Annotated in this window: 43 protein-coding genes, 1 tRNA gene, 1 pseudogene and 1 riboswitch; of the genes and pseudogenes, 24 read left to right on the top strand and 21 right to left on the bottom strand. The window is 44.6% G+C overall.

Features of this window, described 5'->3' with window-relative positions; translation table 11 throughout:
* Positions 1–175: 175 nt before the first annotated feature.
* Together JMX83_RS11675 and JMX83_RS11670 are read left to right on the top strand one after the other, a co-directional pair.
* The gene (locus JMX83_RS11675) at positions 176–1,420 is read left to right on the top strand and encodes a PDDEXK-like family protein (protein WP_201601946.1); all 1,245 of its coding nucleotides are present in this window, start codon (positions 176–178) and stop codon (positions 1,418–1,420) included.
* 18 nt (positions 1,421–1,438) lie between these two features.
* Entirely contained in the window at positions 1,439–2,068 is a 630-nt protein-coding gene (locus JMX83_RS11670; protein WP_201601944.1) for a hypothetical protein, read from the top strand.
* A gap of 81 nt (positions 2,069–2,149) precedes the next feature.
* On the opposite strand, the gene JMX83_RS11665 is transcribed toward JMX83_RS11670, so the two are convergent.
* Genes JMX83_RS11665 through JMX83_RS11650 form a run of 4 tightly spaced genes read right to left on the bottom strand, consistent with a single transcriptional unit; the run spans position 2,150 to position 4,260 of the window.
* Positions 2,150–2,470, bottom strand: coding sequence for a hypothetical protein (locus JMX83_RS11665; RefSeq protein WP_227675836.1), 321 nt, complete (start codon positions 2,468–2,470; stop codon positions 2,150–2,152).
* Between the two features lie 10 nt (positions 2,471–2,480).
* On the bottom strand, positions 2,481–2,774 hold the full coding sequence (locus JMX83_RS11660; RefSeq protein WP_201601942.1) for a hypothetical protein: 294 nt from the start codon (positions 2,772–2,774) through the stop codon (positions 2,481–2,483).
* Positions 2,771–4,018 (bottom strand): site-specific integrase, encoded by a 1,248-nt coding sequence (locus JMX83_RS11655; RefSeq protein ID WP_201601940.1) that lies wholly within the window; start codon positions 4,016–4,018, stop codon positions 2,771–2,773. The genes JMX83_RS11660 and JMX83_RS11655 overlap by 4 nt, the downstream gene beginning before the upstream one ends.
* 26 nt (positions 4,019–4,044) lie before the next feature.
* Positions 4,045–4,260 (bottom strand): hypothetical protein, encoded by a 216-nt coding sequence (locus tag JMX83_RS11650; RefSeq protein ID WP_045456309.1) that lies wholly within the window; start codon positions 4,258–4,260, stop codon positions 4,045–4,047.
* 188 nt (positions 4,261–4,448) lie between these two features.
* Here JMX83_RS11650 and JMX83_RS11645 point away from each other — a divergent pair, with 188 nt between their 5' ends.
* Positions 4,449–4,619 (top strand): helix-turn-helix domain-containing protein, encoded by a 171-nt coding sequence (locus tag JMX83_RS11645; RefSeq protein ID WP_265089543.1) that lies wholly within the window; start codon positions 4,449–4,451, stop codon positions 4,617–4,619.
* 477 nt (positions 4,620–5,096) lie between these two features.
* On the opposite strand, the gene JMX83_RS11640 is transcribed toward JMX83_RS11645, so the two are convergent.
* A tRNA-Gly gene (locus JMX83_RS11640) sits at positions 5,097–5,171 on the bottom strand.
* Between the two features lie 253 nt (positions 5,172–5,424).
* Between JMX83_RS11640 and JMX83_RS11635 the strand changes: the two genes are divergently transcribed.
* The 3 genes from JMX83_RS11635 to JMX83_RS11625 all read left to right on the top strand — a co-directional run bounded on the left by JMX83_RS11635 (position 5,425) and on the right by JMX83_RS11625 (position 9,722).
* Positions 5,425–7,095: an alpha-keto acid decarboxylase family protein gene (locus JMX83_RS11635; protein WP_201601936.1), complete on the top strand. Its 1,671-nt coding sequence runs from the start codon at positions 5,425–5,427 to the stop codon at positions 7,093–7,095.
* A 191-nt stretch (positions 7,096–7,286) separates the two neighbouring features.
* Positions 7,287–7,622, top strand: coding sequence for a GlpM family protein (locus JMX83_RS11630; protein WP_058023655.1), 336 nt, complete (start codon positions 7,287–7,289; stop codon positions 7,620–7,622).
* A 306-nt stretch (positions 7,623–7,928) separates the two neighbouring features.
* Positions 7,929–9,722 (top strand): potassium/proton antiporter, encoded by a 1,794-nt coding sequence (locus tag JMX83_RS11625; RefSeq protein WP_201601934.1) that lies wholly within the window; start codon positions 7,929–7,931, stop codon positions 9,720–9,722.
* A gap of 14 nt (positions 9,723–9,736) precedes the next feature.
* On the opposite strand, the gene JMX83_RS11620 is transcribed toward JMX83_RS11625, so the two are convergent.
* Positions 9,737–10,639, bottom strand: a complete 903-nt coding sequence (locus JMX83_RS11620; protein ID WP_227675835.1) for a LysR family transcriptional regulator — start codon at positions 10,637–10,639, stop codon at positions 9,737–9,739.
* A gap of 242 nt (positions 10,640–10,881) precedes the next feature.
* Here JMX83_RS11620 and speB point away from each other — a divergent pair, with 242 nt between their 5' ends.
* The 8 genes from speB (at position 10,882) to JMX83_RS11580 (ending at position 20,976) form a co-directional block, all read left to right on the top strand.
* The gene (gene speB, locus JMX83_RS11615; RefSeq protein WP_201601932.1) at positions 10,882–11,850 is read left to right on the top strand and encodes an agmatinase; all 969 of its coding nucleotides are present in this window, start codon (positions 10,882–10,884) and stop codon (positions 11,848–11,850) included.
* Between the two features lie 138 nt (positions 11,851–11,988).
* On the top strand, positions 11,989–13,335 hold the full coding sequence (locus tag JMX83_RS11610; protein ID WP_201601929.1) for a purine-cytosine permease family protein: 1,347 nt from the start codon (positions 11,989–11,991) through the stop codon (positions 13,333–13,335).
* Positions 13,332–14,144, top strand: a complete 813-nt coding sequence (locus tag JMX83_RS11605) for a carbon-nitrogen hydrolase family protein (protein ID WP_201601926.1) — start codon at positions 13,332–13,334, stop codon at positions 14,142–14,144. The genes JMX83_RS11610 and JMX83_RS11605 overlap by 4 nt, the downstream gene beginning before the upstream one ends.
* Complete coding sequence (locus JMX83_RS11600) at positions 14,141–14,884, top strand: MBL fold metallo-hydrolase (protein WP_201601923.1); 744 nt, start codon at positions 14,141–14,143, stop codon at positions 14,882–14,884. Before JMX83_RS11605 ends, JMX83_RS11600 begins: the two co-directional genes overlap by 4 nt.
* Before the next feature lie 141 nt (positions 14,885–15,025).
* Entirely contained in the window at positions 15,026–16,762 is a 1,737-nt protein-coding gene (locus tag JMX83_RS11595; protein WP_201601920.1) for a 5-guanidino-2-oxopentanoate decarboxylase, read from the top strand.
* Between the two features lie 308 nt (positions 16,763–17,070).
* Positions 17,071–18,474 carry a YjiH family protein gene (locus tag JMX83_RS11590; RefSeq protein WP_201601918.1) on the top strand — a complete coding sequence of 468 codons (1,404 nt, stop codon included), beginning with the start codon at positions 17,071–17,073 and terminating at the stop codon, positions 18,472–18,474.
* A 156-nt stretch (positions 18,475–18,630) separates the two neighbouring features.
* The gene (locus tag JMX83_RS11585; protein WP_201601916.1) at positions 18,631–20,148 is read left to right on the top strand and encodes an aldehyde dehydrogenase family protein; all 1,518 of its coding nucleotides are present in this window, start codon (positions 18,631–18,633) and stop codon (positions 20,146–20,148) included.
* Between the two features lie 201 nt (positions 20,149–20,349).
* On the top strand, positions 20,350–20,976 hold the full coding sequence (locus JMX83_RS11580) for a TetR/AcrR family transcriptional regulator (RefSeq protein ID WP_201601914.1): 627 nt from the start codon (positions 20,350–20,352) through the stop codon (positions 20,974–20,976).
* A 17-nt stretch (positions 20,977–20,993) separates the two neighbouring features.
* On the opposite strand, the gene JMX83_RS11575 is transcribed toward JMX83_RS11580, so the two are convergent.
* The 6 genes from JMX83_RS11575 to JMX83_RS11550 form a co-directional block, all read right to left on the bottom strand.
* A complete protein-coding gene (locus tag JMX83_RS11575; protein ID WP_201601912.1) occupies positions 20,994–21,623 on the bottom strand; it encodes a CDP-alcohol phosphatidyltransferase family protein in 630 nt (209 codons plus the stop codon).
* 69 nt (positions 21,624–21,692) lie between these two features.
* On the bottom strand, positions 21,693–22,337 hold the full coding sequence (locus tag JMX83_RS11570) for an ATP-binding cassette domain-containing protein (RefSeq protein WP_201601910.1): 645 nt from the start codon (positions 22,335–22,337) through the stop codon (positions 21,693–21,695).
* An 85-nt stretch (positions 22,338–22,422) separates the two neighbouring features.
* Positions 22,423–24,186 carry an ABC transporter permease gene (locus JMX83_RS11565; RefSeq protein WP_201601908.1) on the bottom strand — a complete coding sequence of 588 codons (1,764 nt, stop codon included), beginning with the start codon at positions 24,184–24,186 and terminating at the stop codon, positions 22,423–22,425.
* The gene (locus tag JMX83_RS11560; RefSeq protein WP_201601905.1) at positions 24,183–25,481 is read right to left on the bottom strand and encodes an ABC transporter substrate-binding protein; all 1,299 of its coding nucleotides are present in this window, start codon (positions 25,479–25,481) and stop codon (positions 24,183–24,185) included. Before JMX83_RS11560 ends, JMX83_RS11565 begins: the two co-directional genes overlap by 4 nt.
* Before the next feature lie 113 nt (positions 25,482–25,594).
* Positions 25,595–27,796 (bottom strand): FAD-dependent oxidoreductase, encoded by a 2,202-nt coding sequence (locus tag JMX83_RS11555; protein ID WP_201601902.1) that lies wholly within the window; start codon positions 27,794–27,796, stop codon positions 25,595–25,597.
* A gap of 366 nt (positions 27,797–28,162) precedes the next feature.
* Positions 28,163–28,696, bottom strand: coding sequence for a DUF2058 domain-containing protein (locus JMX83_RS11550; RefSeq protein WP_201601899.1), 534 nt, complete (start codon positions 28,694–28,696; stop codon positions 28,163–28,165).
* 331 nt (positions 28,697–29,027) lie between these two features.
* Here JMX83_RS11550 and JMX83_RS11545 point away from each other — a divergent pair, with 331 nt between their 5' ends.
* From JMX83_RS11545 to JMX83_RS11535, 3 genes are all read left to right on the top strand, one after another.
* Positions 29,028–29,891 carry a universal stress protein gene (locus JMX83_RS11545; RefSeq protein ID WP_201601896.1) on the top strand — a complete coding sequence of 288 codons (864 nt, stop codon included), beginning with the start codon at positions 29,028–29,030 and terminating at the stop codon, positions 29,889–29,891.
* A gap of 214 nt (positions 29,892–30,105) precedes the next feature.
* Entirely contained in the window at positions 30,106–30,789 is a 684-nt protein-coding gene (locus tag JMX83_RS11540; protein ID WP_201601893.1) for a cupin domain-containing protein, read from the top strand.
* Between the two features lie 487 nt (positions 30,790–31,276).
* Positions 31,277–31,666 carry a hypothetical protein gene (locus JMX83_RS11535; RefSeq protein WP_201601891.1) on the top strand — a complete coding sequence of 130 codons (390 nt, stop codon included), beginning with the start codon at positions 31,277–31,279 and terminating at the stop codon, positions 31,664–31,666.
* A 244-nt stretch (positions 31,667–31,910) separates the two neighbouring features.
* Here JMX83_RS11535 and JMX83_RS11530 read toward each other — a convergent pair whose 3' ends face one another.
* The 6 genes from JMX83_RS11530 to JMX83_RS11505 form a co-directional block, all read right to left on the bottom strand.
* Entirely contained in the window at positions 31,911–32,861 is a 951-nt protein-coding gene (locus tag JMX83_RS11530; RefSeq protein WP_201601889.1) for an acyltransferase, read from the bottom strand.
* 207 nt (positions 32,862–33,068) lie between these two features.
* A complete protein-coding gene (locus tag JMX83_RS11525) occupies positions 33,069–33,611 on the bottom strand; it encodes a peroxiredoxin-like family protein (protein WP_201601887.1) in 543 nt (180 codons plus the stop codon).
* A gap of 186 nt (positions 33,612–33,797) precedes the next feature.
* Complete coding sequence (yghU, locus tag JMX83_RS11520) at positions 33,798–34,685, bottom strand: glutathione-dependent disulfide-bond oxidoreductase (protein ID WP_201601885.1); 888 nt, start codon at positions 34,683–34,685, stop codon at positions 33,798–33,800.
* Between the two features lie 65 nt (positions 34,686–34,750).
* The gene (locus JMX83_RS11515) at positions 34,751–35,404 is read right to left on the bottom strand and encodes a DsbA family oxidoreductase (protein ID WP_201601883.1); all 654 of its coding nucleotides are present in this window, start codon (positions 35,402–35,404) and stop codon (positions 34,751–34,753) included.
* 107 nt (positions 35,405–35,511) lie between these two features.
* Complete coding sequence (locus JMX83_RS11510) at positions 35,512–36,069, bottom strand: carboxymuconolactone decarboxylase family protein (protein WP_201601882.1); 558 nt, start codon at positions 36,067–36,069, stop codon at positions 35,512–35,514.
* A 444-nt stretch (positions 36,070–36,513) separates the two neighbouring features.
* Positions 36,514–36,804: a putative quinol monooxygenase gene (locus JMX83_RS11505; RefSeq protein ID WP_201601879.1), complete on the bottom strand. Its 291-nt coding sequence runs from the start codon at positions 36,802–36,804 to the stop codon at positions 36,514–36,516.
* Positions 36,805–37,052: 248 nt separating this feature from the next.
* Between JMX83_RS11505 and JMX83_RS11500 the strand changes: the two genes are divergently transcribed.
* Positions 37,053–37,733, top strand: a complete 681-nt coding sequence (locus JMX83_RS11500) for a glutathione S-transferase family protein (RefSeq protein WP_201601876.1) — start codon at positions 37,053–37,055, stop codon at positions 37,731–37,733.
* 121 nt (positions 37,734–37,854) lie between these two features.
* A complete protein-coding gene (locus JMX83_RS11495; RefSeq protein ID WP_201601874.1) occupies positions 37,855–38,439 on the top strand; it encodes a TetR/AcrR family transcriptional regulator in 585 nt (194 codons plus the stop codon).
* Between the two features lie 266 nt (positions 38,440–38,705).
* On the opposite strand, the gene JMX83_RS11490 is transcribed toward JMX83_RS11495, so the two are convergent.
* Together JMX83_RS11490 and JMX83_RS11485 are read right to left on the bottom strand one after the other, a co-directional pair.
* On the bottom strand, positions 38,706–39,626 hold the full coding sequence (locus JMX83_RS11490) for a haloalkane dehalogenase (RefSeq protein WP_201601871.1): 921 nt from the start codon (positions 39,624–39,626) through the stop codon (positions 38,706–38,708).
* A 223-nt stretch (positions 39,627–39,849) separates the two neighbouring features.
* The gene (locus JMX83_RS11485) at positions 39,850–41,106 is read right to left on the bottom strand and encodes a siderophore-interacting protein (RefSeq protein ID WP_201601868.1); all 1,257 of its coding nucleotides are present in this window, start codon (positions 41,104–41,106) and stop codon (positions 39,850–39,852) included.
* Between the two features lie 228 nt (positions 41,107–41,334).
* Between JMX83_RS11485 and JMX83_RS11480 the strand changes: the two genes are divergently transcribed.
* From JMX83_RS11480 to JMX83_RS11460, 5 genes are all read left to right on the top strand, one after another.
* A complete protein-coding gene (locus tag JMX83_RS11480; RefSeq protein WP_201601866.1) occupies positions 41,335–42,099 on the top strand; it encodes an ABC transporter ATP-binding protein in 765 nt (254 codons plus the stop codon).
* 168 nt (positions 42,100–42,267) lie between these two features.
* Positions 42,268–43,224, top strand: a complete 957-nt coding sequence (locus tag JMX83_RS11475) for an ABC transporter substrate-binding protein (protein ID WP_201601864.1) — start codon at positions 42,268–42,270, stop codon at positions 43,222–43,224.
* Positions 43,221–45,347: a Fe(3+)-hydroxamate ABC transporter permease FhuB gene (fhuB, locus tag JMX83_RS11470; RefSeq protein WP_227675834.1), complete on the top strand. Its 2,127-nt coding sequence runs from the start codon at positions 43,221–43,223 to the stop codon at positions 45,345–45,347. Before JMX83_RS11475 ends, fhuB begins: the two co-directional genes overlap by 4 nt.
* 197 nt (positions 45,348–45,544) lie before the next feature.
* Positions 45,545–47,926, top strand: a complete 2,382-nt coding sequence (locus tag JMX83_RS11465; protein WP_201601862.1) for a TonB-dependent receptor — start codon at positions 45,545–45,547, stop codon at positions 47,924–47,926.
* A 109-nt stretch (positions 47,927–48,035) separates the two neighbouring features.
* Positions 48,036–48,203, top strand: a riboswitch (yybP-ykoY riboswitch).
* Entirely contained in the window at positions 48,175–48,783 is a 609-nt protein-coding gene (locus JMX83_RS11460) for a manganese efflux pump MntP (protein ID WP_265089541.1), read from the top strand. (Overlaps the previous riboswitch by 29 nt.)
* A 203-nt stretch (positions 48,784–48,986) precedes the next feature.
* Here the strand turns inward: JMX83_RS11460 and JMX83_RS11455 are convergent.
* A pseudogene (locus JMX83_RS11455) lies at positions 48,987–49,086 on the bottom strand (IS1 family transposase); the annotation flags it as partial.

Raw genomic sequence — 49,086 nt, 5'->3', positions numbered from 1 at the left:
TTCGCTAACGTTATTTACCTTAGCATCCCCTAATAGAAAATGTGTTTTTAACGAGCTTTTGGATCAGTATTTTGAAGGCAGTTACGATATAAACACTATCAAGATGCTAAAGCAAATCAATGACCAGAAATATAAGTGAATAAAACCGAGTGTGATTTTAAGAGGATAGATGAGTATGAGTACCGTGCAAAGTTTGATAAGTGATGTGAGCCAAAAGATTAACGCTTTAGAGACGGCGCAAGCACTCTATAGCCGCCAGCTTTCACCAGATTTTAGTACTTTTGATTATATCAATACCGATGAGTTAGGACTTAGTCGTATTTTAGCAGCTCTGCTTGATCCTAAAGGGAGTCATGCTCAGCAAGAAAGCTTTTTAAGATTATTTGTGGAGCATTGTTTGCCTGTTATATATAAAGACGATAACTGGCAGGTTTTTCTTAATAACCTTGAGAAAACAGAGGTTTTTCTTGAAGAAGTAACAGGGAAAAGTAACACCCAACGCCGTATGGATATTTACTTAAGATGTCAGGTAGGTGATCACAGCTATGGTATTTGTATTGAAAACAAACCTTATGCAGCAGATCAGCTTGACCAAATGAAAGATTATGCTATTGAACTTAAAAATAGGAAACACAAGCCTTGGCATCTTGTTTATCTAAACGAAGATAATGACGTACCAAGTGAAGATAGCGTTGATACTAAAACCTTAGAAGGTTGGATAACCAGCAATCAATATAGTCATCTTAGATTTAGCGGTCTGATTAGTTGGCTCAAAGCGTGTCAAGTAGAGTGTCAGAATTACAGCGTCAGTGAGTTTATTACACAGCTAACTAAGTTTATTCAAAAACATTTTATGGGAATAGAAGATATGAATGAAGACAACGCAATTTTAGATATCATTAAACAAAATGCAGCTACTATTGATGCCAGTATCAAGGTATCTAACACTGTAGATCGAATGAAGAAAGAGCTGATAGCTAAGCTAAAAATAGATTTATTAGCAAAATATAAAAAAACTGATTACGAATTAGATATTAGTTATATCGGCGATGGCAGAAGATACGAACAGATTAGATTCATAATTCCTGGCTATAATAAGGCATGGGTCTGCTTCGAGTTCGATAATGCAGGGTTTGATCGTCCAATCCTAGGAATTAAGTTCACTTCTGTAGAAGCCGCGAAAGCGTGTCCACATGCAGAAAGTATGAAAACGGTACTGAATACGATGCTAACTGATAAAAAAGTGAGCTCTTCTGCTCAGTGGCCTGCTTACTACTACTTTGATCCGCAAGACTGGAAAGGTTCGAGTGAGGCATGGTTAATGATAAATGAAGGCAAGATGGCCGATAAAATCTTGGAAGAAATGGACACAGTGTTTCAGGTTTTAAATGATAACCATCTATTGAATGAAAAGTTATAATTATAAATGAGTATAACCATGAAATATCAGCTCGATAACTCGCAAATAGACGATACCCCTTGTGCTGCTTTATATAGATCAAACACAGAGTGTTTTCCACCAGCTATCATTGGTTGTTTTGTTATGAACGATGAATGGAGTGAGCAGGCACTGTTTGAGCTAAAACAGAAAGTAAAGGCTGATATTTTAGTAGGTTTACAAACAGATGATCATAACTATGAAAGCTTAGATATTGTAGAAGCAGTCATTAAGTGTCAGCCTAATGAAATAAATGATGTCGTCGAACTGCTTGATGTAGCTTCTGCAAGTACTATCATCGGCATAGATATGGCAGATGTTATAGACTTGCTTGAGTGTGGTAATTCCTTTCAGTTTGTGCACTCAAGTGCTACAGGTGAGGCTGAGTTAGATATGGTAAAAACAGCTACATACCAGCTAATTGGCCAACTTGAAAAAGCTTGTGATACTAAAGGGGTGTTGATTGGCATGGAGAGCGAGCAAAGCTTACCAATAGAAGCTTTTGCTTACATAGGAGATGCTGTCGAAGGATTATTATCTAATACTGGTGAGTCTATATATTATCGATCAAGTATGACTGATGAGCCTAACTCGTTTCAGTTAAAAGCGATATATGTTGAGGATTGCTAAGCCTTCGGATTTACTTAAGCAAGGACTATAAATAAAAAGCCAAACAGCTTTGAGCTGTCTGGCTTTTTTGACGGTTAACACTCATTTATTTTCTTTATCTGTCCGCCATAAAGCATGCTCACATATTGCGCATAACCAACTATCTTTTGCGCGCATATAACGAATATCAGCAGGTACTTCAATTGGACAAGCATAACCGCAGTACTCACATATAACATCGTCCAAGTAGGCATAACACTGAGCGATTGTCTCAAACAGTATTTGAGGACTTACCTTATACTTTTCACAAAGCGTCTGCACATGTTTAATAAAGCCGCTCTGATTATCATATGCCCAGTAATCCTCACATATCTTGATATCGTATGGACTCTGCGTCATATTGGGTTGAAGTTTGACACTCATAATACTCTCCTCAGTAGCTGCCATAATCAGAGTGCGGTAATAGCTCATAAAGCTCGCTCTGAAGCTGACTGCTCATATCTTTTATAAAATATCCATCTTGAGCATCCAAGCGCTTCTGCACCCACACACGCAGCGCCATATCGTTATTAAAGCACCGCTTCACTCCCAAGAAGCGTGCTAGGTTATAACCCGATGAAACGTACAACTCACGCATCAATGCATTGGCGATAAGATTTGCATCTGTGCTGATTGCACCATCCCGTTTAAACTCACCAAACAGCTCTTCATAATTGATGATTTTCATTGCGACGTCTCCTTGTCAGCCTGTATGTTCGTGATTAGCACTTCTTTAGTCTCAGAGCTATTTGATGTGCTAGTTAGCTTTTCCTTGCTCGCCAGTAGCAAGTTATCCATCGCTGAACCATCCTGACGCGTAATATCAGGCACATAGCGGCTGTAGACGCGAAACAGCATCTCCGTACTGCTGTGACCCATCTGCCGTGCTATCCATTCAGGATTTTCACCAGCGGCTAGCCAAAGCGTCGCTGCGGTATGTCGAGTTTGATAAGCACGCCGATGTTTCAAACCGAGTAGGGCAAGCGTCGGTTTCCATACGCGTCTATTCACATTACGGTACTCCATCGGATTGCCTTGTGAATTGCAGAATATAAACTCTGACTTACCAAAGGTGCGCGTCTTCTGCTCTAATAAGGCGTCATACACTAACTGTGACATCGCAATATCGCGTTGTGAGCCTAACGTCTTAGTCGGACCCATCTCACCGTTTACTAACGCCCCTCTGATACTGATCTCACGGCGATCAAAATTGATGCAGTCCCACTTAAGCCCATCGATCTCACTGGTACGCATTCCCGTAAAAAAGCGAATAGTGTAGTAGGGCCTATAATCAGCGCGAACATGCTTTAAAATTAGCCATACCTCAGCTAGGGTAAAAGGATTTACATCAGGACGAGCCTGCTTGAGATTCTTAATATTTTTATAAGGCATCTCAAACTCATGGCGATCTGACGCTTCTTCTAGTATCATACGAAGAAGTATCATAATCTGATTGATTCGTGCTACTGACAGACTTGACTGACCATCTTTACCGTAACGAACTTTGGCGAGAGAGCTACGGAAGGTCAGCAGGTCTGATTTTTTTATGGCATGTACCGCTTTGCCACCAAACGCAGGTAATAAGTACTTATTTAGAATAATCTTTGTCTTTTGCCGATAGCTCGGCCGCCATTCAATTTTCTTTTCCTCGTAAAAAATCTCTGCAAACTGCCCAAAGGTTGGATTACGACTGATACAAGCTTCTGCTCTATCAGCCAATGCCGTCATCTCCTGTGCTCGTTCACTCTTGGGAAAGTAAGCGGCATAGTCGAAAATACCTAGAGTGATTTCTGCTTCCATTTTTTCGATAATTTTAGCCAGCTTCTTTCGATTAGCTGGAGTGTCTGTGAGATTGGTTGTCTCACGGCAACGCATATTCATATATCGAAAATCTACGAATAGCTTGCCACGTCTCGCTCTTATTGAGGCCATTGTTTAGCTCCTTGCTTATGTAAAATTTACTGTAAGGCCATTCCGTTGATCGCACTCATGACAGGCTTACACATATCTTCTTCGATACGCTCCCATACATATAAAATCTTGCGACCACCGAAAGGGCGTATATAGTGGATGTTCTCGATTAAGACGGTATCCTTTAGTTGGTTACGGATAGTACGCGCATCGTATTTGATACGTTCGGCTAGTTCTTGAGTGGTGAGATAGGTCTGTGACATAATAGTTCTCCAGTCAGTATTAAATAGTTTTTAATAGACACTTTGTTGTTGCCAACGAGTACTATATTATCAGAAAAGTAGTCATTGGCAAGTACTTTTTACTTACCAATAAGGAATTTATTGTGATTTCATGTAACTTACCTGTTCTTTTGGCAGAAAGAAGGTTGCGTGTGGCAGATTTAGTGAGAATGACGGACATCAGTAAATCGACGCTACATAGGATCTATAATGATGATACGACTAGAATTGAGTTCGATACTTTGAGCAAGCTATGTAATGTATTAGGAGTAACGCCAGGGGATATTTTGAAGTATGTTCCAGATGAACTTGGTGAGGACGACTCTTCAGGAAAAGAGTGACTTAACTATCGCGATAACCGCTGATAGGGAATTTCTAGCTAAAGATTTATTAGGGCTAAAGCATACTTGTAGGGCTTAATAATTTCTATTGTTAGGTTGGAGTCATCATTTTTTAAGTGACGATTAGCTTTGAATACTATGGATCTTAGATACATTTCCAATAAATGAAGCATCTAAAAAACACATTTTTTGCTGAATTAAGGTTGGGTTCAAAAATCATCATAGTGCCAAATTTACTAGGTTAGGTGTCATGATGTTTTTTGAACCAAAAATAGCTAGGTTGTGGTCAGATACGTATATGCAGTTTTAGGGCAGGGCACGGTTTGGGCACCAAATGGGCACCGCACCGAAAATGAGCTTTTTGATTGAGTAGTTAGACTTAACTATATTCAAAAAGATATTTCGATAAATCTTCTACAAACCCTCGAAAATTGGACAAAAAAAAGCCTCACTGTTAAGTGAGGCTTTTTAAGTATTTGGAGCGGGAAAAGAGATTCGAACTCTCGACCCCAACCTTGGCAAGGTTATGCTCTACCACTGAGCTATTCCCGCTAATTATCAATTAACTATCGTCATTTGATGAAGGCGTATTATACGCAGTTTTTTTTATGTGTCAACACCTATGACGAAAAAAGTTAAAGTTATTAAAATAGGCATGTCTTCTATCTACAAATGTATGTTATAACGGTTCATTATAATATGTATTCCAAAAGCTTTGCATACATAAATAAGCTGGGATGCACATTATGATTTAATCACATTCACAATTATCAACACTTACGAAGATAAGTTATAAGGATAAAAAATGAGTCAACAGTATACTATCGCTGATTATTTGTTTGATCGTGTCGCAGAAGCAGGTGCCTCTGAGATATTCGGCGTACCGGGCGATTTTAACTTAACCTTTTTGGACAATGTCCTCGCCTCTGATAAGCTGCGCTGGGTGGGCAATACCAATGAGCTAAATGCTGGCTATGCGGCCGACGGCTATGCACGTGAGCGTGGATTTGCCGCCATGGTGACGACTTTTGGCGTAGGCGAGCTGTCAGCGATTAACGCGACCGCAGGTTCTTTTGCTGAGTACGCGCCAGTATTGCACATTGTGGGCGCACCAAGTACCGCGCTACAAGACGCAAAACGCCGTATTCATCATTCGCTTGGCGATGGCGTATTTAATCATTTTATTAAGATGGTTGAGCCCGTGACGGTAGCACGAGCGCAGCTTACTCCTGAAAATGCTGCCTCAGAAATTGATAGAGTAATTCGATTGATTCTCAAAAAGCATCGTCCTGGCTATTTATTACTATCACCTGATGTTGCGCGTCAGCCTATTTATCCGCCAACGACCAAGCTGATTGATAGCCAAGAAGATATCACCAGTCAAGCGGCACTAGCAGATTTCAAGCAAGCGCTAACAGAGTTTTTGCCAAACAAGACAACGACGCTTATGGCAGATTTGATGGTGCATCGTTTGGGGTTGCAGTCACAGCTCAAAGCACTGATTGCTGATACAGACATTCCTTATACCACGCTATCGTGGGGCAAGACACTGCTTGATGAAAACAGCGATCGCTGGGCCGGGACTTATGCAGGCGTTGCCTCGCGTCCCATTGTCAAAGACGCGGTAGAAAACTGCGAATGTCTGATCAAAGTAGGGGTGCAATATACGGATACCACTACCGCGGGATTTAGCCAAGATATTGACGAGAGTATAGTAGTAGACTTGCATTATGAGCGTGCTTCTATCAGTGGTAAGAACTTTGCACCGATTGCCTTGCAAGATGCATTACAGGCCCTGCACGAAGTCATGACCTCTGGTATCAACATCGTACCAAAACCTTTCTGTGAGCCAGTCAAACCACATGAGCAGAAGGGCAGGGATGATGAGGCGATTCGCCAAGATGACCTATGGCATATCATTGCTGATTGCTTAGATCGTAATAACCTAGTGTTCTCTGAGCAAGGAACAGCATACTTTGGCATCAGTGATGTGCGTTTGCCAGAAGGGGTGACGTCATATGGTCAGCCAATGTGGGGATCAATCGGCTATACATTACCAGCCAGCCTAGGTGCAGCAGTTGCATCGCCAGATAAGCGCAGTGTTTTATTGATTGGTGATGGTTCAGCACTGCTCACTATCCAAGAGCTGGCGGTCATGATTCAAGAGCGTATCAATCCAGTCATCGTCCTAATTAATAACGACGGCTATACGGTAGAGCGTGCCATTCATGGCGAAAACCAATACTACAACGATATCCCAAAATGCGATTGGCAGATCATGCCAAAAGCGTTTGGCGCAACCGAAGCGAATAGCTTACTACTCAAAGCAGAAACAGCAGGTGAGCTAAAAGCGGCTTTAAACAAAGCTGCCGAGACTACCGATAAGCTAGTAATGATTGAGGTCATCGCAGATAAGCATGATATACCCCCATTGCTAGCAGACATCAGCGCGGCACTAAAGCCAAAAAAGGATTAAGTAATTCGCAAAAGCTTTCTTAATGAAAGTACTAGCCCCATTTAGCAGCGTAGCTAAATGGGGTTTTTTGCGTTTTTTTATCACACGGGTCAATTAATCAGCGATGCCTCTTATGTCAATTTGTAGACTCTAGTATGATGGCTGATTGGGCTATGTTCAGCCCGTCATACTCAATAGGAGAGTGATCCATCATGATCTGGCTAAAAATGCTCATTGGCGCCTTGATGGTATTGGCAATTCAATTATTTGCACAAACGCGATTTTTTTATCTGGCGGCACTTGCGCCGCTTTTCCCCACGTTTACGCTCATCAGTCACTTCATTGTTGGTACTGAGCGCAGTCCTACTGATTTAAGGGTTGCCCTGATATTTAGTATGCTGGGTGTGATACCGCATTTGATTTATACCTTGGTGGTATTTTTTAGCATCAGTTATATGAGCTTATATAAAGCACTGTTGTTAGGCGTTGTCGCTTGGACAGTAGCCGCCGCCATTTTGGTACTGACATGGCAATATATTCAGGGCTAAATACTGTCAAAAGACAGGACAAAAAAATAGCTAAATAAAGGTTATAATTTCACAGATACGCGCTGGTGTATTCGATAAATTTTCTCGAAATATTGTCTATAAATTTAGTAGCAGGTGTTACTCTTAATACCGATATAGAATCGGTGTAAATGGCTTTTATTAATAGCTCTGACAATCGCCACTGATGAGAAACTCTCTGGCGTGATATCTAATAACAGTGCGATAACGGAAATATTTTCGCAATCAAGTACTATTATGCTTCATTCAATATTGATGCAATAACTATAAAAAACAGGGCTTTAAAAAATGGATACCTTAAATATCCTATACCTCGTAGGGGCAGTACTCATTTTCGCCAGTATCATGGCGAGCACGTTATCGGCGCGTTTGGGTGTGCCATTGCTATTGCTGTTTTTGATCGTCGGTATGTTGGCAGGCGAGCAGGGCATCTTGGGTATTGAATTTTCTCAATATGGGCTGGCCAATTTTGTGGGTCAAGCAGCGCTGGCTTGTATCCTATTAGATGGTGGTTTACGCACGTCTTTTAAGTCGTTTCGGGTCGGTTTAAAACCTGCGATTACCTTGGCTACTTGGGGCGTACTGGTCACGGTTTTGGTGCTCGGGGTATTCGTTACTTGGCTACTTGATGTCGACTGGCGTTTTGGTCTATTGATGGCAGCGATTGTTGGCTCAACCGATGCGGCTGCTGTATTCTCTCTACTACGTAATGGCGGAGTCAAGCTCAACGACCGCGTCCAAGCCACGCTCGAGTTAGAGTCTGGTGCCAACGATCCCTTAGCCATTTTATTAGTAACGGGTTTGATTGCCCTAAACGTCGACCCTGCTGGTCAGACAGTATTTGGCTTTTTGGTCTTACTGTTGCAACAGTTGAGCTTTGGATTAGGGATGGGCTTGCTCTTTGGTTATTTGTTATCTCGACTATTGCCCAAGATACATCTGGCAGAGGGCATGTACGCCATTTTGATACTCTCCGCGGGCTTAGCCGTATTTGCTGCGACCAACTTGATCGGCGGTAGTGGGTTTTTGGCGGTGTATCTCACAGGGGTACTGATAGGCAACCATAAGGTACGCTCAACCGAGCATGTCATGCGCGTGATGGACAGCTTCGCTTGGCTATCGCAAGCGGTATTGTTTGTGGTATTGGGGCTGCTGGTTACTCCATCAAATGTTCTTAATGTCTGGCATTATTCGGTGGCGATAGCAGCCTTTATGATCTTCGTTGCCCGTCCTATCGCGGTCTATGCTAGTGTGAAGCCGTTTAAGTTTAAAGATCGCGAGATTGGGTTTATCTCTTGGGTCGGACTGCGCGGTGCGGTTCCCATTACCCTTGCGATTTTGCCCGTGATGGCTGGGATAGATAACGCCTTTATGCTGTTTGATATTGCGTTTGGGGTTGTGGTCTTATCGCTGATACTGCAAGGCACGACCATTCCTACCATGGCAAATTTATTTAAGGTACGTATTCCGACCAATAAAGATCCAAAAGAAGAACACGAGGTTTGGGTATCGGATAAGGCGAGTATTACCTTGTACGAGTTTGAGGCGCAATCAGGCGCATTTGCTATTGGCCGTCATCCTATGGGTATCTCTAAAGGCATCAGCCCTGATGAGATCAGTATATTTGCGCTGGTGCGCGGTCAACAAATCGTCGTCGTTGATGAAAATACGAAAATAAAATTTGGTGATAGTGTTTGGTACGCCATGCGCGGCAATCATGCGAGCAAAATCGCCAAGATTTTTAATGACACAACGTTAGATCGTAAGGCTATTGATGATTTTTATGGTGATTGGTTGCTATCACCCAGTGTCAAACTGGGTGATTTGCCATTTTTCACAGAAGTCATGGCATCCGAAACGCTGGTAAAAACACTCAAGACGACAGGCGAAGCTCACACAAAAAACATGTGGGAGCAGACGGTCGCTGAGTATGTGACATCACATTTAGGTACCGCACCCGTTTCAGGCGATACGGTTGTGGTGAACGATGAGTGGTCACTGGTCATCAAGGAAGTAGGCGAAAAAGGTAAGCTTAGAAGTATTGGTCTCAAACATCAACAACCGTCTGTAGTAGTGCAGTGATAATAGTCCTCTTTTTATAATAAGTTCATCATCTTATTTAAAAAGTCAGCGGCTTGTTTGTGCTGATTTTCTCGATATGCCCAGTGGTGCTCGACATCGTAGCTTGCTTCATTGGGCAGGAGTATTTTCATCAGTCCCATGCCCTCATAACGTCTCGCTAGATCACGCGGTAAGTACCCCACATGGTGGCCGGCAAGAATAAGCTGCGCGGTTGCCTCCATGTGATAAGTGGTGGCGCTTAGGGTTTTTGGGCGGATATGATTGATATGATGCTCGACCACGTAGCCTCTTTTTATCCATGGATAATTCTGCTCCAAATCCTCAAAAGTCAATCCTTCTGAGTTATAAAATAGCTTATGCTCACGTCCGCAGCAGACCACTTGTTTTTCGACAAATGCCGGCTTAAAGGTGAGCAACGGCGGAAAGCTACCAAAATAACCCACACCAATGTCACTCTCGTTACTTAAGAGCTTTTCTAGCATGCTCTCAGGGCTTTGCACATCGATAGAAAAGTGTATCAGTGGGTTTTCTCGGTAGCTGCTGGCAAGACGTTGTCTAAGCGCATCATAAAAAAACTTGGGCATCTGATCAATCAAGCAAAGCCTAATGTGCCCGCCGTGCACTGAGTCTAATTGCTTAATATAGTGCAGCTGATGTTGAAAGCTTGCGACCGATTCGGTAAAGCCCAAACATGCCTCGTAGACAGCCGCGCCATCTTCTGTCAGCTTAAATCCTGCTCGACCGCGGTGGCAAAGTGTCATGCCCAAGCGGTCTTCTAAGTGAGTCAAATGTCCACTAATCACTGAGGTCGTGACATTCAAACGCGACTGAGCAGCAGTCACGCCTTGACACTCCACGATAGCCATAAAGCTACGTAGCGTTTTGATATCTATTTTTATCAGCTCATCTAATATCATACTCGACCCCTTACTTTCACAATAATGTGCTATCGCAACAAATTACTTTATCCATTAAACCTACTTTATCAAGTAATTGTATCCTTCTTAAACTTCTGGTAATAACCAATAAAACAAGTTTACTACGAAAAAGCAGAAGTTTACTTCTAAATTTTACCATGGTTCCTTCCCATATATTTATGTATTGTCAATTGTATGTAGCAAATTGTGTATATAAATCAAATAAAATAGGGAAGTAACTGATGACATTCAATCAACCATTAAGTGGCAATGATATGCCAAGATTTGGCGGTTTCGCTTCTATGATGCGCTTGCCGACTCAGGCTGATGCCGAAGGGTTAGATGTGGCATTCGTTGGTGTGCCTTTAGACATTGGCGCCTCCAACCGTAGCGGTGCCAGATTGGGGCCTAGACAGATTCGTGATGAGTCAAGAATGATTCGTCCTTACAACGTGGCCACACGTGCTGCGCCATTTGAGTCATTGCAAGTGGCTGATATCGGCGATGTACCTATCAATACGTTCAACCTGCTAAAAAGCGTCGATATCATCGAAAAATTCTATACAGAAAAAGTCGTCAAACATGGCGCAATTCCTTTAACGTTGGGCGGTGACCATACCATCGCACTACCTATTCTACGGGCACTTGCCAAAAAACATGGCCCTGTCGGTATGGTGCATATCGATGCTCACGCTGATATCAATGATGATATGTTTGGCGAAAAAATCGCTCATGGTACACCGTTCCGCCGCGCTGTCGAAGAAAATCTCATCGATGGTAATCGCGTGGTACAGATTGGTCTGCGTGGTACAGGCTACAGCGCCGAAGAGTTTGATTGGTCAACCCAACAAGGATTTCGCGTGGTACCAGCAGAAGAGTGCTGGTACAAGTCGCTGACGCCACTCATGGCAGAAGTACGCGAAAAGCTCGGGGATGGCCCTGTTTATCTAAGTTTCGATATCGATGGGATTGACCCTGCGTTTGCGCCCGGTACGGGTACGGCTGAGATCGGTGGTTTGACATCCACTCAAGGTATCGAAATCATTCGCGGCATGCGTGGTCTTGATGTGGTCGGTGGTGACTTGGTCGAAGTATCACCACCATATGATCCATTTGGCAACACCTCTGTACTGGCTGCGAACTTATTGTTTGAGATGCTATGTATCTTACCAGGCGTACGCTATGACGATAAGGTCAAAGCGGTTTACTAATCACAGCCAATTATTGGCTAGAGTTGGCGCATAGGGCAGTTATCCCAATGCGGTACATGAGTGGATAGCAGCCTGATGAGATGGTGACCAGTGTATTGAGTTGCTGGTATGAATATAATTCGGTTAAGGAAGACCCCAATGAGTAAATCCTCTTCATTTTTTGGTCAAGACACGCTCTCTCCAAATGAGGTTGGGCATAGTCTAGGTTCGATTGGTACGTTTGCGCTTTGGTTCGGTGCCAATATCGTGGTGACGACTATTTTAACGGGCATGCTACTCGTACCTGATTTACGGTTTACTACGGCTATCACCACCGTGCTTATTGGCTCATTAATCGGGGCAATACCGCTGCTATTGGTTGGTCTAATGGGGCAGCGCACAGGACTGCCTTCGATGGCACTGACGCGCCGTGCTTATGGCCCCGCTGGTAGTCAGTTGATCTCGTTAGTGAATATGGGTGTGCTGATTGCATGGAGTTGTATTCAGGCGCTGCTGGCTGGCATGAGTCTGGACTACGCAATCGAAGCCACTACAGGTTATAGCAATCTGCCGCTGTTCGTTATTTTATGCGAGACAGTGGTAGTGCTTATCGTGTTGCGTGGTCACCTTGGCATCGAGCTTGTCGAACGTTGGGCCGCATTAGCCATGGCTGCGCTTACCGTTATAGTCCTCTATCAGCTAAATCAACATTATGATGTCTCAAGATTGTTTGAGATGCCGGTTGAGTCGCGTAATGGTATTACTTTAGGTATCGCCTTTGATATCGTCATTGCTACTGCCTTTTCGTGGATGTCTTCGGCTGCTGATTACAATCGCAATTGCAAATCCCCAAAAGTTGCCATATGGGGCACTTATTTTGGTTACATCACGGCAGCCATCGTTGCCATGGGTTTGGGCGCGACCATCTCAGGTCTCTCTATCATGTATGGTCTGGAGCAGACTTATGATCCGACGCGTCTGCTTGCTGACTTTGGCTTTGGTTTGCCAGCCGCATTGGTTATTTTCTTCTCGGTCATGACCACCAATGTCATGGCAGTCTATAGCGCAACGCTATCTTGTATGAACATTAAACCTAATATGAGCTTTTGGAAACCTGCTCTTATCATTGGTCTGGTCACTATTTTTGGGGCGCTCATTCCGGGTATTTTGGATCAGTTTCAAAACTTCCTATTGATCGTAGGCGCGCTATTTATCCCCGCATTCTCAGTCATGATTGTTGATTACTACCTTGTTAGTAAAGAAGGCTATACCGCAAAGCTGCTTGATGCGACGCATCAATTAGGACGTCCTACTGCAAAGATTGCGATCGCAGCTTACGTGATTGGCGCGTCTCTAGCAGCTTACTGGACATTGATTGCGCCACCGTCATTTGGTGCATCGTTACCTGTCTTTATCATTACAGGTGGTCTCTACTGGTTAGGTGCGATGTTGTTTACCCGTCAGAGTGATGCTGTCACTCCAACTCAAGAGGAGGGCGCATTATGAAACTGATGATCGCTCAAACCAATCCTTTATGGGCTGAACCAACAAACAATCTAAAAGCATTAGAGTCGCTTTGCCGCCTCGCAGCAGAAGCAAAAGTAGATCTGCTCGCACTGCCGGAATTGGCTTTCACAGGCTATAACATCTTTGAGCGTCTTGATGGTTTAGCGGAAGCGATCGATGGGCCAATTGTGACTCAAGTAGCGAAGCTCGCTAATCAATACAATTTACATGTGGTATTTGGTCTCGCTGAGCGCCGACCTAATGGCGAGCTGAGTAATGTTGCCATATTAATAGATGACAACGGCAAGCATCTTGCCACTTATGATAAGCGCTATTTGTGGGATCGCGAACACGAGTTTTTTACAGCAGGCAAAAAGTCCTGCGTAGTCGATACGCGATTTGGCACATTGGGATTGATGATTTGTTATGACAATGAGTTTCCAGAAGTGGCAAGAGAACTGGCACAAGCGGGGGCAGAGGTCATACTGTCGCCGACGGCAAACATGCTGCCAAATTCAGAGCGTCAGGTGCTTCAAATACGCGCTCGCGCCATGGACAATCAATGCTTTGTCGCTTGTATCAATCGCTCGGGTGAGGAAGATAATCTTTATTATTGTGGCAATAGCATCGTCGCTGGCCCCGATGGTGAGGTGCTCGGCAGACTTGGCTTAGCAGCTGGCATGATGATCGTCGATATCGATTTTGCCCGTATTGATAAAAGCCGTACACACCAAGATTATCTTAGTGACTTAAATACCAGTGACTTAAATCTCAGCCGCTTGGATATCTCTAATGGAGCTAACTCATGAGTGAACAATTATTAGCGCGTATCAAGCCAGAGAACTGGTATCGCACTACCGCGCATAGCGATGGTATCACGCTCATCGATGAGCCATGGATCAAGCCGTTTTTTCGCTGCAATCTGTGGCACGTGCGCGGCAGTCAGCGTGACTTGTTAGTAGATTTCGGATTAGGGGCAGTGCCGCTGCGTCGTCATGTTGCTCTGCTTGCTGATCGCGATATCGTTGGCGTTGCCAGTCATACCCATTTTGATCACATTGGCGCTGCCAGCGAATTTGATTGCTGTCACGTCCATTCTGCTGAAGCCCATATTCTCGCTGAACCAGACAATGCTCGTACGTTGGCAGATATGTTCGTCAATGATGAGATGTTTGACGCGCTACCGCCTGAGCCTTATGCCCATTGTGGTTATAAAATCATTGCACCCGCCAAAATTATGCAACTAGAAGATGGTGACATGATTGACTTGGGTAATCGTCAATTTGAGGTGATTCATACCCCCGGTCACTCACCAGGTGGCATTGCCTTATGGGAGGCGGCGAGCGAAACGCTCATTTCTGGCGATCTCATCTACGACGGTCCATTGATCGAAGATACGTGGCATAGCGACATGACTGACTATGCCAAAAGCATGCGCCGTCTCAATGCGCTGCCTGTGCGTGTCGTTCATGGCGGTCACTTTCCTAGTTTTTCAGGCGAGCGTCTGCACGTGATGATTGATGACTGGTTACGCCATCATGATTTGTGATTGATCGCACTTAGCTAGAATTTAAAACAAATGGCTATTCAACATAAATAGCTACTAAAAAAATAACGACGCTAAATAAAAAGCTATTTCAAATAAAACACCTAACCCAACACTTACTAAAATTTTTAGGATGATTGCCCCATGACCCAATTGACCCAAACGCCTTCTATATCGCCTGATACCTCGCCTCTGACCTGTGGTGAGTTGCTCGTCCAGTGGCTAGAATACTATGGAGTAGAGACGGTTTTTGGCATACCGGGGGTACATACCGTAGAGCTATATCGCGGTCTACCTGACACCAGTATTCGTCATGTGACCCCGCGTCACGAGCAGGGCGCTGGGTTCATGGCTGATGGCTATTACCGTGCCTCTGGCAAGATTGGCGTGTGTTTTATCATCACAGGTCCTGGCATGACCAATATCATGACAGCGATGGCGCAGGCATTGGCTGATTCTATACCGATGTTAGTTATTTCTAGCGTCAACAAAGTCAAAGACACGGGAAGCGGTGAAGGGCACTTGCATGAGCTGCACGATCAGCAAGGTATGGTCAGTAAGGTGGCGCTCGCAAGCAAAACCATCTGGCAGCCTGAATCATTACCCAAAGTTATCGCCGAAGCGTTTGCGTTATTTAACGGTGCGCGTCCAGGGCCAGTCCATATTCAGCTACCGATTGATGTCATCACCGCTGATGCCAGCCATGTTGCTAAGCCGCCTAGTCCAAAGGGCGTAGCTAATAGCCAAGCTGATAACAACAGCTTTACCCAACCACAAGTGACAAGACCACTGCCAAATCCTGCGCAGTTGGATTTGATTATCGAGTCATTAAAAACCGCAAAAAAACCAGTATTGCTTTATGGCGGTGGCTGTGTCGATGTCGATCACGATGCGCAAAGACTGGCAGAGCTGATCGATGTGCCTACGTTTTTGACCATCAATGCCAAAGGGCTATTGCCACCTGCTCATCCGTTAAGTTTGGGTAGCAATCAGTCGTTAGACGCAGGCCGTGCAGTGATTACAGAGGCAGATTGGGTGCTCGCCATTGGTACAGAGCTTGGCGAGACCGATTACGACGTGTTCTTTAATGGTGAGTTCAAAATCAATGGCACACTGGTGCGTATCGACTGCGATGCCGAGCAGCTGCAGCGTCCGTTTATAGCGGATATCGCGGTATTGTCTGACGCACAGATGGCTATTAGTGGACTATGCAAGTGTTTAGAAAATCAGGTATTAAACGGGCAGACGTTTGATCATCAGGCATTGTCACGAGTGAACGAGGCAAAACAAGCCCTTTTAGAAGATGTGACATCAGACTTTGCCGGTCAAAACGCCTTGCTAAAACTGATTCGCGATGAGGTGGAAGGCGTTATTTTTGTAGGTGATTCAACCCAGCCTGTCTATAGTGGCAACCTTGGCTTTGAAGCATTGGCGACGCGTAAATGGTTTAACTCTTCAACAGGCTTTGGCACATTAGGTTATGGTTTGCCTGCTGCTATTGGTGCCATGATTGGCTCGAACTTGCCTGTTGTTAGCTTAATAGGTGATGGTGGTATTCAATTTACCATAGCTGAGCTTATTTGTGCCGCCGAGCTTGAACTGCCATTGATTGTACTGCTGTGGAACAACCAAGGTTATGGCGAGATTCGCCGTTATATGGAAGAGGGCGGCTTGCCACTGATCGGCGTCAATATTAAAACGCCAAACTTTGAACCATTAGCCGCAGGGTTTGGGGCAGGGTATCGCAGAATTACGGACAAGCAGCAATTGCTAGAGGCGCTAAAAACAGACACGACAGGCAAGCAACCGATCATTTATGAGATTGATGAAGCAGATGAGTTTCTCAAAGAGATGGGTGAGACGGTTACCTATTTTAGTTAACGGTACTCATAAACAATGCTCAAGAAATTATAAATGCGGGTCGCTCAAGGAAAAATATCCATTAGAGCAAACCTCGCTATTAGGGCGTGTCCCTAATTCAAACGTGTATCACTAAATGGGCTAAAAATGGCTAAATCTTCGACAAACGGCGTTAAATAGCTGGTCAATATCTCGATATTATCTGCACTATTTTCCTTGTTTGCCTGCGATTTATCTCATTTTTATCACCATTTTTAAAATAGGGACACGCCCTAGTCAGATAGAAAAATGGAAAAACTGGCGATCACCACCCATTAAGGAGAAGGTAAATGACGAATGCTATTGATAAATCGCAGCAACCGATTTTAGGAAACGATGTCGATCCAAACACACCGCAAGCAGGACAGTGGCGGGCGTCAATGTGGAAGTTTCTGCTATTTTCAGCATTGGGTATTGCGCTATTTATCATACCGTTTCAATGGGATGGTAAGGTCACCATTTTATTGGGGGTGTTGACCGATACGTTACAAGCAATATTGGGCGGATTTGTGGTCTATATCACCATGGCGATCGTGACCATCTCCTGTCTTGGGGCACTAGCAGTAAAGGTATTAAAACCCAATTTGGCTGAAGGCTCACTGATAAAGAATCTCTTTGATGTTGATTGGTTTTGGCTGACCACGCGTTTGTTAGGGATGGTGTTTGTTTGGATGATTTATCTGCAAGTCGGCCCTGAGTTTATTATTAATCGCAATACGGGCGGCGTCATTTTTGAAGACTTGATTCCTATTCTGATTCCGTTATTTTTCTTTGCTATTTTATCGCTACCATTTTTGACAGACTTTGGCCTCATGGAGTTCTTAGGCACATTGGCCAGCAAGATATTTGTCAAGCTGTTCAAACTGCCAGGACGCTCTGCCGTTGATGCCATGTCTTCTTGGTTTGGGGCTGCGTCTATCGGTTTGCTGGTCACCATGCAGCAGTATGATAAGAGTTTTTACAGCCAGCGTGAAGCAGCTATCATTGCCACCACCTTTTCAGTGACTTCCATTGCCTTTACCTATGTGGTTGCCAAAACCATTGGTGTGGACAATAACTTCGTCTATTTTTATCTGACCATTGCGCTGACTGGATTTATCGCTGCGATCATCATGCCGCGTATACCACCACTGTCAATGAAGCCTGATACCTATCACTCTGGCAAAAGTATGCTAGACGAAGGCATTCCTACTGGGTATAGCACTTACCAATGGGCGGTCAATCGCGCCGTCACTCGCGCACACTCTATGCCAAGCTTAGGTTATGTGTTCAAACGCAGCATGAATAATCTATTTGATATTTATTTTGGACTGATTCCAGTTGTCTTTGCCATCGGTACGATTGGCTTGGGTTTGGCAGAGTACACGCCTGTCTTTAATTGGCTTGCGACCCCACTTGTGCCATTGCTTGAATGGTTGCAGATTCCGGAGGCGGCAAAGGCGGCTCCTGCCATGATTATGGGCTTTGCGGATATGTACTTGCCAGCGCTGGTCGGTAAAAGCATTGAGAGTGAAATGACACGATTTATCGTGGGTGCTGCCTCAATTACTCAGATTATCTATATGTCTGAAGTCGGTGCGCTGATTTTGAAATCAAACATCAAACTCAATATATTAGAGCTGTTTGGGATTTTTATACTGCGTACGCTTATCAGTTTGGTGGTGATTACTTCAGTCGCGCATCTGCTTTATTAGCCGTACGTTTGATATCAACAAAGCATATAGCGTAAGAAAATAATCGGTTTTTCTGTACTCAGATAAACCGATTATTTCATCAATTACGTTGCGCGTGCTATGCAAATAAATAAAATTTTATCAAAGAATATAAGGCAATTAACCATGGTGGAATTGATGAACGCTACAAGTTTAACCAGAGAAGGCGCAACACAAACAGCTCAAAATGAAGTCGTGTTAAATGCCGCTTATATCAATGGGGAGTGGATTGAGATTGAAGCGCCTGAGACTGACTCTGACAATGCAAGCTTTGACAATACAAATAACCATGCCCTATATGACCCCAGTTCAGGCGAGATAATCGCAACGACGCGCTTGTGTACCAGTGCTAATGTAGAGACAGCGGTCAGAGCTGCCTCTGAGGCTTATAGCAGCTGGTCGCAGACTGATGTTAGCGAGCGCGCCCGTTATCTAAACGTGATTGCAGCGTCTATGGAGCAGCAATTCGATAAGTTGGTTGGGTTATCTGTGTTAAATAACGGTAAGCCAATCGAGGAGGCAAAAATAGACGTGGGAGACGCCATTGCTTGCTATCGTTATTACGCCAATCTGATCACTTATCAAGCCACTTGGTCTGAGGTGTCCACGCTTGAGTCAGGCATACGACTGCTAAAGACCTACGCGCCTGTGGGTATTTGCGCGCTGATTACGCCTTGGAATTTCCCTATGGTGACGACGGCTTGGAAGCTAGCACCTACGCTAGCGGCGGGCTGTACTGTATTATTAAAGCCATCTGAGATGACATTATTACCAGAGCTGATGCTCGGCAATATCCTATCCGAGATAGGACTGCCAAAAGGCGTGGTCAATATCTTACCGGGCGCAGCTGAAGTAGGCGCTGCCATGACCAGCCATCCGCTAATTGATAAAGTCTCTTTTACCGGCAGTAATGTGGTCGGCGAAAAGGTCATGAGTCAAGCGGCTAAGAGTGTCAAAGACATCAGCCTAGAGCTGGGCGGCAAGTCAGCCATTGTAGTATGCGCAGATGCCGATATCGACCACGCTTGTGATTTGATCATTGGTGGTATATTTACCAATGCTGGTCAAATATGCTCGGCGACCTCACGACTGATTGTCCATCAAAGTATTGCTGAGCCGCTATTTGAGACATTGAAAGTTAAAACAAAAAACCTGAAAATTGGTGATGGTTTTGCAACGGATACGCAAATGGGACCACTGGTGAGCAAGCAACAACTGAACCAAGTCAAAAAATACTTTGAGATGGCTACGACCGAGCAGCTCAATTGCTTAACGGGTGGCGAGATTGTAGATAGCACAGGATATTTTGTGACGCCAACTATTTATACAGACGTGCCAACGACCAGTCAGTTATGGATGGAAGAAGTGTTTGGACCTGTACTAGTCAGTACGACTTTTGCTGAGAATGCAGAGGCCATTCGCTTAGCCAACGACAGCAAATTTGCCTTGGCAGCGACTATCGTGAGCGCTGATGAAACAGCAGCGCTTGAGATGGCGCTGCAAATTCAAGCAGGTCACATTTGGATTAATGAGCAACAAATTGTCCTACCAGAAGCAGGCTGGGGCGGGTTTAAGCAAAGCGGTATCGGACGTGAGCTGGGCGGCGATGGCTTATCCGCTTATCAAAAGAGCAAGCACGTCTTGATGGCTGATTAAATAGATTTTGTTAACTATCATAGAATATTTTACCTAGCTGTTAATATCGTTATTGATAGCTAGCGTCATGATTGTTATCTAGTTTTTTTCTTATATTAACTTTACTGCCGCGCCCATTAAGGATAAAATTGAGCAATCATTCAAATTTTATCGCCGTGCTCATTTTTACATGAGATCACGGCTTTTTACATGGGGCATGGTATGTCACGCAGCGCACTCTATAATCGTCAAGACGCTCTAGAGCGAGCCTTACAGCTTTTTTGGCAAAAAGGCTTTCATGCCACCTCATTAAAAGACATCGAACAAGCGCTCGATATGCGTCCAGGGAGTATTTATGCTGCTTTTGGTAGTAAAGACGGCCTGTTCCAAGAAGCACTAGAGTACTATGCTCGTCTAGGATTGACTGAGCTTGAGCGCGTATTAAGCCACCATCAGTCGCCTTTATCAGGTTTGGCCGCTTACATCAGGCAGCTGGGCGGTATTCGTGATAAGGGATTGCCGAGTCGCGCCTGTATGCTGGTCAAAAGCTTACTAGAGCTGGGCGCTCGTGAGCAATCTGCTTTAGAAAAAGTAGAGCTGCTACTGTCAGGGATGGAGACGCGCTTTATAGAGTGCTTTCAAAAGGCTCAAAAGATAGGTGAGATAGACAGTCAGCTTGATGCAGTGAGGCTAGGACGACGACTACAAGCAGAAGTCATGGGGCTGCGCGCTTTCGCACAGCGCGATGTTGAGAGCTCGACAGTACATGACCTTGCTGAAGATATGGCATTCTCTATAGAAGCACTCTCTATAGAAACACTGTGCCTCGATCATTCAGCGAAAGCCTAATAGTCGATTGTAAAACGCTATCGCTGTGACATCTCTAACTGCTTGAGGGTATGGTAGCCGCCATGTATGCGGGTAAAGATCGTAATCGCGCAAGCAGTCGCAAAGATACCAGCGAGCAGTACAAAATGCTGTGGCCAAACGCAAAACGCGACAAATAGCGCGATGGTTTCGGTGCCTTCGGTGAGGCCGTTCAGATAGTAAAAGCTTTTGAACTTAAATTGAAGCTTATCCAGTTTAAATTTCTCTGCGGCAATCGCAAATGCCAAAAAGCTCGAACCAGTTCCGATAAAAGCCGCTAGCAATAGCGCGCCTGCAATAGCGTTTTGTACAGGGTTGGCCAATATAAACCCGAGGGGCACTGCTGCATAAAACAAAAAGTCGAGCGTAATATCCAAGTAGCCGCCTGCGCTTGAGCTTTGCTGTGCATGACGTGCCAATGCGCCATCGAGACCATCAAAGAGTCGATTCACGATAATGACTGCTAGTGCGCCATACCACAGCTCAAAGGCAATGAGTGGCAATGCCAACATCCCAATCAAGAACCCAATGACTGTCAGCTGATCTGCGATGACACCGCGTTTGTGCAAGATCACAACGACAGGATTTAGCATCGGTTTGATAATAGGCGTAATAAATTTGTCTAGCATGCGATCTGCCTTTTGTGGTTCGCTTATACTGTGTTTGGACGTTTGAGCATGATGTCCAAGGTTGGCTGGCTATCGCTCAAGGTGAATGACTTTGCCGCCTGCTGCTTCGGCATCGCTCTCATCATGTGTCACCATGATAGCAGGGAGCTTGTACGTCTGTATTTGTTCAAACACCAGCTGGCGCGTATCTTTTCTCAGCTGAGTATCAAGCTTGCTAAAGGGCTCATCCAGTAGTATCGCTTTGGGTGCGCCAAGTAAGGTCCGTAGTAGTGCTACGCGTGCTTGTTGACCACCTGATAAGTTATCAGGATGCCGATCTCCCATACCTGCCAAACCCACTTGTGCTAACGCGTGCGCTATTTTTTCGAGTCGCTGTTTTTTACCGCCGTTTTTATTGTCTTTTGGCATCGCAAAAGCAATATTGCCTGCCACTGACAAGTGCGAGAACAGCAGCGCATCTTGATACAGTACACCAATACCACGCATGTGCGCTGGCAGGTGAGTGACGTCTTGATCGTTTAGCCATACCGTGCCAGTTGCCGTAAAATCCTTGGATAATGATCCTGTCAGCCAGTTGAGCAAGCTTGACTTGCCGCTACCAGAAGGTCCCATTACGGTGAGTATGTCGCCACCAGCGATATGCTCATCCATACTGAGTAATCGCTCGTTTTGACGAAACAGCTGTAAGTCTTTTATCTGTAGAGATGATGGCATTGAGAACCTTTTATATGCGTTTTTAACGACTGATATTTTTCATGAATCTTGTTTTTGATGACCGTTTTTATGAACGATCAGACTGCTAGCGATCGCCACTTCTAAAAAATAGCTTTGGCAATATCCAAGCCAGTATAAAGCCAATGAGCGGTAGCGCCATTTGTATGATGGCATAAACGGCACTGGTGCGCCTACTGGCACCGTTCGCGAGTGTCACCGCTTCTGTCGTTATCGTGGCGATACGACCGCCGCCTGCTAGTAATGTTGGTAGATACTGACCAAAACTAATCGCCAAACCAAGTGCGATGGCAATCAAAATCGGGGCAAACAATTGCGGCAGTTTGATTTGAAAGAACACCTTAATGGGTGCTGCACCTAGGCTAGCTGCCACATGAGCAAAGCGAGGATCTAGACGTCGATAGCTACTGGCAAGTGACAAAAACACATAAGGCAAGACAAACAATACATGTGCAAAGGCAACATTGAAAAATGCTGATTGGTAATTGAGCCATTGCTGTATCCACACCAAGCCAAACAAAAAAGCAATGCTTGGCACCAGTAATGGCAAATAGATAATCAAACTGGTCAAGTTTGAAAGATACCTTGCACGCAATTGCTCGGCTTCTAGGCACAATAGAGCAAGTACAATCGCAAACGCAGTGCTGACAAGACCGATAGTCAAGGTGTTAAAAAGTGGCGTACCCATCTGTGCAAAGGCACTATCAAAATGTAGCCAGACAAACTGCTCTGGTAGCATCGCTGGGAATCGCCAATAGCCAGCGATAGACCATAATGCCAGACCCACAAGCGAGAGCAGCATAAAACCGATAACGAAGACAGTAAGTACCCCAGTAATTTTCAGCCATGCCGTATCCGCATATCGGCGTTTGCCATTTATCAAAGAAGCACCGCAGCACGCTTTGATGACTTTTTCACCGCCTAACCAAAAAGCAACCAATCCTGCCGTCAATGTCAGCTGCAATAATGCTCCTGCAGAGGCCTTTATACGCAAGGTCAAATCCACATCATTAAACCAATTCATGATAGAGACGGCGAGCGTGGGCGGGGTGTTAGGACCGAGTATCAATGGCATCTCGACGCTCGCACTGGCATAAGCGAGCACCGCCAATATGGGCAAACGTAAAAAAGGGTATAACAGAGGCAATACCGCCTTAAAAAAAGCAGTGATCGGGTAGTAACCGAGATTGAGTGCGACTTTATATTGCTGTCGTAGCTTTTTGCCAAGCTCAGGCTGTGCTAACGCGCCTAATGCCATTAATAACAGAAATGGGAGCTCTTTTAGCGTCAAACCCAATATGATACTGATGCCATAAGGGTCATGTGGCAATATACCGTTTGGTGCCAACGCCCAGCCGCTGAGCCATGGAGAGATGAGCCGTGCAAACATCCCAGACGGCGCAATCAAAAACCCTACCGCAATGGCGGCTGCAGCATGAGGAATGACTAAGATAGGGCTTAGTAAATGCTCAATACGTTGTAGCCAGACGCTGTTAAAAAAGGCTGCCAATATCATCAGTGCGAGAATAAAAGCAAGTAGGGTGCTGATGAGTCCAGTAGCAACGCTCAAGGCGGCCATTCGAGTGAGTCCTGGCGTTTGCCAAAGCTCAATAAACCCTTGTAAGTTGAGCGTGGTTCTATCGAGCGCAGGCACCCAGCCAAAAGCAGGCAACACCACACCAATCAAACCACCCAGCACAGGTAGTATCAGTATCATAACCAAGAGTTTTGGACTCAACGCTACAATACGTGTAAACCAGTCTGTTTGTTCAAGGACAATAGGATGGGCGCGCGCTTGCGTCTTTGCTATTTTGTCAAAACCCTGACTCATGGGCTGACCCCGTAACGCATTTGCCAACCTTGCATAATGGCATCTACCCAGCTTGGATGCGGTTCACTCACTGTGCGTGTGATGCTATCAAAGGGTAGGGCGCTTGGGTATGTTTGCTTACTATCAAACAATGCTTGCTGCTCAGGACTGAGTGTCGACTGGACCAGTACGGTTTTGTCGCCCCATACGGCAGGAATTTGCTTGTGTGCCTGTGCCTCTGGACTCATCAAAAAGTTGGCGACTAGCTGCGCGGCTTGTGGGTGGCTTGCGTTATAGGGAATGGCAACAAAGTGCGTATTACTCAAGCTACCATCATTCATCGCGTAACTGCGTATGCTTTCGGGCAAATCATAACGTTGCACGGCGGCAGGCACTTCAGGCGCTGAGAAAGTAAAGGCCAAACTCAGCTCGGTATCATCGACCAAACGGCGCATCTGAGCACCAGTCTGTACGAATTGCTCACCATCACGCCACAGCGTTGGGTGAAAGTCATCCAAAAATGCCCACAATGGATCTAGTACGAGTGCGGTGTTTTGTTCAGTGGCAGGCAGGCTCAATTGCGCTTTGGTATTCTCGCCCGTGTCAGCATCGTGCTGCTCATGGAGCATGACCAAGGCATATTTTAAAAAGCTCATACCCAAAAAATCAGGCGGCTTTGGGTAGCTAAAGCGTCCAGGATTATGTGCTGTCCAAGTGGTGAGTTCATTGAGGGTGGTCGGCGGTGTATTGACAGAGAGAGTGTCATAATAAAAAGTCAGTGAAGCCTGTCCCCATGGCGCTTCCATACCATTGGTTGGTACACCAAAGTCATAATTTACTGTCGGATTATTATTGGGATCAGTCAATGAGAAATTCGGCAGTTTATTTGCCCAGTGCTTGAGTAACAATGAGTTTTCATTCATGGTGGCAAAGTTAGCGCCATTAATCCATACCAGATCAACACTGCCCTTATCGTTATTGTTGGCTGACTTTTCCGCGAGTACAAGGCTGACTGCCTCACTGGTATCGCTTAATTTGACATGAACCAAGTTAATATTATACCTATCATCAACTTGCTCTGCGGCCCACTGTAAATAAGCATTGATCTGTGGATCTCCGCCCCACGCATAGAAGTAAACGTCTTGGTTCTTACCTTGCGTTTCTATCTGTTGCCACGGCGACAGCGTTTGGTCACTAGTAGCCGTATCAGTAGATGCCGTACTGGCAGAAATACCAACACAAATGCCAAGCAACATTGCATAAGCACTATATTGCTTAATGCGTCTTAGCATCGGTAAAGAGGAAATAGCGTCCATTCAAGCGTCCGTTGTACTGATATATTTTAGTTAAGCTAGTAAAAAGTTATCAGCTCAACCAGATGATCTCAGGCTTGTTTTGTCTATTAGGTTATTTATCGGTAAATGCCTAACTAACCACGACGCCATGTATGATATTTCTCTAACCAGTTCAATACTTTCTCAGGGGCATGATTGCGCTTCCATTCACCAGCGACGTATTTGTTGCCCTCCGCCCATGTGGGGTAAGTATGAATCGTACCTAGGATTTTGTTCAGTCCTAAACCATGTTTCATCGCTAGTACAAACTCGCTCATCAAATCGCCAGCATGCTCAGCTACTATCGTCACGCCTAGGATTTTGTCTTTGCCTTTAGGGGTAATGACTTTGATAAAGCCTTTGGCGGCGCTATCAGTAATCGCACGATCTAATTCTTCAAAGTCGTAGCGCGTCACTTCAAAATCAATCCCTTTATCGATTGCTTCTTGCTCGTTCAAACCAAGACGAGCAACTTCTGGATCAATGAAAGTCGTCCATGGAATCACTCGGTAATCGACTTTGAATTTCTTGAAGTGACCAAACAAGCCATTGACAGCAGCGTACCAGCCTTGATGCGACGCCACGTGCGTAAACTGATAGGGCCCAACGATATCGCCGGCTGCATAAATATTAGGATACAGCGTTTCTAGATATTCATTGGTGACCACCGTACGATCTGTTTCGATGCCTAGCGCTTCAAGTCCATAACCTTCAAGACGGGCGCTACGACCGACTGCACACAGCAGCTCATCGTATTCAAATGCCATTTCTGGTTGTAGGTTTTCTTGTAGGCCTTTTTGCTGACCGCTTTGATCCTCATCACCCAACTGCTGAACGATAATGTACTTTTTGCCATCACGAATCTCGCAGCGAACCGCTTGGTGTGATGTCAAAACCTTCACACCACTGGCTTCTAGTGCGTTTTGGGCAAATTCAGAGACTTCCTCATCTTCTTTTTTCATAAGACGCGTGCCGCGCTCGATTTGCGTGACATTTGAGCCTAAACGTGCAAATGCTTGTGCCAGCTCAGAGCCAATAGGGCCACCCCCAAGTACGACGAGCTTTTTGGGTGTTTCATCAAGCGTTGCAAATTTATCCCACAAAGTATCGCTGGTGACATAACCTGTCTCCTCGAGACCTGGAAGTTTCGGGATAAAGGGACGTGCGCCAGTGGCAAGCACAATCGTGCGTGCCGTGAGCGTCTGGGTGCCGCCATCGTTGAGTGCCACCTCAACGGTCCAAGGATCGATGAGTTTTGCATACCCTTTTAATACTTCAACACCCAGATCGGTATAGCGCTCGACACTGTCGTTTGGTGCAATCTCAGCGATAACGTCGTGTACACGCGCTATGATTTTTTTAAACGAGAACTGCGGCTCGGTGTTCTCTAAACCGTAACGCTCAGCCGTGCGCATTTGCTCGGCAACTTTTGCACTTTTGATAATGGCTTTACTCGGAACACAGCCATAGTTCAAGCAGTCACCGCCCATCTCGCCCGCTTCAATGAGCGTGACTTTTGCTCTGACGGTCGCCGCGATATAACTGGTGACAAGGCCGCCAGCACCCGCGCCGATGACGATCATATTGTGGTCAAAGGTTTTGGGCTTGTTGTAGTTTTTATAGACACGGCGTTTCTTAAACATATTCAACACTCCTTTTGCGATTAATGGGAACAAACCCAATAGCGCAAACGAGACAATCAAGTCGAACGATAATATGCCTGATAGACTCTCAACCTGTGCCAATTGTGTCCCTGCATTGACGAAGACAAACGTACCAGCGAGCATACCGACTTGGCTGACCCAGTAGTAAGTCCATGACTTGATAGCGGTAACGCCCATCAATAGATTAATTAAAAAGAACGGAAATATCGGTACCAAACGGAGGGTAAATAAATAGAACGCGCCTTCTTTTTTAACCCCTTTATCAATCGCTGCTAGCCGCTCAGGGAAGCGCCGCTTAATGGTATCGCGTAACAAATAACGTGAGGTCAAAAATGCAAGCGTTGCGCCTATTGTAGAAGCAAAAGAAGCAATGAGTAAGCCTTGAACCAAACCAAACAGTGCTCCAGCTGCCAGCGTCAAAATAGTTGCGCCAGGTAAGGAGAGCGCGGTGACGACCACATAGAGTAAGAAGAAACCACCAATAACCAATAATGGAGACTGAGCTTTATACGCATCAAACTGCGCCATCGACCCTTTTAAGCCCTCAAGCGTCAGTAGTTGATTGAGGTCAAAATAAAAAAAACTTGCCGCTAGGATCAATATTAATAGTATTAAGGATATTCTTTTAATCATGATTTTTCCGGCTAAGTCAGAGAGCGGAGGAGAGCTTCGAGGTTGTGGCGATATGGTTGAAGCACGAGTTCTTGCGTGATCGTAAATATTATATTGAGTCTAACGGTCATTTATTTCATTGAGTAGGATTATATTGTACTGAATGTTGAGTGACTGTTCAATTAAAAGCTCTATCCATCCGATAAAGTAGACAATCTGATAAAGTAGAATGAGAGGCATCACGCTTAAGCGTTCTCTGTCATTAACTGGCTGATGATTTTCATAATAAACTGTTTATTAAACCGCAGATAGCAAAACCCCCTCATAGAATGGCTGCTCTATGAAGGGGCTTTGACTGAATGCTTGTCTGAGTAGTCAGACGAGTGATTACCACATCAAATCGTCTGGAATCACATACGCGGCGTAAGGATCATCTTCTTCCATCGTGTCTTCAGCGGTATCATTGGACACCACCATAAACCCTTCCATTTTTGTATCGATACGATCTGCGAGTGGGCGCGGCAGTAACGCATAGCTGTCCTCTAAGCGTGCAATTACGACATGACCTGCTACGATTTGATCGTATAGCTTCTGAGTGATTGAGATTTTTTTCACTTTAGACGCATCGACGAATTGATAGCTGACGTCACCATCCGTATCGGCTATCTGATGCTGCTTAATCATTTGAATGATGTTAGCCCTCAGCGCCTTTTCTTCTAAAGCTTGCTGTTTTTGCTGATTGAGCTTTTGGTCTTTCTCAAGCTTTTGCGCTTGAGCCTCTGCCAACGCTTTTTTGGTCTCCAAACTCTCTGAGTCACCAATACGCTTGGCATGCTGCGTTTGCTTGCTGATTTTTTTGGCTTTTTTACTATCGACCAATCCAGCCTTTAATAGTTGAGCCTGTAGGGCATTCTTTGCCATAATTCAATCACCTAAATAACGATACGTAAGTCTTAAATACTGAATCATAAATACTAAAAGAGGTATTGTAGCAAACTTTACTAACGCTTGTGGTTAGACAATGACCAGAGTTCATCAGGATGTTAAACAATACTCCTGTAAACCATATAGAGTCGTAGTGCTAGTACGTTTGTGATTCTAGAAAAGCGTGTACATCGCTGGATGAAACCGACCAAATTGGGTATCATCAAATTAAGGGAGCGGTTTTTAGAAACATCCCTCAAATAATGGGCATAGCTTGGTCATGTATAACAAGCTTTATGGGATTAAATAACACATCTAAGGACAGATTATGACAACATCACAGCACATTCTAGCCTGTATTGACGGCTCAGCAGTGACTGAATCGGTTTGTGACTATGCAGCATGGTATGCCAGCAAACTGAACTTGCCTGTTGGGTTGCTGCATGTCAGCGACGTCCCCGCTTCAGTCAGACGTGATCTGTCAGGAGCGATAGGGATAAACAGCCGCCAGTTTTTGTTAGAAGAGTTGTCTCAGCTAGATGAGCAAAGGGCAAAAGTCGTCAATAGCTATAGCAACGCCTTAGTACAAGATGCAAAAAGCCATATCCAAGGCAGCTTTGCGGATGTCAATGTGCGCATTTATCAACGTCATGGCAAACTGCTTCCTAGCATCGAGCATTTCAAAGAAGAAAATCGTGCGATCGTTATGGGCCGCCGCGGTGAAGACCACAAGAATAGCCGCATCAATATCGGCAGCCAAATCGAAACGGTAGCTCGCGCATCGGATATCCCTATACTGATTTGCTCAGAGACTTTCAAAGAGCCTAGCTCATATATGATTGCTTTTGATGGTAGTAAGACGTCTATAAAAGCGGCGTGGATGGTGTCAAAAAGCTCTTTATTAAAAGGTTTAAAAGGTCACATCGTGATGGTCGGTAATCATAATGATGCTGCCAAGCAAAGCATGAGTGCCGCCGCTGCTAAATTAGAAGATGCAGGCTTTGTTGTTGAGGCGCATCATTTATCTGCTTCTGATGCCGTTGATGGACTGTTGACGTTTCAAGTCGACAACGACATTGACATCATGGTGGTTGGTGCTTACGGACACTCTAAATGGCAGCAGTTGTTTCTTGGCAGTACCACCACAGAAATCATTGCAAGTACCTTATCCCCTGTAATTCTGGTACGCTAATGGATGTATTGATAATTTGTCCTTGATCGCTTGTTTTTCGATAAAGCGACACTAAATTAAGGCCGTGCCTTGTTCGAGACACGAGCGAGCAGTGTAACGCTCTCAGCAGCGCAATATTCATAAAGAGGATTGGTTATCGATATTTTAGATAACCAATCTATATCTCATAACGGCTCACTTGCTGACGCCACTCATTCTATCTTTGGAACCCCTTATGCGTATCAATGCAGATTTTTCACGTCGTGCTTCGCTAGCACCTGAAGACCACGGGTGGGTCAAATCACCACAGAATGGCGTGGAGCGAGTGATGCTTGACCGCATCGGTGAAGAGAAGGCTCGTGCGACGAGCCTAGTACGTTATGCACCGAACTCTTATTTTCCGCACCACCTGCATCCCGGCGGCGAAGAGATTCTAGTATTGTCAGGGACTTTTTCTGCAGACGATACCCATTATCCGGCAGGTTGGTACGTGCGCAATCCACCAGCATCCGGTCATAGGCCTTATAGTGATGAAGGCGCAGTGATTTTCGTTAAACTACGGCAGATGTCACCTGATGAAGCGAATCATGTGGCTATCGATACTCACGATGGTGCCAATTGGCAGCGACAAGGTGACCGTGACGTTTGTCCTCTGTTCTCAGATGATGTCGAGCAGGTGAGCTTGCAACGTATAGAGGCAGGCGAGTTGTTATTCAATGAGCCAATCCTTAATGGCGCAGAGCTGTTAGTCATTGCAGGCGAGCTGGTAGATGATGACCGAGTCTATCAGCGTTGGGGGTGGTTACGTCTGCCTGCAGGTGAGTACGCGCAAATCACAGCAGGACGAGAGGGCGCGACGATATATCTAAAAACAGGGCATCTAAGCCAAGTAGTGGGCTTGGAAATAAATGAAGCCTAGATAAAATTTGTGGAAAGTACTGTATCAACTGTTTGAGTAACTCATAAACGTAATATCCAACACATCAATCTTTCATATTCAATGTGTTAGATGCGCTGTAGGCAGTATCTTGAATATAGTCAATTCTCTATAAAAGAGTGACAGCGTTAACCTCACTTGAATTATCACATATACATCTGCGCTCGGTTGCTTTGTATTTCTTTTAAACTGAATCAACTATATCATCTGACATCCGCCAATCGTATTTTAATATTGAAAACGCTTCCGAAATGGAGACGTTTTTTATGCTATTTATTCAGTTGTTTTGAGATATAGTTGATAGTGTTCAATGATAAAGAGTTTATGCAGTTGGCTCGACTGTGTCACGCGTGCCTTTGATTATTTTATAGCAGACAAGCGCCACCATGACCATTGGCTGTCTTACTGTTCAAACGAACTGATTATTTATAAGTCCAAAAAAAATTACTGTCGTTTCGCGGTCGATAATATGGCAGGGTATATCGACTTTATCAAAAATCGCATCACCACGTTTCTAACCTTACTTGAGCTATCCATGGCATTTTACAAAATGCTACTCAAGCTAGACGATTATCCAGAATTTCACGATGTGTTAGTAGGCTTTGATGTTCAAAGCTTTTATCAAGCCTTACATACACGCGCCAATCACCTCATGAATGGTTTTTTCTTTCCAGAAATGGCTATGTTCTATAAGGCTTCACAGACTATCTTGCACGGATTTTTTATCCGCCCTCAGTCATTTAGAATGCGTATTGATGACGTGGAGCACTATCTATCAGGATTAATCGCGTATCAGCGTTTTTTGAAAAGCGCAGCTTATCCGAAGCTTGCCAGTAAAAGTGATACAGTTATTGAATAATCGTTATTAAGGCATTGGATTTCATCGTACTACTTCTCATAAACCTTCTACTCTTAGTTAGAGTTTTCAGGAAGGTTTTGGTTACCTTTGATATTCGCCTCATTTCTTAGCTGTTGCTGCACATCAATTTTTTGTTGATTACGTTTTTTGACCTCATTAATAGCGGTGCTCAGCTGGTCGTTGATTTCTTCTACTTCAGATTTTGCTGAGAGGTAATCTTTATCTACAACCGAGCACTTTTATACTAGGCGTTTTTGGTCTCAAAGTCAGCCAGCATCTCTGTGATCAGCTGGTCTTTTTTGTGCCATACCTGCTCAACCCAGTCAAACATCTGCGCTTTTACCGCGTCATTTGTTTCATAACCACCATTTTTGATTGCCGTAAATAACTCTTCAGGTATCTTGATATGACGCACATCGACGCCTAGACGTTTGATGTTGCCTTTCCATAAGTCACTATAAGTGGGTATGCCGTCAGGATAGACAATCGTCATGTCCAAGATACCGTCGATCTCCGAACCTAGGGCACTCAAAGCAAGTGATAATCCGCCAGCACGGGGCTTGAGCAAGTGCTTATAGGGTGAATTTTGTTTGTCACGTTTGCTAGGGGTGAAGCGCGTTCCTTCCAAATAATTTAGCAAAGTAAAAGGCTTGTCTTTGAGTAGCGCACAGGCTCGTTTGGCCTCTTCGATGTCTTTACCCTTTAAAGCAGGGTTTTTGGCAATGGCTTCTTTAGAATGTCGACGCATCATAGGGAAGTCGAGAAAGTAGAAAGCCTGCCCAATCACCGGAATATAGATGAGCTCAAACTTTGTAAAAAAGCGCGTCAATGGTAGGCGCTTTTCACTGATATATTGCATGATGCTGGTATCGACCCACGATTGGTGGTTGCTGATCAGTAGGTATTGTCCGTCTGTGTGTACATCATCAGGCAAGCTGATACGCCAGTCTTTACGAGGCAGGACATTGTCGATGACGGCATTATTACTATTGATCCAGTAATTGGTGACATCGATAACGGCTTTGTCAGCGATAGCAGCACCCGTGAAGGCTTTGGCAGCGCCCATTATCCATACAGGAGGTCCTGCCAAGATACTATTAAAGGTAATCACACCAGTTGCTGTGGTGAGTGATGCCGCTTTGCCCAATTTTGGGGCACGTTCATGTAGTTTTTGAACGATTGATTTCAATCGCATAGTAAGTCCTTTTTCTCATACCAGTGATGAGGTGTTGATAATATTACTGCATGATTTTAGCAGAAATAAATCTCAGTATACGAGTGTTAACAACAAATAATACACAGCACCTTTAGTAAAAAGTATTATTTTTGCCATAAAAAAGCGTACTAAGGCATGACTTTGATACGCTTTTTTTGAATTGTCGCCTATTTAAGAAAGGAATATTTAGCCATGCATACCACGGATTGGATAGTTGTTCTCTGGTTTTCTAACGAACACCAAGCCATCTGCCAATGCTTTAAGATCTGGTCTAGAGAATGGTGCATTTGAGAGATCAACGATTTGTATCTTGCCTTCACCGTTTATGACAAATACAGCGGGCTCTGCAAATGGGTGATCCGTTTCTTTCGCTGAACGTGGATCAGAGATATAAAGCCCTAGCGTATTCATCTGTTCGATAGTCAGACCATGAGCAATAGGGAAGCTGATATCTAATTCTTCTAAATGACCTTCTAGCTGCTCTTTACTGTCGCCAGACACGGCAATGACATCGACACCATTGTCATAAAAAGACTTTTTCACAGTCTCTAACGTATTTAGATATTTTGTGCAGATTGGGCAGTGCTTGCCGCGATAGACAACCACCAGTTTCCAGTCATGACCGTTCTCAGGTTTGCCAAGTTCTGTCATCTCTCCATCTAGTAACTGTACTTCCATTTCAGGAAACGTAGCACCCGCTTTGATTTTTTGAGCATAATTATTTGACATAGTTGTTATCCTTTTTAATAGTATTTTATGATGAGTATGTGTTGAACAATCTTACTTTAGCAGTCTTAATTGTAAAGGTATGGGGTGTTTACAGTGCTCCAAAGTAGCAATGGGAAAAGTTAACATTACCTTGAACATTGTCCAATAAGACTGCTAAAGTAAGCGAGTAAGTCATAGACAAAGTGTCTATTTGTTTGATTCTTCAGTGGTCTGAGCATCTAGTTTATCTTGAGTTTTTAGCTCAAAATCTGACGCATCATGACGTTCATGGAGTTGCTCAGAAGGTTCGCCCCAAGTGCGGTTGACCTTACGCCCGCGTTGTACAGCAGGACGCTCTAAAATCTCTTTTGCCCAGCGGCGTACGTTTGGATAGCTCTCAACTTGTAAAAACTCTCCTGCATTATATGCTTCGCCTAGTATTAAGTTGCCATACCAAGGCCACGTGGCGATATCGGCAATCGTATACTCATCGCCGCCCAAATAGCGATGTTCTGCCAGCTCTCGATCCAGCACATCTAACTGACGCTTTACTTCCATTGTGAATCGATTGATAGGATACTCAAATTTCTCTGGTGCATAAAAGTAGAAATGTCCAAAACCGCCACCTAAGTAAGGGGCAGAGCCTTGCAGCCAGAAGAGCCAGTTCATGACTTCAGTACGTGCAGCGGCATCTTTAGGGAGCAGTTTTCCAAATTTTTCGGCGAGATAAAACAAGATAGCACCACTTTCAAACACACGGCTGCCAGTCTCTGTATCAAATAGTACTGGGATCTTTGAGTTGGGGTTAATCTCAACAAAGCCTGATGAGAACTGTCCGCCTTCACCAATCTCAATAAGGTGGGCGTCGTATTCAGCTTCTGTCACACCCAACGCCAGTAACTCCTCGACCATAATGGTGACTTTTTGCCCATTAGGCGTACCCATTGAGTAAATCTGCAAAGGGTGTTTACCGCGAGGTAGTTCTGCTTCGTGCGTGGCGCCTGCAATAGGGCGGTTGACACTTGCCCACTTACCGCCGCTTTCTGCATCCCACGTCCAGATGCTGGGTGGCTCGTAATGATTAGAATTTGACATAATGATGATACCTTTTTATAGACTGTGTTCAGTAGGATGCGATTGATAGATTAGGTTTATGGTTTTTATTCTGACATCTCAGTCAATTGCTCAATAATATTTTTATAGTTTTCTACACCTTGCGCGCCGCTCACTAAATGGCGACCGTTAAAGATGACTGAAGGCACGCTTTGAATGCCTGGCTGTTTTGAATGCTGTACAGACTCACGTATCACATCAGCGAAGCGCTGGTCTTCGATGACTGCGAGCGCCTCAGTACGATCAAGTCCAATACTGGCGGCGATATCAGCTAGCACAGCGCTGTCACCGACATTGCTATTATCAACGAAGTGCGCGACAAACAATGCTTGTTTTAGGTCGTGCATACGTCCTTGCTGATTTGCCCAATGTAGCAGCTGATGAGTATTGAACGTATTATAAGTACGAAACTCATCGGTAAATCGAAAGTTAAATCCAACTTCTGCACCCGCCGCTGTCATTCTAGTTAGGCTCTCTTTAATGTCCTCAGCAGTCGTACCGTACTTCTCCATGATATGCTCACGGTAGTTGCGTCCTTCAGATGGCGTGTTGGGATTTAGCTCAAACGGATGCCAGTGAATCTCATGCGGCGTGTTGGTTTGTTTTAGTGCCTCCGCTAGTTGACTGTAGCCGATAGCGCACCAAGGACATACAACGTCTGACACAATATCTATTTGTAATGGTTTTTCTGAATGCTGCATATGATCCCTCATTAGCTATCAATTAATATGAAAAACTGCTGCCCGACGATGTTTCGAACAACAGTATGAAAACATCAAATGGACGGTGTCAGCATTTGCTGCAAGACTTATTGGTCAGCTTTATGCCATTCGAATTTCTGGAATGGTTTGTCGACTGGGGTATTAGCTAGGTGATTCGTGTAGTTGCTCATGACTTTTTGAGCCGCACCAAGAATGACTTCTAAAATCTGGCGTTTGGTATAGCCTGCGTCCAAAAATGCTTGAACCGCGCTATCATCGACATTACCACGATTACGTACGACAGAAAGCGTGAAATCACGTAAGGCTTCTAGGCGGGCGGTTGGTAGCGGCGTTTCATCACGTAGTGCATCAGTGATGGCGTCATCTACTTTCATGCTCTTAGCAATACCCGTGTGAGCAGGGACACAGTAATGGCAGGCATGTTCGACGTTAATAGTTTGCCATACCACAGTGGTCTCTTCATCATCGAAACTACTGTTCAGGAACAACTCATGCAGACGTTGATAACCTTCTAGCAGACCTGGCGCTTCAGCCATGACGGCATGTAGGTTTGGCACCATACCAAAAGCATTGATAGAGGCATCAAGCAAGGCTTGGCTTTCTTGTGGGGCGCTTTGTTTATCGTGAAGCGTAAAATCCGTCATAATATTATCCCTAATTGTATATTTGAAATTTGATGTGTTTTAGATTTTTATGCTGGTTAAGCTTATCTGCTGATTTATATTTAACGATTAAGTTGAGTGCTCACTCAAAATCAGACATATTGCTTTGTAACCGAGTCAATAAAACCACTATAAATGATATTGAACAATCGCTCAATAATTATTTGAGTAATCGTTCAAATAAATTGTAACGGTGAAATTATATTTCTATCTTCTGTGGGGTTTATAGTAATGATATCAATGGTTTGAGAGGGTGATACTTTGTAAGCGTAGACGTAGTAACGAATATCGTCAAGCTAATGAAGCAAGTTAAATGATTACGATGCGATCTTATCAACCAAAAACCACTCAAAAAAAAGAGCACAGCAGCGCTCTTTTTAATATAAATATTCCTATGATCTAATTCTCATTGAGTGATTATAGAGATTAAGCAATCTCTGTCATCTCATTTAGTATGAAGGACTCAATAGCGCCTTCTGTTGCGGCTGAAAAATCTTTTAAGTGTTGGTTTTCCATATGTATTTGCCACAGCTCGCGCGTGGCCCAGCTTTCATGAAACATGAAGTGAGCAGGGTTTTCGTTATCTTGGAACAGGTTATACCCAAGACAACCTTCTTCATCACGCGTAGGTGGTATGAGTTTTTCGAGCTCAGCCTTGACTAGGGCAATGCTGTCATCTTTGGCAGTGATATTGGCAATAATCGTTAATGTAGACATGTTTAATCCCTTGTTATCGTTAGTTAGTAGGATGGATAGAGTAGCCTGTATGGGTATGCAATCCACTATATCAATGTACAGCATTAGATAAGTTATTACTTGAACGACCGTTCATTTATAGTTATAGTATTTATCAGACAATAAAAAAACGTTCCAGATCACGATGCCTATTTTTGTTATCTTTCATACCTTTTATAGTCATCAGATTTTAAGATCATCAGACTACTATGTTGTAACAGGACAAGATTATGCTTAAGTTTTATTTTCACCAAACGCCAAACCCAATGAAAGTGGCACTGTTTCTTGAAGAGACTGGTTTGCCCTATGAGCTCGTTGCTGTCGATACGCTAAAAGGGGAGCAGCACACGCCTGAATACCGCGCTATCAATCCCAATGGCAAAACGCCTGCCCTTGAAGATGATGGCAAACGTGTGTTCGACTCTACTGCTATCTTGATGTACTTGTCTGAAAAAACAGGATTGCTGGCAGGACAGCCAGAAGATCGTAGCGAGATGCTCTCATGGCTGATGTTTTTAGCAACTGGTCTGGGTCCTTATTCTGGTCAGTCTGTGCATTTCAGGCACAAGGCGCCAGAAAAGATCCCGTATGCGATGAACCGCTATCTTCGCGAAGCTGAGCGGCATTACGAAGTGCTCGACACCCATTTGGAAGGCCGTGAGTATTTGGTTGGAGATGAGTATTCAATCGCTGATATCTCCGCATGGGGCTGGATAGACAAGGCAACAGTGGTACTGGGCGACGCTGGATTAGATGATTATCCAAATCTAAAGCGTTGGTTTGCCACTATTGATGCTCGTCCTGCGGTGCAAAAAGCGCGTGAAATTCCTAAAAGTATCGACTTTAAAACTGAGTTAGATGAGGTTGCTGCACGTGCGCTTTACCCGCAGAATTTTGATAAAAACAGTTAATCGAAGCAAAGATGCGCAAAAAGCTTTATAATAAAAAAGTGATTAAAAACAGCAACTAAGGTTGATTCTATAAACTTTGCCTTAAAATAGATTTTGAGGCAAAGCTATTAAGGTAAAAGTTATGAGTGCTCCGATAAAGTTCAATCGCGAGGATGTGATCGAAAAAGCAAAAAATCTCTATTGGGAAAAAGGCTATCACGCAACCTCGATGCGCAATTTGCAAGACGTCATCAATATGCATCCTGGTAGTATTTATGCGGCTTTTGGTAGTAAAGATAAGCTCTTTATAGAATCCTTAAACCGTTATGCGGCAGATGGTGCCAAGCGTTTGGCTGACTGTATTGAGCAAAAAGACACCGTGCTTGATGGATTAAAACATTTTATCCATACCGTTATCGTATGTAATAAAGTGACGGCACCAAGTGGTATGTGCATGATTGTAAAAACGATCGCTGAATTGACTCAGAATGATAGTCCAGCGCTGTTGGCACATGCCACAGGGATTTTGGAAGGGATAGAAGCCTCATTCGCTACGCTATTTGCACAAGCTATTGATCATGGTGAAATCAACGCAGAGAAAAACCCGACTGAATTGGCGCGCTATCTTCAAATTCAGATCATAGGTCTTAGGACGTATGCTCAGATTACCAGTGATGACGTTGCAGTAGAAAAGTACATCGATGATATTTTTAAAAACATCGTATAAAGACTGATACTTTTTAGCAAAAACACCCTGACTGTCTACTTAAACAGTCAGGGTGTTTTTTTATGAGCTATTTTATATATGCCATTTACTGCGAGTCTTTAGAGTCACTAGGGCGTGTCCCTATTTTAAAAATGGTGATAAAAATGAGATAAATCGCAGGCAAACAAGGAAAATAGTGCAAATAATATCGAGATATTGATCAGCTATTTGACGCCGTTTGTCAAAGATTTAGCCATTTTTAGCCCATTTAGTGATAAACGTTTGAATTAGGGACACGCCCTAGGATTATCACGAATGAATTTAAGCAACAACTCAGCCAGCTTTTCTCCTTGATCTTCTTGCAGAAAATGCCCACCATTGATAATGGTCGTATGCTGCTGGCCTTTGGTGCCCGGAATCAGTTTTTGTAGAATACGGTCGCCGCCACCTGTCACTGGGTCAGAGTCACTAAACAGTGTGATAAAAGGTTTTGTCCATTTGCTCAGTACTCCCCAAGCGGCACGATTTTTTTCTGATGCAGGGTCATCTGGTGTGGTGGGTACTAGTAACGGAAACTGCCTAGCGCCTTCTTTATAAGATTCATCAGGGAAGGGTGCATCGTACGCAGCCATCACCCCTTGTGATAGCGTCGTTGTGGTACCACTTTTGATCGTCGCCCCTACATTGAACTGCGGTGTCTCTTGCGAGAACTGCTGCCATTTGCGAAACCCTTCGCCAGGATCGTGATCGCCAGTTGGGAGCATCGTATTGCCAGCGGCTACCCGAGCAAACTTATCTGGGTTTTCTGCCACTAAGCGCAGACCGATCAGACCACCCCAATCTTGACAGAACAACGTGATATTATTCAAATCTAACTGGTCAAGTACCGATTGCATCCAGTCGACATGACGCTGATAAGTGTAGTCAGTACGCGCTGCTGGCTTATCTGATTTGCCAAACCCGGGGAGGTCTGGCGCAATGACACGGTGTCCTGCGGCCGTCAGTATCGGAATAACTTTGCGATAGAGATAACTCCAAGAAGGCTCGCCGTGTAGCAGTAATATGGGGTCAGCATCTTTTGGGCCTTCATCGAGATAATGCACGCGCAGCTCACCGCCCTCGGTATCGTCGACCATCAGATAGTTTGGGGCAAAGTCATAATCGGGCAGGTTAACAAAACAGTCATCAGGTGTTCTAAGGGTTTTCATATATCATCCTTGAGTGAAATAAATAACGGTGCACTCTTGCACAATGTTGAGGAATGTTGAGATTTGCTTTAATAAAGTCCTAAATAAAGACTATAGCGTACAACTGTCTGCTGCTACAAACCTTAGTCATGAACAGTCCAGTGTTGAATGCTATGCATGAGAATACTGAAAAACTGTCATCTTCAGCCCGATTATTACGGTCAACAAGCCATATTTTGTGGGTTTAATCCTGACGCCAATATACCTTTATCACCACCTCTGCACGGCTAAGATCAAGTCGCTCTCTGAGCATGGGACGCAGCGCTTTGACAGTGCTTGCCTCTAACGCACCCCAGACCTTATCAATTTTTAAGGGCTGATCCGTTAAATAATTACCTACCGTATGATCGATTAGGGATGCTAAATGCTGTACTGAGCATTGTTGATCGATGACGATGGGAAGTACGGTGAAGTTGTCTTTAACGCCATTCTTGGTAGTGCGCTCATTATTGCCCTCAGTACTATTATTAATGCTGCGATCAATACCACTACGAATTTTTACGTTATCAAAATAACGTTGATCCGCCGCGTTGTGTGTGACGCAAACAACTAGCGGCGGTATTGGATTTTCCCAAAGCTCGAGTAATCTCGCGACAGTCGGCATAGACGTTTCATCAGCGATTAATAACGCTTGACTATCACTCAAATGATCCACTTTTTCAGGAAATTCTCTTTTGGTGATTATGGTTTCACCTACCTGTAGCGACTGAGCCCAACTGCCGCCCAGTGTATCTCCATGAAGAAACACATCGACCCACGCTTGTATGCCAGTAGGCGTTTTCCATGCTTTTCTTAAGGTGTAATAACGATGAGCGCGTGCAGAGCGTGCGTTGTCCTCTATACCAGTGGTTACGCTATTCTTAGCGGCGCTATTGTGTGCCAAATCAAACAAGTAAGCATAGCCCGCGTCATTGATTGGCACTGAGGAGGGCTGTTTGTTTAATGGGTCACTACTACTTAATTGAGGCATACTGAGTTCAAGACGGAGCATGTTCTCGCTGACTTTATAGCGGTTTTCCACCGTAAAGATTTGTTTGATTAATTCGATGGTTTTTTTACCCAGTTTTTTATCTGCCCTTTGTTTGAGCGCAATATATTGAACTTGTAGCTCGTCAGGATGGGTGATGGCTGCGGGAAAGGCAATAAAAAAGGTTTGATTCTGCACAGTGTTGTCTTGAGCGTTATTAGATTGAGACTCTACATTTTTTGGCTGTACTTGTAACTCGAGACCTTCAGTGTAAACCGTCGTCAATTGTACCTCTATATTATCCAATTCAGCATTAGATATAGGGGTAAATGCGATTAAAAATCCTAGCAGCTCATCTATATGTTCTTCATTGATATGACTGATGATGTCTTTTAGTTCAGGGGCATTCAAGGGAGTATACGGTCTGTCTTGACCATAACGATTACGTTCAGAGGATAGGAGGATATTAGCCATATTGATACTCATAAGCAGAGGTAAATTAATAAATACAAACTTCGATTAGTTAATGATAATTGTTTTTATTATCGTTTACGAGTAAAATCATCTCTCATTACCGTTTTGTTTTCAAGTACATGCTTTAAAACAGCGCTTCAATAAAGTGTTTCGAGACAAAAATGCTGCAAAAAAGTAACTGTCATCGAGCCTAACTTTTCTAATTTTCTATCAATAATGAGTGCCTATATGCTACGTGCAAACCAACTGACCATCAGTCGTCAAGGGAATACTTTACTAGATAACGTGAGCTGCGAGATTGATACCAAGCAGTTGGTGGCGCTAGTTGGACATAACGGTTCAGGCAAATCGACCCTGATCAAAGCATTGGCAGGCGAGATGGCGAGTAGTGGCGGGAGTATTACCTTAGATGATACTCGTATCAATGATTACGGTAGTAAAGAGCTGGCGCGTCAAATGGCCTATCTACCGCAGCAACTGCCGGACGCCGCTGGATTTACCGTGCGTGAGCTGGTGATGCTCGGACGCTATCCGCATCAAAAGTGGCTACAAAAGCCAACCCAAATGGATAGAGATAAAGTCGAGCAAGCGCTAATGGTGACCCAAACCGAAGCGTTTGCTGATCGTATCACGGCTACATTATCAGGCGGCGAGCGCGCCCGTGCTTGGCTTGCGATGTGCTTGGCGCAAGACACTAAATATCTATTGCTTGATGAGCCGCTCGCTGCGCTGGATATGCATTATCAGATTGAAGTCATTCAGCTTATCCGCCGTTTGGTAGATGAGCAGGGGTTGAGCGTGGTGATTATTATTCATGATATTAATCTGGCCGCGCAATATGCGGATCGTATCATCGCGCTAAAAAACGGCCGAGTTTGTCACAATGGCAATATCAAAAGCACGATGCAATCTGAGGTATTACACAATATTTTTAACGTTGACATGCAACTGCTTAACCATCCTATAACAGGGCAGCCTGTTGCAGTCGCTTGACATCAGATCGCTTCTTTTTCATACACTCGCCTAAAAAGATATGCCCCTATGTTTTCTGTTGTGTTTTTTGTTTTTTATCAATATCAATCGTCAAGGCACTCGGTAGCCACATCAGAGTGCGCGTCGCCAGCAGCCGTATTTAAAGGATTTGCTCTCTTCGCCTTTGTTATGCTCACCTCGTTGACATTATCCGCTTGTAGTCACTCGGCATCCGACAAAGATATTACTCACTTTGATGAATCACCTCCTGACAATATCACTGAAACAGAAAACAGCCATACGGTCATTATTAATAGTGACCGTATTAATAATGACAGTATCAATATCGTCTCCCCTGATTGGGGTAACGCAGCGACGCTGACCGCGATGGGGCATGCGCCGATTGCGACTGGTGATATCAGAGTGTGGGACAGATGGGTCGGTCGTCCCAATCTCCCAGCGTCAACCACAGATATTGGCATTCGTTATCAGCCTAATGCAGAGTTAGTCGCCCAGCTCCCTGTTGATATGGTCATAGATAACTATTTTTATGAACATGCCCGCAGTTTATATGGTGATGTGCCTGCCGAGTCAGTGATGTTTGCAGCAAAAGGGGAGACAGCAACATGGGCTGACTACACTGAACCGACACGAGCGCTTGGTGCGCTTATTGAAAACCCTAAATTGGCAGAAGACTATATTGTACAGAGTCAAAAAGAAATTAGTCGGGCTGGCGTGAAACTGCAACAGCGTTATCCAAACGTAAAAAAGTTCGCTGTCGTACAGTTTGTTGATGCCAATAATATGCGCATGTATGTCGATAATAGCTTATTCAGAGTGGCATTAAATCAAATGGGTAAAGAGCTTGTGTCCTTGGGTCAAGGCAATCAATGGGGGTTTTTTCCAATACGCATGAAAGACTTGGCGCAGTTAGATGATGAGACCTGCTTACTTATCATAGATCCCATGAGCCCAATCACTAAAGCTGAGATTGAGGACAGTTTGGTATGGCAGCGTTTGAGCTATGGTGACAATCGCTGTATGGCAGAGTTGCCGCCAGTATGGATTTATGGCGGTATGTCGTCACTGGTAAGCTTGGCAAATAATCTATCGACAGTTTCGTTGAAAGGTGGTGCCACATTATGACTATCAACACTGATCATTCAACCAATACTAACTCTACTAATACTAATAATAGTGCCAATGCTATGACCTCGGCTTCACGCTCCTATTCAGCAACCACTTCATCGTCTAAGCCCCCACCGAGCAGACCTGATATCTCTTCATTGATTAGCACATCTTGGCGATTGTGGATTACTCCGATAGGGCTAATGGTTTTATCAGTATGGAGTGGTTGGATACTATTAGGTCAAGAATGGACGCGTCCGATTAGTGAGCTATTTTTACCAAGCTCGCAACTGGATATTGCCAGTATGGCGACGCAGCTTCATTTGGTTGCTACCAGTGTAGTGGCGTTATTAGCAGGCGGGTTGTTGGGCGTGGTCAGTATCTTGCTACAGCAGCTGGTCAAAAACTCATTGGCATCAGACACTACATTGGGAGTGGGGGTAGGCGCACAGTTGGCCATGCTGATTGTGACGTTATTTTTACCAAGTTTGGCCATTTATGGTGGCATTTATGTGGCTTTTGTCGGTGCCATTATAAGTATGGGTTTAGTATTTGCCTTGTCAGCGCCCAGTCGATTTAACCCGCTGATTTTGATATTAGCTGGTTTGGTCGTGAATATTTTGCTAGCAGCGATCGCCAATGTATTAGTGCTATTTTTCGCTGAGCGCAGTAATGGCATGTTGTCATGGGCGGCTGGGTTTTTGGCCCAAAGTAGCTGGGACACCAGTCAAATACTGGTAGTAACGGCTATTTTAATGACCATAGTGAGCCTACCTTTATTAAAACCGCTGACGCTGATGAGCTTGGATGACTCGCAGGCGAGGCGTTTGGGCGTACCGATCAATAGTATTCGCGCATTGGTGGTGCTCATTGTGGCAATGGTAACGGCATTAGTCATTAGTGAAGTTGGCTTGATTGGTTTTATTGGTCTTGGTGCGGCAAGCTTGGTCAATGCGCTGGGTATCTCGTCCATTGGCAAGCGTTTGGTAGCCGCGTTTGGGCTAGGTGCATTGCTACTACTGTTGACCAGCAATGTTGCGTTATTGCTTGAGCCGATACTAGGTATGCAAATCCCCGCTGGTGCCATGACGGGCATACTTGGTGCGCCACTGATTATTTGGCTGATTTTGCGCCAGCGCCGTGAGCGCATAGAGGCAGTAACTCCTAGGATAAGTGGTCAAAACAAAAACGTTGTATTTTGGCGATGGGGCGTTGGAGTTATCATCACAATAATGTTGGCTTGTCTTTTTGTACAGGATATCAATGGTTGGGGATTTAGTACCGATTGGGCATTGACGCAGCAGTATCGTCTGCCTCGTAGTTTAAGTGCGGCGGCAACAGGGTTGATGTTGGCTGTTGCAGGCGTGCTACTACAAACTCTAACTCGCAACCCTATGGCCAGTCCCGAGGTTTTAGGTGTCAGCTCAGGCGCGGCGCTTGGGGTTATTTTAGGGTTTTTATTATTACCAAGTTTGGGGCTGTCGGCTGGAGCAGGTACGTTACTAGTTTCAGGACTGTCAGGTGCGATGGCAGTGTTGCTACTAGTCATTTGGCTGGCACGTAGAGTCAGCTCAGGCTATCTATTGTTGGTCGGTATTGGTATCGCCGCCATGATGGATGGGGTCATGCACATGGTCAAGCTATCAGGCGACCCACGTCTGGAGGCGATGCTCAGCTGGTTATCAGGCACGACCTATAGCGCCCAGCCCAATACGGTCTGGTATCTCATTGGCATTGCACTCATTTTGTTTGTACTTAGCTTATTGATTATCAAGCCATTGCGCGTCCTTGGATTGGGCACAGGGGTCGCGCGTAATTTGGGTGTGGCAATCACACCAGTCACTTTTTCACTATTAGTATTAGTAGCAGCACTGAGTACAGCCAGCACCCTAGCTGTCGGACCATTGAGCTTTATTGGCTTGATGGTGCCGCATTTGGCGACATCACTTGGGGCGGTCAAGCTTGAGCGGCAGTTACCATTAGCGGCATTGTTAGGAGCAGGTGTCATGGTGATAGCGGATTGGATCGGACGTTATGTGATTTTCCCTTATGAGCTGCCTGCTGGTACAGTCGCCGCCATCATCGGCGGTGGCTATTTCTTATGGCTTATTCGTAAGGTGCCAACTACGACAAAAGGCTAGAACCGATTCGTAGTGGGAAGGTGATGGCAATGCTAACCAGTTGCCACAAAAACATAATAGATTATTTTATAGAAATAATAATCATTATCATTTATGATGTCTTTCACAAAGTTAGTACATACAGTATTATTTGCTAAATATAACGCATACCACTGTCCACCTATCCAACTAAGTGAAATAACCTAAGTGAAGTAATTATGAAAAGCCACCATCACGTTGCTCTATCTCTTCTTACCCTTTGTATCAGCCAGCAGTTACATGCGCAAACCAGTACCAATACAGCGAATGTCGTATTAGACATACAAACTACCGCAGAAATAGCATCAAGCTCATCATCTAAGGCAGTGCCTAGTGTGACCTTGGATACCATCAAAGTCGCTGCCAATGCTAGAACAGGGACAGCGCTGGCACAAAAAATCAGTAAGATGCCCGCAGTCACTCAAGTGATTACCGAAAATGATATACAGATGCAGGCCACAGGCGACCGTACTACGGGCGATATCTTGGCACAGCTGATTCCAAGCCTAGGTGCCAGTAGTGGCTCAACCAGTAACTATGGCACCACCATGCATGGTCGGCCTGTGCAGTTTTTGCTAAATGGTGTGCCTTTAAGCAGTTCACGCAGTCTCTCACGTGAGCTGAACAGCATTGACCTTGCACAGCTTGAGCGGGTAGAGGTGCTCTCAGGTGCAACCAGTATCTATGGTGCTGGTGCGGCTGGCGGGTTGATTAACCTTGTGACTAAATCTCTGGTGGGTTATGGCCCTATCAGACAAACTAGAGTGGGCGTGAGTAGCAGCCGTGAGTTTGAATCAGAGTCATTCGGCTATCATGTCGGTCAGACACTAGGCTATGGTGGCGAGCGAGTGTATGGCCGTCTAGATGTGGATTACGAAACTAAAGGCGGCAAGTTCGATAGTCATGGTGATCGCATCAGCCCTGATGTCAACCAAACAGACCAACAAGACACCAAGTCCTTGAGTGTGAATGGTAGCTTGGGTATGGCATTGACGGACAGTCAGACGCTAGATCTTGCCGTCACTTATTATAATGATGAGCAAAACACCGACTACGGCCCAGATTATGGCGATGGTTTGGCAGTGTTATTTGGCGCAAAACCATCTTTAAAAGCAATCGATGGTGCCAATATAAAAAACGAGCCGCTGACGACCAAAACCTCCGTCAACTTAAACTACAATAATGACAATGTTGCAGGCTCAAATCTGAGCATTACAGGCTACTATAGAGACGAGACAGGTCGTTTTTACCCTTCTGGAAAAACCGCGGACACCCAAGCATCTGAGGTATGGCGAGCAAACGGTCTCACTGATAAAGACACATTAGGCAAGCTATTGGGCGCGGCAACTTTTGTTACTCAGTCAGAGGCTGATATCGAGGTCATGGGGTTGCGTGCTGCTATGCAGACCGATAGTGAAATCGCAGGTAGAAAAACACTCTTTAGTTATGGTGCTGACTTTGAACGTGAAAACAGTGAGCAGGCCTATTATGGACAAGACTTAAATGAGTTTATGGCAAGTAATGGTCTAAGCGCCCAGCCCAATGGTCTAACGTATAATGGTGGGCCAGATACGACCATCGATAAATGGGGCGCTTTTGTCAATGCCGATGTCGACTTAACGGATAAATGGCATACCAGTGCAGGCGTTCGTTATCAAAAGCTCAAAGCAAAAACCGATGCTTTTACGCCCATCTATGAGCAGCTGCTTGACGAGTACTTCAATAACCCTCGCATCAGTGGGACAAGTGCCGCTTATGGTATTGACTATCAAGCAGGCGATGTTAAAAAGGGCAGCACAGACCATGACAAAACCTTGTTCAATCTCGGTACTAGCTATCAATTAACCCCAAATGATCAAATATTTGCTAACTTTTCACAAGGCTTTACCACCGCAGATATCCAGCGTGCGCTGCGTGATGTGCGGGCAGGATTTGTGGTCAACTCAGAAAACGTACAGCCTATTGCCATCAATAACTACGAGTTTGGCTGGCAAGGTAAGCATGGCGATACGGCTGCTCGCTTAAGCGGTTTTTATAATGAATCAGATAAAGTCGTGCGCTTCACTGATGATTATACTGTAGAAGTCGTCGATACCGATGAGCGCGTCTACGGGGTAGAGGGGTCGCTTAGCCATGATATTAGCGATAAATGGCAAGTAGGCGGTAGTGTTGCCTATACCCGTGGTCAGTACGATAAGGATGGCGATTGGCTAGAGCTGGATGCCGTACGTCTGACACCGTTAAAAGGCACTGCATTTGCGCAATATCAATTCGATGAAGGCAGCAATATTCGTCTGCAAGCGCTAGCAATAGGCGGTAATGACAGAGCTTTTAAAGACCAACAACAAGACCCTGACTCTAGTGCATTGCCAGTGACCGGTTATATGACCCTAGATGTCTTGGGACAGGTGAAAATGCCAGTTGGCCGAGTAGATTATGGGGTTTATAACTTGCTCAACAAAGACTATCAAACGGTCTATCATCAGACCACATTTGGTGATTTGAATCGCTTACCTGCCTCAGGCACGACTTATGGGTTGAGCTATACTATCGACTACTAAAACTAACAGCATGTAAAAAATAAAAGTATCAAAAACCCTTCATGCCAGATCTTTATAGTATGAAGGGTTTAGTATTTTATGATTGACTTATAGCGTATCAATGCTAATCTAAGCACTCTTTGGGGAGTAGCCTGCTTTCGTACTGCGAAAGCGTTCGTATCAACATACTTGGCCACATGCCATGGTACGAACACCTCTCGGTTGGCGAGACCATCGATATATCTACACTGCAGGTCGGGGGTGTGGCTATGTCGTGGACTCTATACTCGACCAGAGAAAATCACATGAATCCTATCGCACTTCTACTACTTGCTTTTTCCATGTCTACGGATGCCTTTTCTGTGGCAATCAGTAAAGGAGCAAGCCTTAAAAACCCTCATTTTACCGAAGCTTTCAGAATGGGTGTTATTTTTGGCACCATTGAAGCGATCACTCCTATTATTGGTTGGTTAATTGGTCACTCTGCCACATCCTTTATAGATGCGTCTTTTATTGAGGCATGGGATCATTGGGTCGCGTTTGTCATACTTTTTGCGCTCGGTCTACACATGCTGTATGAGGGAATGAAGACAAGTGATGAAAAGGCAGAAGCGCCGTCGAGACATTCATTTCTTAAACTTGCGTTGATTGCATTTGGTACCAGCATCGATGCCATGGCTGTCGGTGTGAGCCTAGCATTTGTAAAGGTCAATATTTTACTGGCGGCAGGTCTGATTGGTCTAGCGACTACGATAATGGTCACGCTAGGGGTGTTGTTAGGAAAGATGTTGGGCTCATTAATTGGTCATAAGGCGGAAGTGTTTGGCGGTGTGATGCTAATTGCCATCGGTGCATGGATTTTATTTAGTCATCTTTAGTCACTCGATAGGTATTAGCTACTTGATAAATAAAAGCCCATCTGTATCAATAGCTGGGCTTTTTTATGTCTATAATCAGCACATAACACCGTAACTCTTGCTAAATGATCGGAACATCTCAGCACTACAAAAATTGTTAATCATCAATAGGATAACCATAGTAAAGATAAAAATTCGGTGGTGTTCTAAAAAGTATGCTGGCATCAGACGTAGCCATAATTGACATAAAAGAACACCAGATCAAACACTTTTAAGTGATTATCGAGCTTCTTAGAGAAACAACAGGTTCTTCTAACGGCTCGT

The sequence above is a fragment of the Psychrobacter piscatorii genome (genome assembly GCF_904846415.1).
Lineage (GTDB): Bacteria > Pseudomonadota > Gammaproteobacteria > Pseudomonadales > Moraxellaceae > Psychrobacter > Psychrobacter piscatorii.
This window is presented reverse-complemented; position numbering and strand designations above follow the sequence as displayed.

Excerpts from the sequence above, each read along its gene's own strand:
- JMX83_RS11630 (WP_058023655.1), top strand. The coding sequence starts at position 7,287 with ATGATCTGGCTAAAAATGCTCATTGGCGCCTTGATGGTATTGGCAATT.
- JMX83_RS11555 (WP_201601902.1), bottom strand. The coding sequence starts at position 27,796 with ATGATTAAAAGAATATCCTTAATACTATTAATATTGATCCTAGCGGCA.
- JMX83_RS11665 (WP_227675836.1), bottom strand. The coding sequence starts at position 2,470 with ATGAGTGTCAAACTTCAACCCAATATGACGCAGAGTCCATACGATATC.
- JMX83_RS11505 (WP_201601879.1), bottom strand. The coding sequence starts at position 36,804 with ATGTCTACATTAACGATTATTGCCAATATCACTGCCAAAGATGACAGC.
- JMX83_RS11515 (WP_201601883.1), bottom strand. The coding sequence starts at position 35,404 with ATGCAGCATTCAGAAAAACCATTACAAATAGATATTGTGTCAGACGTT.
- speB (WP_201601932.1), top strand. The coding sequence starts at position 10,882 with ATGACATTCAATCAACCATTAAGTGGCAATGATATGCCAAGATTTGGC.
- JMX83_RS11475 (WP_201601864.1), top strand. The coding sequence starts at position 42,268 with ATGCTCACCTCGTTGACATTATCCGCTTGTAGTCACTCGGCATCCGAC.
- JMX83_RS11545 (WP_201601896.1), top strand. The coding sequence starts at position 29,028 with ATGACAACATCACAGCACATTCTAGCCTGTATTGACGGCTCAGCAGTG.
- JMX83_RS11670 (WP_201601944.1), top strand. The coding sequence starts at position 1,439 with ATGAAATATCAGCTCGATAACTCGCAAATAGACGATACCCCTTGTGCT.
- JMX83_RS11535 (WP_201601891.1), top strand. The coding sequence starts at position 31,277 with ATGGCAGGGTATATCGACTTTATCAAAAATCGCATCACCACGTTTCTA.
- JMX83_RS11560 (WP_201601905.1), bottom strand. The coding sequence starts at position 25,481 with ATGGACGCTATTTCCTCTTTACCGATGCTAAGACGCATTAAGCAATAT.
- JMX83_RS11490 (WP_201601871.1), bottom strand. The coding sequence starts at position 39,626 with ATGAAAACCCTTAGAACACCTGATGACTGTTTTGTTAACCTGCCCGAT.
- JMX83_RS11510 (WP_201601882.1), bottom strand. The coding sequence starts at position 36,069 with ATGACGGATTTTACGCTTCACGATAAACAAAGCGCCCCACAAGAAAGC.
- JMX83_RS11650 (WP_045456309.1), bottom strand. The coding sequence starts at position 4,260 with ATGTCACAGACCTATCTCACCACTCAAGAACTAGCCGAACGTATCAAA.
- JMX83_RS11590 (WP_201601918.1), top strand. The coding sequence starts at position 17,071 with ATGACGAATGCTATTGATAAATCGCAGCAACCGATTTTAGGAAACGAT.
- JMX83_RS11595 (WP_201601920.1), top strand. The coding sequence starts at position 15,026 with ATGACCCAATTGACCCAAACGCCTTCTATATCGCCTGATACCTCGCCT.
- JMX83_RS11495 (WP_201601874.1), top strand. The coding sequence starts at position 37,855 with ATGAGTGCTCCGATAAAGTTCAATCGCGAGGATGTGATCGAAAAAGCA.
- JMX83_RS11485 (WP_201601868.1), bottom strand. The coding sequence starts at position 41,106 with ATGGCTAATATCCTCCTATCCTCTGAACGTAATCGTTATGGTCAAGAC.
- JMX83_RS11480 (WP_201601866.1), top strand. The coding sequence starts at position 41,335 with ATGCTACGTGCAAACCAACTGACCATCAGTCGTCAAGGGAATACTTTA.
- JMX83_RS11645 (WP_265089543.1), top strand. The coding sequence starts at position 4,449 with ATGACGGACATCAGTAAATCGACGCTACATAGGATCTATAATGATGAT.
- JMX83_RS11610 (WP_201601929.1), top strand. The coding sequence starts at position 11,989 with ATGAGTAAATCCTCTTCATTTTTTGGTCAAGACACGCTCTCTCCAAAT.
- JMX83_RS11530 (WP_201601889.1), bottom strand. The coding sequence starts at position 32,861 with ATGCGATTGAAATCAATCGTTCAAAAACTACATGAACGTGCCCCAAAA.
- JMX83_RS11460 (WP_265089541.1), top strand. The coding sequence starts at position 48,175 with ATGTCGTGGACTCTATACTCGACCAGAGAAAATCACATGAATCCTATC.
- JMX83_RS11550 (WP_201601899.1), bottom strand. The coding sequence starts at position 28,696 with ATGGCAAAGAATGCCCTACAGGCTCAACTATTAAAGGCTGGATTGGTC.
- JMX83_RS11525 (WP_201601887.1), bottom strand. The coding sequence starts at position 33,611 with ATGTCAAATAATTATGCTCAAAAAATCAAAGCGGGTGCTACGTTTCCT.
- JMX83_RS11675 (WP_201601946.1), top strand. The coding sequence starts at position 176 with ATGAGTACCGTGCAAAGTTTGATAAGTGATGTGAGCCAAAAGATTAAC.
- JMX83_RS11575 (WP_201601912.1), bottom strand. The coding sequence starts at position 21,623 with ATGCTAGACAAATTTATTACGCCTATTATCAAACCGATGCTAAATCCT.
- JMX83_RS11605 (WP_201601926.1), top strand. The coding sequence starts at position 13,332 with ATGAAACTGATGATCGCTCAAACCAATCCTTTATGGGCTGAACCAACA.
- JMX83_RS11465 (WP_201601862.1), top strand. The coding sequence starts at position 45,545 with ATGAAAAGCCACCATCACGTTGCTCTATCTCTTCTTACCCTTTGTATC.
- JMX83_RS11600 (WP_201601923.1), top strand. The coding sequence starts at position 14,141 with ATGAGTGAACAATTATTAGCGCGTATCAAGCCAGAGAACTGGTATCGC.
- JMX83_RS11585 (WP_201601916.1), top strand. The coding sequence starts at position 18,631 with ATGAACGCTACAAGTTTAACCAGAGAAGGCGCAACACAAACAGCTCAA.
- yghU (WP_201601885.1), bottom strand. The coding sequence starts at position 34,685 with ATGTCAAATTCTAATCATTACGAGCCACCCAGCATCTGGACGTGGGAT.
- JMX83_RS11620 (WP_227675835.1), bottom strand. The coding sequence starts at position 10,639 with ATGATATTAGATGAGCTGATAAAAATAGATATCAAAACGCTACGTAGC.
- JMX83_RS11635 (WP_201601936.1), top strand. The coding sequence starts at position 5,425 with ATGAGTCAACAGTATACTATCGCTGATTATTTGTTTGATCGTGTCGCA.
- JMX83_RS11660 (WP_201601942.1), bottom strand. The coding sequence starts at position 2,774 with ATGAAAATCATCAATTATGAAGAGCTGTTTGGTGAGTTTAAACGGGAT.
- JMX83_RS11580 (WP_201601914.1), top strand. The coding sequence starts at position 20,350 with ATGTCACGCAGCGCACTCTATAATCGTCAAGACGCTCTAGAGCGAGCC.
- JMX83_RS11500 (WP_201601876.1), top strand. The coding sequence starts at position 37,053 with ATGCTTAAGTTTTATTTTCACCAAACGCCAAACCCAATGAAAGTGGCA.
- fhuB (WP_227675834.1), top strand. The coding sequence starts at position 43,221 with ATGACTATCAACACTGATCATTCAACCAATACTAACTCTACTAATACT.
- JMX83_RS11625 (WP_201601934.1), top strand. The coding sequence starts at position 7,929 with ATGGATACCTTAAATATCCTATACCTCGTAGGGGCAGTACTCATTTTC.
- JMX83_RS11655 (WP_201601940.1), bottom strand. The coding sequence starts at position 4,018 with ATGGCCTCAATAAGAGCGAGACGTGGCAAGCTATTCGTAGATTTTCGA.
- JMX83_RS11565 (WP_201601908.1), bottom strand. The coding sequence starts at position 24,186 with ATGAGTCAGGGTTTTGACAAAATAGCAAAGACGCAAGCGCGCGCCCAT.
- JMX83_RS11570 (WP_201601910.1), bottom strand. The coding sequence starts at position 22,337 with ATGCCATCATCTCTACAGATAAAAGACTTACAGCTGTTTCGTCAAAAC.
- JMX83_RS11540 (WP_201601893.1), top strand. The coding sequence starts at position 30,106 with ATGCGTATCAATGCAGATTTTTCACGTCGTGCTTCGCTAGCACCTGAA.